The organism is Rossellomorea sp. LjRoot5, from assembly GCF_964253455.1.
Taxonomy (GTDB): Bacteria; Bacillota; Bacilli; order Bacillales; family Bacillaceae_B; genus Rossellomorea.
On the sequence record NZ_CAXUQN020000001.1, the window covers coordinates 2182198 to 2239868 of the forward strand.

Here is a 57671-nt window from a genome sequence, read left to right on the forward strand (position 1 = left end):
AATATTCCTTTTAACGTTGATCTTTATGGTTGGTTGTACCAACGCAGAAGATGCATCCAATACAGATGTAGAAACAGCTGTTCAAGAAGTAACGACAATTAATACAAATAAAGATAGTGAAAAAGAAGAAACTGTAACTAAGGTTGTCGATGAGCCAGAAGTGGAAGAAACGCCAACTCAACCAAAGGAAGAGCTGTTCTCGGGATACGAACTTATTGAAGTTGATGGTGGCGATTTGTCTGGTTATCGTGAACCTAACGTCGTCGTTGACATTGGATATGGGGACCGGGAATATTGGGCATTTACTAATGAATACGGACAACTAGTGCGTGTAATTGCTGACGAAATCATTCTACAAGATGATAGTAACGAACCTGTATTATCTTCTGGCAGATACTACTCTGATGAGGCAAAGGTTCCTGGTGTCGAAAGTAATGTTTTGGATGAAGGGCATGTCATCGCGGATTCTTTAGGCGGGGTATCGAACGCCTACAATATTACCCCGCAGGAAAGCACGCTTAATCGGCACGGAGACCAGGCGTATATGGAAAAAGTGATTCGTGACGCAGGCGGGGCAACGGACTTTGAAGCAATTATCACATATCCAGATACGAAAACGCAGATTCCTTCAAGTTACCAATATACCTATACCTTAATCGGTAACGAGATCATTGATACATTTGACAATGTGAACCCTGATGAAGTAAACGAATCACTCGGTTTAACGGACAGTGAGTCCTCCGAACAAACTAGTTCAAACACAAACGGTGATGTTTCCAGTGTCGATACAAACGGTAATGGACAGGTGACAATTAAAGAAGCAAAAGCAGCCGGTTTCAGTATGCCAATCACAAGTGATCATTGGCTCTATAAATATATGGACGATCGCGATGGTGATGGACTAGTGGGTGAGTAAACATTTGCTGCGTAAACAAGGAGATTATTCACTAGAAAAGTTCATCTGAAAAATTGATAAATATAATTAATCTAAATGTATGAAAAGTCCAAAATGTATTGGACTTCTTTCTTTCTGCTTGAAGAGTTTAATGGGTATATACGAACTATATAGCGTTATAGTTCGTATAACATGGATTATATTCTTGTTTAACTAAAGTTGTAAGTAATAAATTAAATTGAGAATTTTGATATAATTGTCAGTAAAGTAGTGATGAATTTGGAACTGTATACAAGTCCGCTGAAGAATTTGTTCTCTTATGACTTGTAACATTGATTAAATTAGAATTGGGGTAGATGTCGATATGGAAATGTCAAAAGTTATTAAGCCTCTAATAATTCCGGCAGCAGCACTTCTTGGTTATGCTCTAATAAAGGGGAAAAGGTCATCTAGCTTGGTTTCTGACATAACACAAGCTGTTTCTAATTCTGCAACTAATCTAGAAAAGACCTTTGCTGGACTCAAGGAAAGTGAATTAAATGAGATTGCCACAAATACAGATAGAGGCTTGAAAGCAGAAATTGTTGGTAACGCATTGGAGTATTGTTTTAAGTCTGCTAGTGGTAAAAAAACCGCTACTGCAAGAATTGAATTAGATTCGGCAGGTAAGCCAGAATTTGCTTTTCTTCCGTATTCTGGTTCTGCTAATTCACCATATTCTTTTATAAAAAATTTGAGAGATGCATTGAATAAAGACAATTAGTATATACCTGTATTCAAGAAAATTTATATTTGATAAGAACGACGGTATGAATCCAGATTTGAAAGCCCGCAGTATTTTTGTGGGCTTTTTTTGCATTACTAAGCTTAATTGAACAAGAGATTTAAATGTTATAGGGATAAGGCAACTTTCTCCCTAAGAATAAGTTGTTGAAAATAAAATGGGTAAGCCCACGTTTTAACTCTTATCGAAAATAGTTATGATTGTTATAATGAGGAGAGTGTAGTAATTCAAGGAAAGATAGGTGAAAGATTTGGAAAATCATAAAAGTTTCTTAACATTAATAAAAGAAATTGACGAAAAAAAACATGAGCAACGTGATAGAGGAACTCTATTTGAACTATTAGTTGCTGCATACTTAAAAACAGAACCTGTATATGCCCGCTTATTTGATGCTGTATGGACTCTTAGTGAAGTGCCTCAAGAATATAATATTCCAAAATTTGATACAGGCGTGGATCTAGTAGCTAAGAAAAGAGACACAAACGAATTAGTTGCGGTCCAGTGTAAATTCTACTCAAAAGACACAATTATTCAAAAAAGACATATTGATTCTTTTTTAAATGAAATTGGAAAAAATTATTATTCGGAAGGATTAATTGTAACTACTACAGATAAATGGAGTAAAAACGCAGATGAGGCTCTCAAATTCCGTAATAAGGATATTATGCGTATTTCTTTATCTGACCTTGCGGATAGTCGTATAGATTGGTCAGCATACTCTTTTAGAGAACCCAAAGAAGTCGTTCTAAAAGAAAGAAAAACACCTAGAATACATCAAAAACCAGCAATCAAGGCCGTAATAGATGGGTTTCAAAAAGCAGATCGAGGAAAGCTTATTATGGCTCCAGGTACCGGTAAAACATATACTTCTATGGCTATAGCTGAGGAAATGGCAAAAGAAAAGAATGGGGTATTCAAGGTATTGTATTTAGTACCCAGTATTCAATTACTTTCTCAAACGTTACGAAGTTGGAATGCAGATATTGATTACAACATGGATTCAATAGCTGTCTGTTCTGACCGTAAAGTAACAAAAGAAAATGCAGGAAACGAGTTAGAAGATATTGCTGCAGCTGATTTAGGTTATCCTGCAACAACTGATGCAAGTAAACTTTTAAAGTATCAAGAACAAATCGAAAATAGCAACCGTGTTACAGAATTTATTACTGTATTTTCTACTTATCAGTCTCTTGATGTCATTATTGAGGCACAGCAAGGTGGATTTTACGAATTCGATTTAATTGTATGTGATGAAGCCCATCGTACAACAGGTGCAACAGAACTAAATAAAGAAGCCTCTGCTTTTACAAAGGTACATAGTAACGATAAGGTAAGAGCAAAGAAACGTCTTTATCAAACCGCAACACCTCGTGTATATGGAGAAGATGCTAAGGAGAAAGCAGCTGAGAAGTCTGTTTTAATCGCAGACATGAACGATCCAGAAATATATGGAGAGGAATTTTATCGGATTGGCTTTGGAGATGCGATTCGAAACGATATTTTAACTGATTATAAGGTAATGGTTCTAGCTGTAGATGAAGAAGTGATTGCTCGTCGATTCCAGCAAATGTTGGCGAATGAGACTGAATTGGAATTTGATGATGTTACAAAAATCATCGGTTGTTGGAATGGTTTGGTTAAAAGAAACGGAAATACAAATCAAACACTAGGCGCTCCAATGAAAAGAGCTATTGCCTTTACTGGTACAATTAGAGATTCTAAGCTGATAACAGATATGTTTTCTAGAGTTGTTGAAGAATATATACATGAAAAAGATGACTATTCGAATCCATTTTCTATTGAAATTGAACATGCAGATGGTTCAATGAATGCAGTGCAAAAAAATGAAAAAATAAATTGGCTGAAAAGTGAAGTGCCGGACTACACATGCCGCGTACTATCTAATGCTCGATTTTTAACAGAAGGTGTCGATGTACCAGATTTGGATGCTATTATGTTTTTAAAACCTCGGCGATCCAAAATTGATATTGCTCAAGCAGTGGGGCGGGTCATGAGGAAAGCTCCTGGAAAAGATTATGGCTATATTATTTTACCTATTGGTGTTCCAGCAGGTGTAGACGCAAATACTGCCCTTGATAATAATGAAAAATATCGAGTTGTATGGGAAGTTTTAAATGCCTTACGTTCTCTAGATGAGCGTTTTGATGCCACTATAAACAAATTAGAACTGAATAAAAAGAAACCAAATCAGGTTCAAATTATAGGTGTAGGAGATGCACCAGATGGAAATTTAGAAACACCTTCAAGAGAATCTGAACAAATGGCCTTCAACCTATCAGAAGAAGAACTAACTGATTTAGAAAAAGCGATTTATGGAAAAATAGTGAATAAGGTTGGAAATGTTCGTTATTGGGAGCAGTGGTCAGAGGATGTCGCAGATATTGCTCGTAAGCATATTATGCGAATTAACATCATGTTAGAGGATAAAGATAGTGATGCTTATAAAGAATTCAAAAAGTTTGTCACCAGCCTCCATCATAATATTAATGACTCAATTTCAGAACAACAAGCAATTGAAATGTTATCTCAACATTTAATTACAAAGCCAATATTTGAAGCTTTATTTAATTCATATAGTTTCGTGAACAATAACCCAGTGTCGCATTCTATGGAAGAGATTCTAAACATTTTAGATAAACAAGGTCTTATGAAAGAACAAAAGAAATTAGAAGATTTCTATGAAAGTGTTCGTACTCGAGCAGAAGGAATTGACAATTTAGAAGCAAAACAAAAAATCATTATACAGCTTTATGATAAATTTTTTAAAGTTGGTTTTAAAGATACAACAGAGAGATTGGGGATCGTCTTTACTCCAGTGGAAGCAGTAGATTTCATAATCCAATCAGTTGAGGACATTCTTCAGAAGTACTTTGGAAAATCAATTTCTACTGAAGGAGTTCATATTCTTGATCCCTTCACTGGAACAGGAACCTTTATGACACGTCTATTGCAGAGTGGATTAATACCCAAAGAGGACTTAGCTCGAAAATATATGCAAGAACTCCATGCAAATGAAATTGTGTTGCTTTCTTACTACATTGCAGCCATCAATATAGAAGAAACCTATCACTCAATTATTGAAGGAGATTATGTTCCTTTTGAAGGTATTGTAATGACCGATACATTCGAAAGTACTGAAAGTGATAATTCTTTTAATGATAAGTTATTTGAGGAAAATAACTATCGACTTGAGAAGCAAAAGAAGGAACCTATATTTGCTATTATAGGTAACCCACCTTACAGTGCTAAACAATCTAGTGAAAATGACAATAACCAAAATCAAAAGTACCCTATTTTAGATGGTCTTATTAGAGATAGTTATGCAAAATATTCTACTGCACAAAATAAGAATAACTTATATGATTCATATATCCGTTCCTTCAAATGGGCTTCTGAGAGAATAAAGGAATCTGGAGTAATTGGTTTTGTTACAAACAGTGGATTTCTAGATGGGATAACTGCTGATGGTTTACGGAAATGCTGGTATGAAGAAGAATTTAACTATATTTATATTCTAAATTTACGAGGGGATGCTAGAACACAGGGAGAACAGAGAAAAAAAGAAGCAGGAAATATTTTTGCTTCTGGTAGTAGGACAGGAGTTGCTATTACGCTTTTAGTGAAAGATGGTAGCAATAACCATGAGATTTATTATAATGACATTGGTGACTATCTAAACAGAAAAGAAAAACTAGCTATTCTTAAAGACAAAAAATCAATTAACAGTCTTCAGTGGGAGAGAATTACCCCAGACTCTTTCAATAATTGGATAAATCAAAGAGACGATAAGTTTATGCATCTCAAACCTATTACAGATGATGAGGATAGCGTATTTATTAAAAGAGGAATTGGATTTGGTAGTAGTCGTGATGAATGGGTGACTAACTATTCTCTTGAGACGCTTGAGGAAAGTGTAAATGTTTTAATTTCCAATTTTAACGATCAAATTAAAAATGTCACTGATTCCAAGAATTTGTTAAGTGATTCAACCAAAATTAACTGGTCTGATGATTTAAAAAAACGGTGGAAGAAAAAAGAAAAAATTACCTATGAACAAAACGCAATTACTGTTATACAATACAGGCCATTTGTAAAAAAATATTTATACAACAGTAAGCCTCTAATAAAACGTCCGAGTATTTGGAATAAAGTGTTTGGTGAAGGTTTAGAGAACAATTTATTCTTGAATTTTATGGGTGGAGATAAAGGATTTTCAGTTTTAGTGACTAATCAGATAACTGATTACCAAACACTTTTTAATAATAAATCGATACCTTTATACTTTGTAAAAGAAGATGAAGAATCATTGTTTGATGAAAGCGCTAATAAACTTGAAAACATCAGAGACAAAACCTTATCTGAATTCCAGAGTTATTATAATGATAATACAATAAATAAACTTTCTATTTTCTATTATGTATATGCTTTATTAAGTTCAAAGGACTATCAAGAAAGGTTCCGAGCCGATTTGATGAAAGAGAGTCCTCGCATTCTTTATACATCTGACTTCTGGCAATATGCTGAAGTTGGTGAGAAATTGGTAAAACTCCATATCGACTATGAAAATGTTGAACCTTATAAAGGAAACATAGATTATAAAAATCCGAATCCTTCTTACGAGGTTACAAAGATGAAATATACTAAAAGAGGAGATACGTCTAGCATTACCTTCAATACAGATATTGTAATTAAAGATATTCCTGTAAAGGCACAGCAATATAAAGTAAATGGTCGAACCCCTATGGAATGGATCATGGAACAATATAAACTAGAAGTAAAAAAGAATAGTCAGATTGTATTTGATCCAAATAGGTATTCACCAAATGATAAATATATATTTAATTTATTACTCTCAGCTATTAATGTTTCAATCCAAACTGTTGATTTAATAAATAGTCTTCCTCCGCTAGAAATCGAGGATTAAAGCAACAGAAAGTAATATGCATTGTGGAGAAGCGATAGAATAATTTATAGGAATCGAGTATGAAATCAGAGGTTTCATACTCGATTTTTTATTTTATTAAACGTTGGCGGCATATGGTAAATCCCCTAAAACTGCTGGTACAATGATGGCATAGATGGTACATTCTTGAGGCTGTAATAGTCTAAGAATACTTCTCGACTTCGGGAGTGTTATCAAAGCACACTTCAAGATTAATATGTGGAGTTTAAAAAAAGACAAGCTCAGGGCAACTTAAGCTCTGAGCTTTTAGCATTTATAAATCTGGGGTTGTTACGGGAAGATAAGATAATAAGTAAATATATGTATGTATTATTCATTAATACTCTTAAATTCCAATATATTATACATTATTTTATTTAAAATAACTATTTCATCAGGATCTAATGTGTGTAAAATCTCCTTATGGTTTGATATTAACTCAGCCTTAGATTTTTCTTTCTGAATAATATTATTTTTATTGTAGCTAAAAAATCCTAGAGGTGAAACCTCTAGCGCTTCTAGTATCTTTTGAAAGGTTAGAAACGATATATTACGTTCTCGTCTTTCAATTCCACTTATGTATGTATATTGAAGCTCTGCTCTTTCTGCGAAATCTTCTTGTGTTAATCCTTTTTCTTTCCTAAGATATTTCACTCTGGCACCGAATGATACTAAAAACTCTGACATCAAATCACCTCTACTTTAAGAGTAGTATAATAAAGTCAGATTTATAATATGTATAAACTATAATTTTTTAGGAAAATACTACTTATAAGTATTAAAAAAGGTGGGCTGCCGACATGTTAACAACTGCAAACGTGAAAATTAAAGGAATAAGGCCTCTAATATTTAACTTATTTACAGTTGAGAGTATTCCTTTAAAGAAGGAAGCTAAAGCTGGTGTTGCAGGAAATAATCCTGAAGAATGGAAAAAGTCCTTTTCAATGACTAATGAAAATCAATTGTATTTGGAATCCAGACATATCTTTGGATGTTTGAGAGCAGGTGGTAAATTCATTCCAAAATCAAGAAGTACTCTTGAAAGTGATGTATCCGCAACATTACAAGTGTTAAGTGAACGTGTGTTATTGAATAGGTATTTACCTTCTTTAGAGAAAGTATCAAAAAATCCGAGCGATTCTGTATATATTGATGTAAGACCAGTAACAAGGAGAGGTGTAAAGAATATTCGCTATCGATTAGCTACCTCTCCAGGTTGGGAGACTGAATTTTCAATATGTTGGGATAGTACTTTAATCAGTCCACAACAAATGGAATCAATTTGTATAGAAGCAGGAGCTTTTGCTGGTCTAGGTGATGCCAGAAAAATAGGATATGGAAGATTTAATGTTTTACAATTCAATTTAAGTAATAGTGATGAAGCTATTTATGCCTAGAAAAAGGCCTCCGGCTGAAACATGGAAGAAGAACCTCAGACCAATTGTTTGGAAAAGAGACAAGAAAAAGTGTGTTAGATGTAAAGTATTACTCAAATTAAATAAATGCCATATAGATCATATAATCAGTGGGTTAAATGGCACGAATAAAATAAAAAATCTTCGAACATTATGCAGAAAGTGTCACGTACTTAGGAAAGATCATAGACACAGGGGGTTAATTAATTCAGCATTAAAGGAAGGATTAATACCACCTGATTGGCGTAATCATTTATGGTAAGTATTCGAAACAGGAGTAATTCTCACTGTCCGGTAGGGCTGACCTCCCTACTGCTGAGGAGATAGGTCAAACCGGTTCGGTTCGGAATGGTACGGTTCGTTATGGTTAGGTTAGGTTAGGTTTGGTAAGGTAGTTTTTTGTTCACCCCAGGAGAAACAGGAGTTTTATGTTCCTTTTGGGGCTCTTTGCTAAGGTGATCTTTATAAATCTTAATTTGAAATACATAAGGAATTTTAAAATTTGGTGTTCTCAACCTAAATTTCAATAGAATCTTCTCAAATTAAGTGTCCGAATTTTTTGGTAAATAAAGGGATATTATTCATATATTTAAAAATATCAAAAATTTATTTTTATAAAATTACTAGAAAAAGGTGTCCAACTATTAATATAGTAGATAACCCTTGTTCTATCTGATTATTTCTACACGGACACTTTTCAAGATAGTATAAGAGCCGGTTTCATTATGCAGAAGCTTGAAGGGGACGGTTTAGCCTTTCTTCATGCAGGGGGAACGATTTATAGAAGAGAGCTCGAGCCCGGGGAAGTGCTGCGGGTGGATACGGGTTGTTTGGTGGCCATGACAAAAGAAGTGGACTACAACATCGAATATGTCGGCAAAATCAAATCGGCTTTCCTTGGTGGAGAGGGTCTGTTTTTTGCTACAGTCCGTGGTCCTGGGACGGTATGGATACAGTCTCTTCCGTTCAGCCGGTTAGCGGAGCGGATCTATGCAAATGCTCCAGGTGGAGGCCGTTCGACTGGTGAGGGAAGTATACTTGGTGGAATCGGGGATTTTCTAAACGGAGACGATTGATTCACGTATAAACATAAAAGAGCATTTCCATTCGCGGGAGTGTTTTTTTATGTTCAAGCCGCTTCCGCTTTAGGTTCATCCAGCTCCGGCGGCTAGAGGCTCGAGGTCATAAGGTGAATCTGCCAAAAAGGCAAAGGGCGCCTTTCCGGCAGGTTCATCTTATGCTGGTCGCCTCTGTTCAAGCCGCCTGCGCTTTTGAGAGTGGGTATTCACCTATTTAGATCCCGCATCATATGTTTAAATAAATGATGTGAAAGGGTGATTTCATGACAGGAAAGATTCGTCATTATTATGCTGGAGGGAATACGGCAAAAGGATTCTACAGTCTATATGATTCAGTACTGGATGGATTAGAGCGGGTATATATCTTAAAGGGTGGTCCTGGAACAGGGAAATCCTCATTAATGAAAACGATTGGAAAACGTTTTGAAGAAAATGGGTTAAACGTGGACTATTTACATTGTGCTTCCGATAATCAATCCATCGACGGTATTCTCCTCCCTGAATTCGGTGTAGGGATTGTAGATGGGACAGCTCCTCATATTATTGAACCAAAAGCACCCGGTGTGATTGAAGAGTATGTGAATTTAGGAGTGGCATGGGACCGTGATGAACTGAACGGGCACAAGGAAGAAATCCTTGCTTTAAATGATAAAATTGCCTCACTCTTTCAGAAAGCTTATCATACCTTTGCGTCATCCCTGAATGCCCACGATGACATTGAAGAAATCTACATTGCGAACATGGACTTTGTAAAAGCCAATGAATTGACAAACGAGTTAATTTCACTCTTTTTTGAAGATAACTGCCTTCCTAAATCCTCAACAGTCAAACATCGGTTCTTAGGTGCCGCTACTCCTGATGGGGCAGTTGACTATATTCAGAATTTAACAGAGGATGTTGGGAAGCGCTACTTTATCAAAGGGCGTGCAGGTTCCGGAAAGTCAACGATGTTAAAGAAAATTGCTTCTGCTGCAGAATTGAAAGGCTTTGACGTAGAGGTCTATCATTGTGGATTTGACCCCAATAGTCTTGATATGTTGATCATCAGAGAAAAAGGGATCGCGATTTTCGATAGCACAGCACCACATGAATATTTTCCTGATCGGGAATCAGACGAAATCATCGATATGTATGAAAGATGCATTACCGAGGGGACAGATGAAAAATATGCTGTCGATATCGAACGGACCACAAAAGCCTATAAGGATAAAATGAATGAAGCAATCTCATATCTTAAAGAAGCTAAAAAGCTTCGTGAACAACTCGAATCCATCTATATAGGGGCCATGGACTTTTCAAAGGTGAATATGATGAGAGAAGAAATCTTTCAGGAAATAAGTGAGTTTTTAAAGAAGTAGTTAGTAGAGTAAACGGCCATACGTGATGATCTTTCTATCAAACAGATAGAAAGAATACAAGCGTGAAAAATCATAGGGGATCTTTCAAAACCATGCTCAGGCATGGTTTTTTTTCGTGGGATAATATAACTTAAACGAATAAGTTATATCAATATAATAAATAGATGAACCATTCGTTATATTGATATAATAAATGAGAAATCTGATTTTATGGTAGGATAATAAGGAGTATTGTTAAGAGTAAAGGAGTTTAATAAATAACTATGAAGCTGGTATCATGGAATGTAAATGGAATTAGAGCATGTGTGAAAAAAGGGTTTTTAGATTATTTTCATCGCATGGATGCAGATATTTTTTGTCTTCAAGAAACTAAGCTTCAAGAAGGGCAAATTTCACTGGACTTAAGTGAATACCACCAATATTGGAATTACGCGATGAGGAAGGGATATTCAGGAACTGCGATCTTCACTAAACAGAAGCCACTAGCCGTCTCTTTTGGTCTTCGTGATGAGGAAATAGAACCTGAAGGGAGAATCATAACATGTGAATATGATTCTTTTTACTTGGTGAATGTGTATACGCCTAATTCGAAAAGAGATCTTTCGAGGATCGATGAACGACTTGAATGGGAGGATGCCTTAAGGGAATATCTCGTGGGATTGAATTTACATAAACCGGTCATTCTATGCGGGGACTTGAATGTTGCTCATACTGAAATTGACCTGAAAAATGATAAGCCAAACCGTGGGAATTCAGGTTTTACCGATGAAGAAAGGGGAAAAATGAGTCTGCTGCTCCAGGAGGGCTTTGTGGATAGTTTTCGTTATCTATACCCTGATAAGGATGACGCCTTCAGTTGGTGGTCTTATATGAGTAAAGTACGTGAACGGAATATCGGGTGGAGGATTGATTACTTTATCGTTTCCGATCTATTAGCGCCTTCAATAGCTAAAGCTGAAATTCACTCCGATATTCACGGCAGTGATCATTGTCCTGTATACTTGGAGTTAGAGTAGTACATAAAGAAAGTATAGAAACAATCCATGTGGAGGGAATTGAATGTTACAGAAAAGAATACAGCAATATATTGATGAAACGAAAGTATCTGAAGTTCCTGTTCCTTTGTTTAAACAAGAGAGGAACTATGTGTTAAATCACGGTTTACTGGAAGCTGACGAGGTTGCCACCCCGCAAGCGGATTCACGTTTTCTGGATGCATATATTGAGCGTTGTGATAAAGAAACGGAAGAACTGATCGGGGAAGAATCTGATGACTTTCTCAATCAGCCAATCACTTATTTGAAACAACATAAAAACGAGTTCATTTTCCTTGAATCCAAATGGTTCGCTCTGATTGGAGTGGAGGCCGTTTCCGTCGAAGTGGACGACGTATTTGGTACTTATGATGCGATGCTTGGGTTAAAGCTGCAAAAGAAGTATCGTAGTCAGATAGAGCATTATTTAGATGAGTCTCTTGAAGGTGAAGCATCTTATGATCTGTTGTTTAATGGTGAAGATGGGTTGTGGGACTTGAATTTCACTTTGAATGACCACAGTGATTTTAATGAAAGCCAAACCTTGCTGTCGGTTTACGAGCTTATCTATGATTTTCTTTTCAACCTTCTTCAAAGTATAGATGAGTCATAAAATAAGATCCCTCTCGAACGAATCCGAGAGGGATTTTATTTTGCCTTTTTTGTTTGACCGGCTCGTAATCGAACAACTTTCCTTCATAGACCAAGTGGAAGTGAGGGTGCTTTCTGAAGTCTTCAGGAGTGATCAGCGCAGGCAGCTTCTCCCACAGTTTGATCCCGGAAATACTTCGCCGATCTTCTTTCACATCATTCGTTATTACTTTGATTTTATGTAAAAGTAGAGGGACGGACCTCTAGCAAGGTCCGTCCCTCTATGTACATTTATCTTTTATCTTTGGTACGTTTATTGATTTCTTCTGTCACGACATGAGCCAGGTCATCATTTCCGAATAGGGATAGGACGCCGAGTATAGTGGTATCTGGAATTTCTTCGGATTCTTCTTTGGAAACGGTCAAGTCGATTCCTTGCTGCAGGGCAGGATTATCTCCTTGTTGGGGATAGGCCCGTTGATAAAGTTCAGCGGGATCGAGATCGTGATTCACACACCATTGTGCGAATACAAGGATCATCATATGCTCATCCTTCTGGTAATTTTGAATGATTTTTTCCTGCATTTCTTTAGAGTTCAATTCAAATCTCTCCTTAAACGATAGATCTACCATTATTATAGCGAAGTTTGTGAAGGAAGCCTATTCAAATCCATTCCGGGTCAGATAGGGAATACATTTTAAAAAGGATGGTGGAACGTGTATAATAGGAGGATAAGCAGAAACTTGTTTGATATTGAAAGGAAGATAGAAAAATGAATATTACTAATCATCATGTGGAAGAACTTAAAGACCCAACAGGTATTTTAAGTGGGGATCGGTATGAAGTGTTACTTGATGTTGACGTACCCGAAGACGATGAACTGTATTCGGAACAGGGTATTTACATAAAAGCCATTTTTGTCCGGGACGAAAATGGAGCAAGGATCGTCCAATCCACAATCATTGAAAAAAATACCGAGTCATTTCTCGACTTTGAATTAGAAGAAGAGGAAGAAAACCTCATCCTGACATACTGCCAGGAACATATCGGATAAATTGATGCAAAACATCATCCTTTTCAATGGTTAATGAATCGGGATGATGTTTTTTATTTGGTGCTTATTACTGTCACCACAATACGCTTCATCTAAAACATCAATGTTTCCTAATTTGTGTGGGTAAATATGATATTTGAACTGTATATAACTCTTATAGCAAGTGATATACTAGTGATAACAAAGTGCTAGCAATTGATATCAGAGTGATATAATAGGAGGGCGAACCTTGTCAGATCAAGGAAGAATGCAACTTAATGTAAGAGTTGATAAAGAAACGTCAGAGAAATTGGATGAAATTGTAGAATACTATCAGCAGAACACGAAAATCGGAAGGGTCTATAAGGGTGACGTCTTAACTGACATCATCCACAAATCCTATGAGGTCATGGAGAAGCAAAAAAGAATTCAAAACCGGAAATATTAGTATTCCTCACCGGATAATAACACCTCTGGAGATAAATAAATTCTCATAGGCAATATGTGAAAATCAGGTCCATGTATGTCATAATATAGGAGACATATTCAAAACATTGAAAGCAAAAGAGGTATTCAGCGTGCAAATGCCGAAAAAATTCATCAACAACCAAAGAGGTTCAGGTATTTCTCCATACATATGGAGCATCATCAGCATCCTGCCATTTTACTTTATCTTTCAATCATCTTCTACGATCGAAATTGCGGTAGGGATTTTCCTGACCATTACATTTTTCATTTCTTTACGTTTTGCTTTCATCTCAAAGGATTGGCCGGTTTATTTATGGACATCGATATTGATTGCGATTTCCATCACCATGACCATCCAGTTTAATTTTATCTATTTCGCCTTTTACATCGCTTACTATAACGGGAATATAAAAAACCGGGTTGCGTTTCTGACCCTTTACATCATTCATCTTGTACTGACGACGGCATCGATCAATTATAACTTCGTGCTGCAGGATGAATTATTTCTATCCCAGTTTCCTTTCATTCTGATCATCTGGATCAGCGTCATCCTGCTTCCGTTCAATATTTATAATCGGAATAAACAGGTTCATTTGGAAGATCAGTTGGAAGATGCCAATAAGCGAATATCGGACCTCGTCAAACAGGAAGAACGTCAGAGGATTGCCAGGGATCTCCACGACACACTGGGTCAAAAGCTTTCATTGATCGGACTGAAAAGCGACCTTGCGAGAAAATTGATATACAAGGACCCGGAGCAGGCCCGAAGTGAATTACAGGATGTTCAACAAACGGCAAGAACCGCATTAAGTGAGGTCAGGACGATGGTCTCCCAGATGAGGGGAATTCGTTTGAAAGACGAAATCGTCAGGGTCAAACAACTCTTAAAAGCCGCAGAAATCGAATTCCGTATGACTGATGACACCGCTATCCCTCAAACTTCACTCTTTTTGGAAAACATCTTGAGCATGTGCTTGAAAGAGGCTGTGACCAATGTGGTGAAACATAGCAAGGCTTCTACCTGTGAACTGAGTATTGAAGAATCGGAAAAAGAAATGACCATTGTTGTGAAAGATAATGGTGTGGGAATCGGAAGTGATTACACACAATCCAAAGGCAGTGGCCTGATCGGGATGAGAGAGCGATTGGAATTTGTCAACGGAAGCCTTGATATTGTTTGGGTGGATGGCACCACCTTGATCATGCGGGTACCGAAAGTAATCAAGCAGACAGACAGGGAGGGAATGGAATGATTCGAATTGTGATTGCGGAAGATCAACGGATGTTGTTGGGCGCATTGGGATCCCTATTGAGCCTGGAAGATGATATGGAAGTGGTTGGAAAAGCAGGCAATGGAGAAGAAGCCATTTCCCTCGTTCATGAACTGAAGCCGGATATTTGTATCATGGATATAGAAATGCCAGAAAAGACCGGACTAGAAGCGGCAGAGGAATTAAAGGGGCAAGATTGTAAGATGATCATCCTTACAACCTTTGCCAGATCAGGCTATTTTCAGCGTGCATTAAAGGGTGGAGTGAAGGGATATTTGTTGAAGGACAGTCCCAGTGAAGAACTGGCGAACTCTATCCGGCTTGTGATGGATGGTAAGCGTATATACGCCCCTGAGCTGATGGATGACGTATACAGTGAAGAGAATCCCCTAACAGACCGGGAAAAAGAAGTGTTGGAGCTGGTTGCCGACGGGAAAAACACAAAAGAAATCGCCGATGAACTAAAGCTCAAAACGGGAACGGTCCGGAACTATATTTCCACGATCCTCGACAAGCTGGAAGTGAAAAACCGAATCGAAGCCATCACCCAATCGAAAGAAAAGGGATGGTTTAAATAAAACGAGGGACGGACCTTCTTGCAGCTCCGTCCTTTTTATAGTTTTTCATTAAGTTGAATATTTATTCGTCTCTAATAACAAGGAGAAAATAGATTGAAGATCTTTTTTCGAAAAATTTTTTTGTGAGATTTATAATGCTGCACCTTTTGCTGTCATTGAATCCGACAGCAAATCTGAAACCGTTAAAGAATCGTTATTTGTTTAAATTGTGTTGACAACTCATTGAATCATGATACGATAACATCGAAAACAAAATTTCATAAGACGATCCACTAGGGGTGCCTTCTAAAAGGCTGAGATTAAAGTGTGACTTTAAGACCCTTTGAACCTGATCTGGTTGAGACCAGCGTAGGGAAGTGGTGTTTGACGGTCGCAAAGAATACAATTCTATTATTCTGATCTCAAGCCACTTTCTGTATGCTGTATGCATCACGGGAAGTGGCTTTTTTTGTTGCCCATTTCGGGTCGTCTGGAAAAGGAGTAGGAAATCATGTCATTTTCAACCGTTTTACGAAACGAAGTCAAGGACATTTGGGATGCAAGCTTTCATCACCCTTTCGTTAAAGGAATCGGGGATGGAACACTCCCCATCGAGAAGTTCAAGTATTATCTTTTGCAAGATGCCTATTACCTTTCACATTTCTCGAAGGTGCAGGCGCTTGGTGCATCAAAGGCAATGGACATACATACGACATCACGAATGGCAGCGCACGCTGTAGGAACCAATGAAGCAGAGCTTTCACTCCATGAAAATTTCTCCAAACGATTAGGCATCACAGAAGAGGAAAGAAAGAATTTCAAACCAGCCCCTACAGCGTACGCTTATACGTCACATATGTATCGTTCCGCGCGATATGGAGGTTTAGCTGATATCCTGGCAGCGATTCTCCCCTGCTACTGGCTCTATTACGAGATAGGGGAACGCTTGAAATCATGCAAGCCGGGAGAGCCCGTTTACCAGGAATGGATTAAGGCATACGGAGGAGACTGGTTCAAAGAGTTAGTGGAAGAACAAATAAATCGGCTTGATGTATTGGCAGCAACCATGACTGAATGTGATAGAGAAAGAATGAAAGAAAATTTCATATTGAGCAGCATTTACGAATTGCAGTTTTGGGAGATGGCTTACACCCTTGAAAAATGGCCGTTTCAGCATGCACTCGGTGCCGGTAAAGAAATGAGTGAACAAAATGTCTAAATTAAAACTGACAGACATTTTAGTGACGGTGGTCATTTCCATCATGTTTGGTGTCATTTATAAGCTTTGGGGGCCATTTTATAACTTGTTAAAACCAATCGGATTGCATGCGGATCAATTTATCTATGGAATGTGGTTTATGGCGGCTACCGTTGCTTTTTTGGTCATCCGTAAACCTGGCGTCGCTCTTTTAGCCGAAATCGCCGCTTCTTCGGGAGAGTTTCTTATGGGTTCTGAGTGGGGACTCGAGGTCCTTTTATTCGGAGTCATTCAAGGATTGATGGCAGAATTGGTTTTCTTAGTAGCGAAATATAAACGCTATGATCTTTCAATTATATGTTTTGCAGCGGTCGGGTCATCATGTGGCTCCATCTTCATGGATTACATGAAAGGGTATATGGGGGATTTGGTTTTCTGGAATCTGTCATTATTTGTCGTTGCGAGATTACTGGGGTCCATTGTCATCGCAGGTGCAGGTTCATTTTATTTGGTCAGGGCCCTCGAGAAAACCGGAGTCACAAGTCTAGTCAGACGTGCAAGTCAGGATGATTACGATGTATTGAACCATTAAAGGGGTGATGCTTATGCATGTCGAAAACCTTCGCCTTACTTTTCCCGGATCGGAAAAACGGATGTTTAATGATGTCAGTCTGTCTATCAATGAAGGGGAGAAAGTATTGCTATTGGGACCATCAGGATGTGGTAAAACAACACTTCTCCATGTTTTATCAGGGGTGATCCCCCGATCTGTGGATGTTCCCATGAGAGCTGCTAAATTGGAGGTGTCTGATTCTTATGGCTATGTATTTCAGGATCCGGACTCGCAATTTTGTATGCCCTTCGTGGATGAAGAATTGGCCTTTGTGCTGGAGAATTTACGGACTCCCCGTGAAGAAATGAAAGGAGAAATACGACAGCTGCTATCGGAGGTGGGACTGGAACTTGATGATCCCCACACGAAAATCTCAACATTATCAGGAGGCATGAAGCAGAAATTGGCCATTGCTTCGGCACTTGCCTTGACACCCGATACTTTGTTCCTGGACGAACCGACTTCATTGTTGGATGAGCAAAGTACAAAGTCTGTCTGGAAAACAATCAAAGAGGTCTTTTTAAATAAAACCTTGGTGATCGTAGAGCATAAACTTGATCATGTTCTTGACATGATCGATCGAATCATTCTTTTCGATTCAAATGGAACCATTATGGCGGATGGAGCGAAAGAGTGGATATTGAACCATTACAAAGGTACGTTGAAGAACTTGGGTGCCTGGTACCCGGGCGCGTGGGAGGAATATCTGTCATCCCGTCAAATGAGGGAGATTCCCCCGTTCGGACCTGTGATTGCAAGAATGGAGGACTTCAAAGGCTATATTCAAAAAGAAGAGAAGATTCTTCTTCCACTTGCTTCGATTCGTAAAGGGGAATGGATTGCCATTACAGGAAGGAATGGTGCAGGGAAATCAACGTTACTGCACAGTCTAATGAAATTCATTTATACAAGCGGGACGTACGAATTAAACGGAATACAGATGAAAGGGAAAAAGATCCCCCAAGATTGTGCGTTTGTTTTTCAAAATCCAGAATTACAGTTTGTCACTCATAGCGTTTATGACGAATTGGCCTATAGTTACCGGCTAAAGAACTTGAATGAAGAGAGTGTGGAGAGAAAGGTTTATGAGCTACTCCAGCGATTCAACCTTCGTTCATTTAAGGAACATCATCCTTATTCTTTATCTGTGGGTCAAAAACGCAGGTTAAGTGTTGCAGCATCCATCGTTCCGAATAAGAAGATTCTGTTATTGGATGAACCGACTTTCGGACAGGACGCTCATAATACGTTTGAACTGATCGAATTGCTTCTGGAGTTACAGCGTGAAGGCGTAACCATATTGATGGTGACTCATGATGTTAGAATCATCCGACACTTCGCAACCAGGATATGGACAATTGAAAAAGGAAGACTGGTTCAAGATGTGGATGTAGAAGTAGTGAGGAGTGAAGCATTATGAATATGGAAATGGTTCATAAACACACCTGGCTCCATCAGATTAACCCGAGTATGAAATTGATTGTGATGATCACACTTTTTCTATTTTTATTATTCGTTCATTACCTGAACTGGCTAGTGTATTTGACGTTGTTCACTTTCCTCTTATTGGGGTCATTCTCTGGATATTCAATGAGGTTAGTACTATTGATGGCCCTGCCATTCTTTCTTGTCTTTCTCTCTACGGCATCCTCGATGATCATGTTTGGGAAAGGAGAGACGAAGTGGCTTACTTGGGGGATGATTCAAGTAACGGAGGAAAGTTTTTACAGGGGGATTCATATAGGGTTGAGGGCATTCCTATTCGCTCTTTTAGGTCTCTTATTTGCTCTGACGACAAGACCTGTCCTGCTGTTTTATTCACTTATGCAGCAATTGGGACTTAAGCCGAAGTATGCTTATAGTTTTATGGCCGGGATAAGGCTGATCCCCATCATGCTGGAAGAATTCAATACCATTTGGAATGCACGGAAAGTCAGGGGTACACGGGAACGAAAAGGTATTAAGAGACTAATCCATATCATCCAGTCCTATTCCATCCCCTTAATCGCACAAAGCATCAGAAGGGCTCACAGAATTGCAGTTGCCATGGAAACAAAAGGATTTGAGGGCGATGGGGAGAGAACCTATTTCTACAAAGTAGGATTTTCAAAATGGGATGGCTATTTTATTGGGACTATTATCCTCATGATTTCAGTAAGTTACGTACTTTCTATATATCTACCAATTTTTCCGACGGGAGATGTTCGCTATGGAAATTGAAAAGAGAAGAGTACTACATGTCATTTCCACTGGTCAGCAATCAAGGGAAGAATTGGTGAAAATCTCGAGAACCATCCACCCCTACATCGATATGCTTCATATTCGTGAAAAAAGCTGGACAGGTGCGGAGCTGGCTGAAGCCGTTGATGAATTAACAGCTGCGGGTGTTCCAGTAAGGAAGCTCTACATCAATGACCGGGTAGACATCGCTTATATAAAACACGTGAGAGGGGTCCAACTTGGGCATCATAGTGCTCCTGTTGGCTTAGTGAAGGAAAGCTTTCCATCTTTGCAAATCGGATCATCGGTGCACAGCATGCAGCAAGCACTTCTGGCATATGAACAAGGGGCAGATTTCCTTCTGTTTGGGAATGTTTATGAAACAATGTCGAAACCCGGAAAACAAGGCACAGGGATTGTCAATTTGGAAGACGTTGTTCAGAACATCCCCCTTCCCATTATTGCCATCGGGGGCATTACACCTGGACGAGTGGATGACATTATAAGAACAGGTGTAAAGGGTATAGCGGTATTATCAGGTATATTCCTTTCTGAAGACCCTCTTGAAGCAGCAAGGGCTTATTATGAGGCAATCCATAAGGAGGTGAAACAACTTGGTTAAACAATATGATGTGATGATCGTAGGCGGAGGAGTAATCGGCTGCTCCATTCTGTATCAGCTTTCGAAAAGAGGGAAGAAAGTATTGTTGATTGAGAAGAATCAATTGGCATCCAGAGCCTCGGGAGCAGCAGCGGGAATGCTTGGGGTTCAAACGGAATTAAAGGGAGGAAGCCCTCTCTATCGACTCGCGCAGAAAAGCCGCAATATGTACCCGGTTCTTGCACAGGAATTAAAAGAAGTAACCGGTATGGATATAGAGTATGTGGAAAATGGAATGATCAAGTTGGCAAGGACAGAGGAAGAGGCACAGACTTTAGTAAGGGTTGCTTCCCAATCGGATGAGGGTGAAGAAGTAGAGTGGTTATCCCCTCTAAAGCTATCAGCCTTCGAACCTCATCTTTCGAAACAGCCGAGAGGTGGTTTATTCATTCCACGGGATGGGAACGTATCGGCACCCAAGCTGACAGAAGCGTTGGGGCTCGCGTCAGTGAGATTAGGGGCTGATGTCAAGGAGTATACGGATGTATATGACTTTAATGTGGAAGGAAGCAGGATATCGGGAGTTCAAACGTCTGTCGGTCCCATTTATGCATCTGAAATAATCGTTGCAGGCGGTGCGTGGAGTCAATCTCTATTGGAGAGAATCGGTGTGACAATTCACTCTTATCCTGTCAAAGGGGAATGCTTTTCGGTGAAATATTCCCGGAAACTGGTGGAGAGGACCATTTTCACTGAAGGATGCTACATTGTTCCAAAGGTGGGTGGTCGATTTCTAATAGGAGCTACAGAACATGCTTATACCTTCGATGAAACCATTTCCGTAAGTGGAATGATGAATTTGATGAATAAAGCTACAGACATTCTTCCTGACCTGATACATGCTGATTGGGATAAAGCCTGGTCGGGGATACGGCCTCAAACACAAGGAGGACTTCCTATCATCGGAAGGAGCGAAAGGTGGGAAGGTCTCTCCATTGCAACGGGCCACTACCGGAATGGCATTCTCCTTGCTCCCATAACAGGACTCATGATGGCAGAGCTGATGGAAGGCAAAAAGAATCCATTACTACATTCACACATGGGGAGTTTTAGAAAATGGAATTAAGGATAAATGGACAGCTCGTGACAGTGCCGGAAACAATCGCTACAATAGAAGATCTTTTAGATCATTTCAAACTGAAGAAGCGAACGATTATGGTTGAACAGAATCACACTATATTAAGAAAAGAAGAACATGAGAAGGCACCAGTTGAAAATGGAGATTCCATTGAACTGGTCCAATTTGTAGGAGGCGGTTGACATGTTAAAAATCGGAAACTATTCATTTCATTCCAGATTACTGTTAGGAACGGGTAAATATCCTGATTTTGATATTCAGAAGAAAGCGGTCGAGGTTTCTGGTGCAGAAATTCTTACGTTTACGGTAAGGAGAATGAATATATTCGAGCCCTCTCAACCCAACTTTTTAGAAAAACTGGACTTGGAAAGCTACTCGTTATTACCGAACACTGCAGGTGCAAAAACGGCGGGCGAAGCGGTGCGGCATGCTCGGTTAGCCAGAGCCTCAGGACTTTGTGACATGATTAAGGTGGAAGTCATCGGTTGTGATAAAACATTATTGCCCGATCCCGTTGAAACACTTAAGGCAACAGAAGAATTGATCAAAGAAGGATTTACGGTCCTGCCTTATACCTCCGATGATGTGGTTCTTGCAAGGAAATTGGAAGAATTGGGGGCGCATGCCATAATGCCCGGTGCATCACCGATTGGATCGGGCCAGGGAATTGTAAACCCCGTAAACCTCCGTTTCATTATTGAGCAGGCAAACGTACCGGTCATCGTTGATGCTGGCATTGGATCCCCAGCTGATGCAGCATATGCTATGGAACTTGGTGCAGATGCTGTGTTGTTAAACACGGCTGTATCACAAGCGAAAGATCCGGTCAAGATGGCCAATGCCATGAGGTTTGCGATCGAAGGTGGCCGTTTTGGATATGAAGCCGGAAGAATCCCCCAAAAGCGCTATGCTTCAGCCAGCAGCCCGATGGAGGGGATGAGTGTTTGAATGAGGAGAGATATTCAAGACAAATTCTATTTTCACCTATTGGAAGGGAAGGCCAGGAAAGAATAAGGAATAAACATATCCTTATCATTGGAGCTGGAGCGCTCGGAACAGGCAACGCGGAAGTCCTCGTTCGTGCAGGCATTGGAAAGCTGACGATTGCGGACCGTGATTACGTCGAATGGAGCAATCTGCAACGACAGCAGCTCTACAATGAGGAAGATGCAAAAAGCCGGCTCCCTAAGGCGATAGCTGCCAAAAAGAGACTGGAGGAAATTAATTCAACGGTTGAGATCGAAGCACATATTTTGAATGTCATGCCTGAAGAATTATTGAACATGAGCATGGGTGTGGACCTAATCATTGATGCTACAGATAACTTTGAAACGAGGATGATCATGAATGACGTATCCCAAAAATGTTCCGTACCCTGGATCTATGGAGCATGTGTGGGGAGCTATGGAATTTCATTCACTATTCTTCCCGGTGTCACCCCGTGCCTTCACTGTTTAATCGATGAAGTTCCGATAGGAGGGCTGACCTGTGACACAGCAGGAATCATCAGTCCAGCCGTCTCACAGGTGGTCGCCCATCAAACGACAGAAGCACTAAAGATTTTGGTGGAAGACTATGAATCTCTCACCCATAGGGTCGTATCTTTTGATTTATGGAAAAATGAACATACTTCACTTGATGTGAGGAAGTTGAAAAGAGAAGACTGTCCTTCATGTGGTGTTCACAGAACGTACCCAAGTCTTCAATATAAGAATCAAACCAAAACCGCCGTCCTGTGTGGACGGGATACAGTGCAAATTCGGCCTGCTTCAGGGCACTCTGTTAACCTGATGGAAATTTCAAGAACACTTGAGAACCAAGGCAAGCGAGTGGAAAGGAATCCTTATTTAATCAGATTCAAGGTCGATTCCTTCAAGGTCGTCTTATTTTATGATGGCCGGGCGCTTGTTCATGGAACAAAAGAAATTAAGGAAGCAAAATCAATTTATCATCGTTATTTTGCTTGAAAGAGGAGTGAAGATAGATGGTGAATAAAGTGTTGACGATTGCAGGATCGGATAGCGGTGGAGGCGCGGGCATTCAAGCGGATCTAAAAACCTTTCAAGAGTGTCATGTCTATGGTATGTCTGCCATTACAGCCGTGACAGCTCAAAATACAAAAGGTGTGCAGGGTATATTTCCATTGACGGCATCAATAGTGTTGGAACAATTAACCTCAGTAGCGGAAGATTTACCTCCCCAAGCCGTAAAAACCGGAATGTTGGTGAATGATGAGATCATTGCATCTGTTGCGGATTTCGCCAGCTCCTCCGGTTGGGAGAAGCTTATAGTCGATCCTGTGATGATTGCGAAAGGGGGAGCTTCTTTGTTGGAAGACAAATCCATAGACACATTGATCAATCGTCTGATTCCGGTTGCTTACGTCATCACACCCAATTTAACTGAAGCAGAAATATTAACGGGAAGAGAGATACTGAATGTTGATGAATGCAGGAGAGCTGCGGAGGACCTATACAAGATGGGGGCCAAGCATGTAGTCATTAAAGGGGGGCACCAGCCTGATACTTTATATGCTACTGACGCTCTTTATGACGGCAAAGAATTTTATGAGTTTACGAGTCCAAGAGTCTCTACGCCCCATACGCATGGAACAGGCTGTACGTTCTCTGCAGTCCTCACTGCAGAACTGGCAAAAGGGCACACCGTTTATGATTCAGTCCGGACGGCCAAGGAGTTTATTACAGCTGCCATCAGGCATTCACTCGGGATCGGGAGTGGACATGGCCCAACAAATCATTGGGCGTATCATGAAGGAGTGAAAGTATGAATCTTAGAGACTCTTTAAAGCTATATTTGGTGATGGGCAGCCAGGATTGTAAAACGTCTCCTGCCCGTGTATTGGAAGAGGCACTCTCAGGCGGAGTCACCATGTTTCAATTTCGCGAAAAGGGGATTCGTTGTCTGAAAGGGAAGCCCATGATAGAACTCGCTCTTGAACTCCAACAATTGTGTCAAAGGCACAGTGTTCCTTTTATCATCAATGACGATTTGGAGCTCGCTTTGTCATTGAACGCAGATGGTGTACATATAGGGCAGGAAGACGAATCCATCGGAGTTGTTCGTAAAAAAATCGGGGATAAAATACTTGGGGTCTCTGCCCATAATGTAAGGGAAGCCAAGCTCGCACTAGAATCAGGTGCGGATTATCTTGGAGTCGGTCCAATGTTTCATACGACAACAAAGGATGATTGTAGAATCGTCCAAGGGCCAAAAGTGATTGAATCAATGAGAGCGGAGGGGATTCGTCTCCCCTTGGTCGGTATTGGAGGAATCCACTACGGGAATCTCCAAGAGATAATGGAAGCAGGTGCAGATGGTGTAGCGATCATCTCAGCAATTTCCAAACAGCCAGAGCAAACCCACAAAATCTTTCAAAACGTCCAAAATAGTCTTTTACAATCAATGTAGATGAACTTTTATCGGACAAAGCAACATATCTTCCCCTCCCCTATCATACTATACAGTAGACCCCGTTCTAACTTGTTTCATCATCAACGATAAGAGGGAGGGTTTTGAATGAATGTCTGGTTTGTTTTATTGAACATTTTGGTGTTTCTTGTTCTCATTGGTGTACTACTTCATATGCAAAGAAAAAATGTTTCATTTTCAAAACGGGTGTTTGCCGCGCTCGGACTGGGAATTGTTTTCGGTCTCGGTTTACAGTGGGTGTATGAGGCGGGGGATGAAAATGTCACCCAATCGATTGAATGGTTCAATATTGTCGGAACAGGCTATATAAAGCTTCTGCAAATGATTGTCATGCCACTCGTGTTTGTGTCAATCCTTTCAGCTTTTACAAAATTGAAACGATCTTCTAACCTTGGAAAGATTTCTGTATTGATCATCGGTTTGCTCGTTGGAACCACTGCGGTTGCGGCTGCAGTCGGAATTGCAACAACCGCAGCATTTGATTTGGAAGCCATCCAAATCGATCAAGGAAATGCCGAAGCGGCCAGGGGTGTCCAGTTAGAGGAAAGGGCAGCGGCATTGGAAGGTCAAAGCTACCCTCAAAAGATCCTGGAGCTCTTACCCCAAAATCCTTTCCTTGATTTGACCGGTGAAAGAGCCACGTCGACAATTGCTGTCGTGATCTTTGCAGCCTTCATCGGAATCGCCTATTTAGGGGTACAGCGAAAGGAACCAGGTACGGCTGAATTCTTCAAAAAAATCGTGGATTCAATCTATGCGGTCGTGATGAGAATCGTGACCCTGGTGTTAAGGCTGACGCCATTCGGTGTGTTAGCCATCATGGCGAAAACAGTGGCACTCAGTGATTTCGATGCCATCATGAAACTTGGTGAATTTGTAGGAGCCTCCTATATTGCATTGATTATCATGTTCTTGATCCATTTGATCTTGTTGACTCTTACGGGACTCAATCCGATTACGTACGTGAAGAAAGTGCTGCCTGTATTGGTGTTTGCCTTTACGTCAAGGTCCAGTGCAGGAACTTTACCACTTAACATTCAAACTCAGAAAAATAAACTGGGTGTATCAGAAGGGATTGCCAACTTCTCTGGATCTTTCGGATTATCCATCGGGCAAAATGGATGTGCAGGTGTGTACCCGGCAATGCTTGCCGTCATGATTGCTCCGACGGTTGGCATTGACCCATTAACCCCTTCATTTATCTTTACACTTATTGCTGTAGTTGCCATCAGTTCCTTCGGTGTCGCCGGAGTTGGTGGCGGTGCTACATTTGCTGCTATCCTCGTCCTATCTGCCATGGATCTACCTATTGCGCTAGCGGGTCTATTGATTTCGATCGAACCTTTAATCGACATGGGGCGGACAGCCGTTAATGTGAGTGGAGCGATGACATCGGGTATCATTACGAGTAAGGTAACGGGAGAACTGGACACGGAGACCTATAATAAAGAAATGATTGAAGCTGAAGCTTAAATGTCAGGCCGGCTCATACTCCAATGAGCCGGTTTTTCAAATGGATAACTTTATCTTTTCAAGAGTTTATGATTGAAAATTCAGACTATATTAATTACTATAGAAGTAACATACCGACCGGTTAGTATCTTTGGTGTGTGAATGACTGTATGACATAAGGAGGCAGGAATATGCATGTAAAGGACTTGTTTGATTTATCTGGTAAGGTGGCACTGGTGACTGGTGGAGGCAGGGGACTTGGGGAACAGATTGCTACCGGTTTTGCTGAAGCAGGAGCAAATATTGTCGTCTGCTCAAGAAATTTAGAAGCATGTGATGAAGTCAAAAAGGATTTAGAGGATTTGGGTGTTCAAGCTCTTTCCTTTCAATGTGATGTCACCAATCCGGAAGACGTCGTTAGGGTTGTGGATGAAACCAAAAAAGCGTTTGGCCGCATTGATATTCTGGTGAATAACAGCGGAGCTTCGTGGGGGGCACCTGCAGAAGAAATGCCACTTGAGGCATGGCATAAAGTCATCAACGTAAATGTGAATGGGACCTTCATTATGTCACAGGCTGTAGGAAAGCTAATGTTAGAACAACAGGCAGGGAAAATCATCAACATCGCGTCTGTAGCGGGTCTTCAAGGAACGGACCCAAGGTATATGGATGCCATCGGCTATAGTACAAGTAAAGCAGCAGTCATCAATTTCACCAAGGATCTTGCCGTGAAATGGGGCTCTCGCGGAGTCCATGTTAACGCGATCGCACCAGGCTTCTTTCCGACAAAAATGTCAAAGGGGATCCTCTCCCATGCCGGGGAAGCCATTTTAGAAGGTACGCCGTTAAATCGATTCGGAAGCGAATACGATTTAAAAGGAGCGGCTCTTTTCCTTGCTTCCCGTGCCTCTGATTTTGTAACAGGTTCGGTCCTTGTGGTGGATGGCGGCTCATCAGCGATGTAACCAGATTATTTTTAATAAGGAAGGATGGATGTCATGGAGTTCTCCTATTCTCCAAAAGTACAAGAATATCAAAATAAACTCTCCCGCTTCATGGAAGAGTTCGTATACCCGAATGAATCCCTTTATGAACAGCAATTAAACAGGCAAGACACCCGATGGAGTTCAGTCCCGCCCATCATGGAAGAATTAAAAACCGAAGCAAGGAAACAAGGGTTATGGAACTTATTTCTACCAGAAAGTGAATATGGGGCGGGATTAAGTAATGTGGAATATGCACCGCTTTGCGAAATCATGGGCAGGTCTTTGATCGGACCGGAAGTATTCAACTGCAACGCACCGGATACCGGGAATATGGAAGTGTTGGAGCGTTATGGAACCCCTGCCCAAAAGGAGCGATACCTGATCCCCCTCCTGAATGGTGAGATCCGCTCCTGTTTCTCGATGACAGAGCCGGAAGTCGCCTCATCCGATGCTACAAATATCAAGGCAAGTATCGTTCGGGACGGGAATGAATACGTTGTCAATGCCAGGAAATGGTGGTCTTCCGGCGCTGGTGATCCAAGGTGCAGCTTCTCCATCTTAATGGGGAAAACAGACCCTGATGCAAGTCGCCATGAACAGCAATCCATGATCATCGTACCATTGGATGCGGTGGGTGTGAAAATCGAGCGGATGCTTCCTGTCTTTGGATACGATCACGCTCCCCATGGACATGGGGAAATCACTTTTACCGATGTCCGGGTGCCCCTTGAAAATATGATCTGGGCGGAAGGGAAAGGGTTTGCCATTGCACAAGGGCGATTAGGTCCAGGCAGGATCCATCATTGCATGCGTTTGATCGGTGCAGCGGAAAGAGCGCTTGAAGAATTATGTAAGCGCGTTCAAAACAGGGAAGCATTTGGTAGGACACTTTCAAGTCAGGGGGTCGTCATGGAATGGATCGCAGATTCACGAATTGAAATCGAACAGGCACGCCTTCTGACCATGAAAGCCGCTTACATGATGGATACAGTAGGGAATAAATTGGCCAAACAGGAAATCGCGATGATCAAGGTAGTGGCGCCTTCCATGGCATTACGTGTCATAGACAGGGCGATTCAGGCATTTGGGGCTGCCGGGGTATCAGGGGATCATTCAATGGCTGCACAATGGGCGAATGCCCGGACATTACGTCTTGCCGACGGGCCTGATGAAGTACATCGTGCGCAACTCGCGAAATTAGAACTGAAAAAATATCAAAAAACCTCTCCGGTAGAGAGATAGGAATAGATCATTCAGCGGCATCTGAATAATTAAAACGGAAGGAATGATTTTGTGACAACTAAATCCTGGCACGTTCATTATCCTGAATCGTTCGACACTGATATTCCAGCAATTGATTTCTCAATACCCCATATGCTTCAACAAACTGCTTCCAAGTACCCTGGGCATCCTTGTATAAGTTTCTATCAAAAGCGCATGACGTATCGTGACCTTCAAGGTGCCGTCACATTGTTTTCCTCGTCCCTCCAGCAAATAGGAACGAAGAAAGGTGACCGGGTGGCCATCATGCTCCCTAACTGTCCACAATATGTCATTTCTTATTATGGGATCCTTACGACTGGCGGGATTGTTACGCAGGTGAATCCAATGTCTGTTGAAAGGGAACTCATTCATTTACTAAATGACTCCGGGGCGGAGACGATCATTGTATTGGACCGCTTTTATCCCATGATTCAATCCATTCAAAAGGAAACAAAAGTGAAAACAATCATTGTCGTCAGCTTCCAAGGGGAGGACCATGCGACTGATTACACGTTTGATGAATTTTTGAAGCTTGGGGACGGTGGGGTTACTTCCATTAAAATAGAGCCGGAAGATGTTGCGGTCCTTCAATACACAGGTGGAACAACCGGCGTGTCTAAGGGTGTGATGCTCACACATAGCAATATTCTTTCAAATGTCATGCAAAGTCAGCGATTTTTTAAAGAAAGCATTCAAACAGGGGAAGAAAGAAGTCTGAGTGTGATTCCTTTCTTTCATGTATTCGGAATGAATTCATGCATGAATCTTTCCATCTATTCTGCAAATGAAATGATCCTGCTGCCACGGTTTGAGCTCTCAGAAGTATTATCAACCATTAAGAGGGAGAAACCCACATTATTCCCTGGAGTGCCGACCATGTATGTGGCGATTACGAATCATCCCTCTGCTGAAGAGTATGGGATTCATTCGATCAAGCTTTGTAACAGCGGTAGCGCCCCCATGCCTGTTGAGCTATTAAACCAGTTCGAGAAGAAAACAGGGGCAAAGATATTGGAAGGGTATGGTTTGTCCGAAGCCTCGCCGACGACCCATTGCAACCCTGCCTTCGCAGAAAGAAAGCCTGGAACTGTAGGAATCGGCCTCCCGTCCACGGATTATAAGGTAGTGGATTTAGCGACGGGCATGAAGGAAGTGCCTCCTGGAGACATTGGAGAGCTGATCATCAAAGGTCCCCAAGTCATGAAGGGGTACTGGAATTTACCTGAAGAAACCGCTAATGCCCTTCGTGATGGATGGCTATACACAGGAGACATTGCCAGGATGGATGATGAAGGGTATGTATCAATCGTGGATCGAAAGAAGGATATGATCATTGCTTCAGGATATAACGTGTATCCCCGGGAAGTGGAAGAAGTCATCTATGAACATCCCGGCGTGCAGGAAGCGGTCGTGATCGGGGTCCCTGACTCATATCGGGGAGAAACCGTGAAAGCTGTGGTCGTGTTAAAGGCTGGGGAAAAGGTGTCAGAACAAGAATTGATCAGGTTCTGTCAGGAGAATATGTCTTCATTCAAAGTCCCAAGAATCTTCGAATTCCGGGATGAACTTCCAAAGACGAGTGTAGGGAAGATATTAAGAAGGGCCCTCCGGGAAAATGTGATATAATTCAGGTGATATTTGCAGATTGAGGGGACTTCATATGAAAGAAAAAATGACAGAGCAAGCAGTACGGTTATTTGATCAAAAAGGCTTTACCGTCACATCCATTCAGGATATCGTCGAATCGATCGGGGTGACAAAAGGAACATTCTACTACTATTTTTCCAGTAAAGAAGAGTTATTAAAGGAAATTCATATGAGATATATAGATGGCTTATTGTCCAAGCAGGAAAGAATACTCGAAGATGACAGTAAATCTTTCCGTGAGAAACTTTTTGACATCATTCATCTTTCCATCGTGGACATCAAAGAACAGGGAGCGAGTGCCAAAGTGTTTTTCCGGGAGATGAGACACTTAAGCCATGAAAGCGTGGACCAAATCGAACCTAAACGGGATATGTATCGCTATAATATTGAAAAGCTCTTGAAAGAAGGAAGAAATTCTGGTGATTTCCGAAACGACTTTGACGTTTCCGTTGTAGCCTTCGGTATACTCGGCATGATGAACTGGAGCTATCAATGGTATAAGCCTGGCGGGGCGAAGACGGATAAAGAAATAGCAGGTACGTTTGTCGATATGGTCTTGAATGGGATTCAAACTGAATAGAGAGGAAGCGGCTTCAGCATTTCCTCTCTCCCTAACATACCGACTGGTTAGTATTTATAACGAAAGAAGGAGGATAAATGGATTCTATCACCGTAAGAAGTAGATTCTGCGAAACAGATGCACTGGGGCATATTAATAATACCACTTACTTTGTCTATTTAGAGGAAGCACGAATTAAATTCTTTCAAACAATCGGATTCGATATGGACGTGAAGGATTGGCGGTTTATTCTAGCTTCCACCAAATGTGATTTCGTCTCACAGGGTTATTTCAATCAAGAACTCGTGATCACCTCCTATATTTCCAGGATTGGATCAAAAAGTTTTCAGTTAGAGCATGATATTCTGTGTGCCGAGACTCATCAACTGATCGCAAGAGGAAACGCGGTCATTGTGTATTTTGACTTTCAGGAACAACTGAGTAAAGCAATCCCTGATCTGTTAAAAGCCCAGCTAAACACTCATTTCCGTTCCGAGAAAACTGAATATTCTTAAATATAGGAGGGGTAACATGACGGAACGGATGGAATATGAAACGGTTTCAGTCCGAAAAGGAGAAGAATTAAATGAAAGCAAATTACAAGACTTCCTCGTTGAGCATTTTCCTGCTCTAGAGCAAGAAGAGTTGATCATTAAACAGTTTTCTGCAGGTCACTCAAATCTAACGTATCTGCTTTCAATGGGGAAATGGGAAGGGGTTTTGAGGCGCCCGCCTTTAGGGCCCGTCGCACCGAAGGCACATGATATGAAAAGGGAATTCAGGATCCTGTCAGAGATCCACCCTTTATTCGACGTTACACCAAAACCCCATGTATTCTCTGAAGATGAAGGGATAGTCGGAAGCCCATTCTTCATCATGGAACGAAAAAGGGGGCAAGTATTTGATACATCATTTCCCCCGCATCTGGATGTGACACCTGATGTATGCAAGAGAATCTCGGAAGAAATGATTTCAAGATTGGTTGAGCTTCATTCCATTGATCATACCAAAACATCACTTCACGAAATCAGTAGACCCGAACACTTTATGGAGAGACAGGTTCACGGGTGGATCAATCGCTATGAACGTGCCAAGACAAGTGAGATCCTTGATGTAGAACATCTGACACAGTGGCTGATCAAAAATGTTCCGGAAAATGCCGAGTCCACGATCATTCATTATGACTTTAAATTAAACAATAGTATGTTTTCTAAAGACCTGACATCCATGGTGGGATTATTCGATTGGGAGATGGCGACCGTCGGAGACCCCCTGGCAGATTTGGGTGTCGCAATGGGGTATTGGATCCAGCATGATGATCCTGAATTGTTAAAATACGGTCTCGGGAAGCCTCCAGTGACCATCATGGACGGTTTTTACAGCAGAAGAGAGTTCATCGAAGAATATGCCAATAAAAGCGGCAGGGACGTGAACCACATTCATTTCTATTTGTCTTTTGCCTACTTTAAGCTCGCGGTTATTGTGCAGCAAATTTATTACCGTTTTAAGATGGGTCAAACAAATGATGTCCGTTTTTCCGGTTTCGATCGGTTTGCCGAGACATTAATTACCCTGGGTAATCAGGCAGCATTTGATTTCAGGGAAAAAATATAAGGGGATGAATAGGATGCAATCGCTATTAGTCGAAAAGAATGACCGGGTGTTGAATGTAACCTTGAATCGACCTGACAGCTTAAACTCATTTGATGAGAACATGCTCACGGGATTGATTGAAGCGATAGAAGAGGCTGAAGGGAATCAGGAGATCAGAGCAATCGTGATCCGAGGTGCCGGAAGGTCGTTCTCTGCCGGTGGCGACGTGAAAACGATGGGAAGTGCGACGTCTGCCCAAGTCTATGAACATATCGGAATACTGAATTCATGTATCAAAGCCATCAAGGAAATAGAAAAGCCGGTCATTGCCTCCGTCCATGGTTTCGCGGCAGGTGCCGGATTTAATTTAGCACTGGCGTGTGATTTAATCATTGCATCCGAAACCAGTCAATTTGCACTGAGCTTTTCCAAAGTAGGACTCATTTCTGATGGAGGGGGTTCTTATTTTCTCCCACGGTTGATCGGTCCTCATCTTGCAAAAGAGTTCTTTTTTACGGGAGAACCTGTGACAGCCCGGAGGATGTATGAGTTAGGGGTGATTAATAGACTGGTGCCTGCTGATAGTCTCGAAGAAAAAGCAAATGAGCTGGCTGCTACATTAGCTGCGGGTCCAAGCAAAGCCTACGGAATGATGAAGAAAATGATTGATCGTTCATTCACCACTTCTCTGGATGAAATGCTTGAACAGGAACGAATCACTCAAACCCTGATGATCTCAACGGAAGATCATTTCGAAGGAGTTTCAGCGTTCAAAGAAAAAAGAATTCCATCATTTTCAGGGAAGTAAGCGGAGTGTGCGTGCCTCTCCAGTCCATTTTTCGGGTTTGGAATAAGAAAAGATCCTGCATCCATATATTCATAAATAAGGGGGAAGAAAGATGAACTTACGCTTATCAGATGAACAAAGGATGATCCAGAAAACCATTCGACGATTTGTAGAGAAAGAATTGATTCCTTTAGAAAATGAAGTGCTGCGAAATGAAAGGGAAGGAAAGCCCAGTCTTTCTCCGAAAAAAAAGGAAGAGCTGCAAATGAAGGCTAAGGATGCCGGATTCTGGGGCATCAATACTCCGGAGGAATACGGAGGAGCGGATCTCGGTCAAATGATGATGGCCATCGTCTATATGGAAATCTCCAAGACCTTTGTTCCATTCTCTTTTGGTGGATATGCCGATAACATACTTTATTACGCCAACGAGGAACAGAAGAAAAATTATTTGATCCCCACTATTAATGGAGAAAAGAAATCGTGTTTTGCCATGACGGAACCCGGAGCGGGATCTGATACCCGTAATATCCAGACCACAGCCGTGAAAGACGGAAACGAATGGATTTTAAATGGTGAGAAAACGTTCATTACAGGTGGTAATGAAGCAGATTTTGTCATGGTCATGGCCGTTACGGATAAAGAAAAACATCGCCGGACCGGTCGGGAAGGAGTCACCTGCTTCATCGCTGATCGAAGCATGGGCTGGAAATCCGAATATATTCATACGATGGGCGAATGGGGACCAGCGAGTTTGATTTTTGATGATGTAAGGGTTCCCGAAGAGAATATCCTTGGTGAAATCGATGGCGGCTACGATCTCGGCCTGGAATGGATCGGCTTCGCACGCTGGATCGTAGGGGCCCAGGCGGTCGGAGCAGCCGAACGCCTTCTTCAAATGGCCATCGACTATTCGAAGGAAAGGGAAACCTTTGGAAAGCCTATCGCGGACCGGCAGGCGATTCAATGGCAGATTGCGGATTCTGCCGTGGAGATTGAAGCGGCCCGCTGGCTTGTGTTAAATGCAGCATTCACACTCGATCAAGGAGAGGACAATCGTCACGTTGCGTCGATGGCCAAGCTCTATGGGTCCAATATGGGTAATCGGGTCGTTGATCGCGTCCTCCAGATCCATGGTGGGATGGGTTATACAAGAGAGCTGCCGATCGAACGATGGTACCGGGAGGCAAGGTTATGGCGGATTTATGATGGAACCGATGAAATCCAAAAACTGATTATTTCAAGGAATTTATTAAAAGGTCATGTGAAACTTGGGCAATTTGTTTAATCAAATAAAGGAGGCAGACGAAATGGGAGAGCGATTCAGAGGAAAAGTGGCTTTGGTTACAGGTGGAAGCAGAGGGATCGGCAGGGCGATTGCAGGATTACTGGCTGAAGAAGGGGCCAAGGTGGCCATCATCGATGTGAATGAAGATGCTTTGAATGAAGCAAGTGAGGTGTTTAAACAATATGAATTGTATACAAAAGTGGCAAATGTCGTAGAATCCCAGGAAATTGAAAATGTGATGAAGGAAGTATATGAATCCTTTGGCTCCCTCGACATTGTAGTGAATAATGCAGGGGTCATCAGGGATAATCTGTTATTTAAAATGACCGAGCCTGATTGGCAGACGGTCATGGATGTGCATTTGAAGGGTTCATTCAATGTAGTGAAGGCAGCTCAACAATACATGGTCAAACAAAGGTATGGACGCATCATCAATATCTCATCCACCTCCGCACTGGGAAATCGTGGACAGGCGAACTACGCAACGGCTAAAGCAGGTCTTCAAGGATTGACGAAAACCCTTGCTATAGAACTTGGTCCATTCGGAATCACAACAAATGCTGTGGCACCGGGTTTTATCGAAACCGACATGACGAAAGAAACGGCGAAACGGATCGGAATAACTTTCGAGCAATTGGTCGAAGCGAGTCTCCAGGGAATCCCTGTTGGAAGAAGCGGGCTTCCTGAAGATATTGCAAATGCAGTCGCTTTTTTTGCAGACGAAAAATCTTCATTCGTCAATGGGCAGGTTCTCTACGTTGCAGGAGGGCCGAAAGCCTGAATAAAGGAGAAAGGGGTGAAGAATATGTTTGAATCCTATATCGGAAAGAGGTCTACTCCCACCAGAAATACAGTGGAAAGAGGAGCGGTTCGGAAATTTGCAGAAGCCATTGGCGATCCCCATCCCCTTTTTGTGGATGAAGATACGGGGAAATTTTCCTCTTACAGGGGGAACATTGCCCCTCCCACCTTCCCGAGAGTGTTCGACTATGGTTCGATCGAAGGCTTTCATTTACCGAATGTTGGGTTGATTCACGGTGAACAATCCTTTCATTATGAAAGACCTTTGATGGTAGGAGAAAGGATTCAATGTTTCACGGTAGTAAAAGACTATTATGAACGGGAAGGTACCGGGGGAAAACTGGGTTTCCTTGTCATCGAAGACGTCGGGGAAGATTCCCGTGGGGAAAGAATCTTCACTTCCCAGGCGATTGTCATTATTACAGAAGAAGTCAGAAAGAGGTTGAGTAAATGACAACACTACAATCATTCGGAGTAGGTGATACACTTCCCCCGGTTGAATTGGCTCCGGTTGTGAGGTTGGACCTGATCAAATACGCAGGTGCTTCCGGAGACTATAATCCAATACACACCATCGATGATGAAGCCTCAAAGCTGGGTCTTCCAGGAATCATCGCTCATGGAATGTGGACAATGGGCAATGTGTCCAAACTTTTCAGCCCATACTATGAGGAAGGCTTTATCCAGGATTACTCGGTACGTTTTAGAGAGATGGTCATGTTACAAGATGTGGTTACTTTACGGGCAGAATTAGTGGACAATCAGGGTAACCTCCTTCATTTTAAGGTTTTAGCCACAAATCAAGCCGGGAAGAAAGTAATTGAGGGTAAGGTGGTTTTTAGGGTCCATGAATAGTTACGTAATGCTTTATGAAAAATTGTCGTAGATCTACCCCCAATCGAATAAACATGTATAGAATGATCGTTTAATAAAATAAGCCAAAAAATATAAATCCGATCGAAAAACTCGGGTTGACTTCTTCCGTAATTGTGATATTATTTAGAATATTAAAATGAATAACTCTTATCCAGAGTGGTGGAGGGATCTGGCCCTGCGAAGCCCAGCAACCTACGTATTGTAAGGTGCTAATTCCAGCAAAATGTGAAGTCATTTTGGAAGATAAGGTAACCTTACCTGAACAACTTTCCAAAATGGGAAGTTGTTTTTTTGATCTGGATAAGATGAAAATTGGGGGTATCATGTGAAAGAAGAGAAGAATCAGCAAGTACAGTTTGACTTGGTAGCAGAGAAGATCCAGTCCATGCTTGAAACCATGAGTTTTGGTTCGATCACGATTATCGTACAGGATGGAAAAGTCATTCAATTAGAGAAAAATGAGAAAGTCCGAATTAAATAAGCTGACTAGACAACCTAGAGGCGCATAACAGAGATTAAGGTACTTCCTTTATCTTGTTATCGCCTCTTTTTTATTGGAAAAGAAAGGGGTGTATCATGCTAACCTATCAGACTTGGAAACAACCAGCCGTGAATTTTGAAGTCGATCCAGTCTACAAAGGAGCCTTGAATGTCTTGAAATGGACATATGAGCAGTATGGTGAAACGGTCGTTTATGCCTGCAGTTTCGGAATTGAAGGCATTGTGCTGATCGATCTCATTTCCAAAGTACACCCGCAGGCAGCCATCGTCTTCCTGGATACGGGTGTCCATTTTAAAGAAACCTATGAAACCATTGAAAAGGTGAAGGAAGCCTATCCGGGTCTGACCATTCATATGAAAATGCCAGAACTGACACTGAAGGAGCAGGCAGAAGCATATGGGGATAGGCTTTGGGAGAAAAATCCAAATCAATGCTGTCAAATTCGAAAGCTTGACCCTTTAAAGGAATCCTTATCCAAAGGGAATGCGTGGATATCTGGGTTAAGAAGGGAGCAATCGCCTACAAGGAGTCACAATGAGTTCATTAATAAGGATGATAAATTTCAGTCGGTTAAGATTTGTCCATTGATCCACTGGACCTGGAAAGAAATATGGCGGTATGTCCATAAGCATAATCTTACTTATAATCCCCTTCACGACCAGGGATATCCGAGTATAGGCTGTTTTCACTGCACGACACCAGCCATTGATATCAATGATCTCCGCTCCGGAAGATGGAAAGGAAAAGGGAAAACGGAATGCGGCCTTCATTAAAGCTGGTGACGATCTTTGTTTGAGCTGACGGCCCTTCTTATTAGCCTGTTTTTCGCCATGAACATCGGTGCCAGTGGAGCGGCGGCATCTATGGGGGTTGCCTATGGTGCGGGAGCGATAAACAACATCAGGGCAGCATTATGGATTTGTGCAGCAGGTGTCCTCTGTGGAGCGGTACTCGGTGGTGGAGAAGTAGTTAAAACGATCAGTTCCGGAATCATACCCCCACATCTATTGTCAATCAAAATCGTCATCATCATTTTGTTGTCTGCGACGATTACATTATTTTTGGCCAATGTAATCGGGATCCCCCTATCAACGAGTGAAGTAACGGTAGGAGCGGTAGTAGGAGTCGGGGTGGCCTATCAGGTTCTTTACGTGAAGTCACTGGTCACCATCATGTCATTCTGGGTCATTGTCCCGGTGATTGCCTTCTGTGTTACGTGGGTTTTCGGCTTGGGATTAGTACGATTGGAAAAGCGGGGATACCACTTTGAGAAAAGGTGGCTGGCATATCTGTTGATCATCGCCGGGTTCTTTGAAGCTTTCTCGGCGGGGATGAATAACGTAGCAAACGCTGTCGGCCCATTGGTCGGTGCAGGCTTGCTCACACCTTTACGGGGGATTTGGCTGGGGGGTTTATTTGTAGCGCTGGGTGCCGTGTTACTAGGGAAAAGAGTCGTTGAAACAAACGGGAAGAAAATAACCCAGTATTCCAAAGCAGAAGGAATTCTCATCTCCTCCACTGGAGCCCTGCTTGTGATGGTAAGCTCCCTGTATGGGTTGCCAATCCCTCTCACACAGGTTACATCTTCTTCCATCATCGGACTCGGGTTGTCAAAAAACGGGAAGCACATGCTGCAAAAAAAAATAGTCAAAAAAATCGTTAAAATCTGGGTCGTTTCACCCCTTATTTCACTCAGTATTTCATACTTTTTGGTAAAACTCTTGATCGACAGCGATCTGTATTCGATTGTCGTCCCTATAAGTGTCATCATTTCGACAGTGGGAGCCTTGTCCCTTATGCGGGTCATTAATGAAGAAAGAAGGTCTGTCCACGAGGATGGAGGAGGAATATAATTTTAATTCCGATTAAAACTATATGTTAAGGAGGATTTTATTAAATGAGTTTACTGCCACACGGAGGAAAATTGGTTCAATCACATCTACCACAAACAGGATATGAAAATATTCAACAAGAAATCCAATTGGATGATATCGCTTTAAGTGATTTGGAGCTCATTGCCATAGGAGCATATAGTCCAATAGATGGATTTTTGTCAGAGAAGGATTATCAGAATGTAGTTGAATCATTGCGGTTGAAGAATGGATGTGTTTGGAGCATTCCCATCACCCTGCCAGTTGAGAAAGAAAGGGCAGAATCCTTGAAAGTTGGGGTAACGGGCAGGCTCGTATACAAAGCAGAAACATATGGCCTCATTGATGTAGAGGATATATATGAACCTGATAAACAAAAAGAGGCCCTCCTCGTTTATGGAACGACCGATACGGACCATCCCGGCGTGAAAAAATTATTCCAGCGGGGAGAGGTGTATGTGGGGGGCAGGATTACCCTCCTTAAAAGAATCCCAAAAGCATTCAATGAATTTACGTTTGATCCAAGTGAAACGCGAACAAGATTCAAGAATAGAGGCTGGAAGACAATCGTTGGTTTCCAGACCAGAAACCCGGTCCATCGGGCACATGAATATATTCAGAAGACGGCACTTGAAACGGTAGATGCCCTCTTTTTGAATCCATTGGTCGGTGAAACGAAAGCAGATGATATTTCAGCTGAAATCCGAATGAAAAGCTATGATGTTTTATTAAAGAACTATTACCCTAAAGACCGAGTATTTCTGGGGGTCTTTCCCGCAGCCATGAGATATGCGGGGCCAAGGGAAGCCATCTTCCATGCGTTAGTACGAAAAAACTATGGCTGTACTCATTTCATCGTCGGCCGTGATCATGCAGGCGTTGGTGATTATTACGGGACCTATGATGCCCAGAAGATCTTTGATCAGTTCAGCGAAGAAGAAATAGGGATCATCCCTCTCCGCTTCGAGCATAGCTTTTATTGTAAAAGGTGCGAAGGGATGGCGACCACCAAGACCTGCCCACATGAAAAAGAACAGCATGTCATTCTTTCCGGAACAAAAGTCAGGGGGATGCTTCGTAAGGGTGAAGTCCCTCCATCCACCTTCAGTCGACCGGAAGTGATTGAAGTATTGATCAATGGTCTGAAACAAGAATCCAAACCATCGTCATGAGGAGGCGCATAGATTGAGTGAACACAATCAAAACATCGTTTGGCATGATACCTCAGTAACGAAACGGGAGAGGCGGAAGCAAAATGGTCATCAAAGTTTCATCCTCTGGTTCACGGGATTATCTGCAGCAGGTAAATCCACTTTAGCCAATGCAGTGGCTACTTCCCTTTTTCAACAGGGGAAGCAGGTGTATGTCCTTGATGGGGACAATATCCGTCACGGATTGAATAATGATCTGGGCTTCAATGAAGATGATCGCAAAGAAAATATCAGACGGATCGGAGAAGTTTCTAAACTTTTTATCGATAGCGGTCAAATCGTTCTCACTGCTTTTATTTCGCCCTACAGGGAAGACCGGGATCTCGTGCGTAAATTAGTCAGACCGGAAGAATTTCTGGAAGTGTTCGTCCAATGTTCTTTAGAGGAATGTGAAAAGCGCGATCCCAAAGGCCTGTATAAAAAAGCCCGTAATCAAGAAATCACTCAATTCACGGGAATCAGTGCACCATACGAACAACCGGAAAATCCGGAGATCATTCTCAATACAGAGAAACAATCCATAGAAGGATGTGTCGAGTCTTTACTGCTTATTTTAAAACAAAAACAACTTATTTAAGGAGAGAAAATCATGGCGTATACAAAATCATGGGAGTCAAATGAGAAACTCAATAAAACGGAAAAATGGAAGCTTGAGAAGGATGGATTGGCCATTTTCAAAGATATACCCTATTATGCCCAGAATGGTTTCTCCTCCATCCCGAAAGAAGAGTGGGATAAGTTCAAATGGGCGGGTCTTTACCTGCAAAGACCTAAGGAAGACGGATATTTCATGATGAGGGTGAATGTCCCATCAGGCATACTAAGCTATGATCAGGCGAGGGAGCTCGCTGCCATTTGTAAAGAATACGGCAGGGACGTCTATGACATCACGACCCGACAGGCCATCCAGTTCCACTGGTTGAAGATTGAACAAATCCCTGATATCTTCAAACGTCTGGAAAAAGTCGGATTGTCTTCTGCAGGGGCATGTGGGGATATTACACGTAACATCGTCGGAAACCCTCTGGCAGGTATCGACCCGGATGAACTCTTTGATACAAGAGCCGTTGTGAAAGAAGTCTATGACTTTTTCCAGCATAACGAAGACTTTTCAAATTTACCGAGAAAGTATAAAGTCGCGATCTCTGCCAATCTCAATAATGCAGCCAATGCGGAAATCAACTGTGTATCGTTCCTCCCGGCGAAAAAGGAGATAGACGGGAAAGAGGAGAACGGGTTTCACCTGAAGGTCGGGGGTGGATTGTCTTCAAGACCTCTTCTGGCACAAGAATTGGATGTATTCGTTCTCCCACATCAAGTGAAAGACGTAACGATTGCCCTTACGACCATTTTCCGTGACTTCGGTTATCGGGAGAAACGACATTTAGCCCGCTTGAAATTCCTCATGGCCGACTGGGGACCTGAGAAGTTCAAAGAAAAGCTGCTGGAATATGTGGAGCTTCCATCGGCAGGAGTCAATGCAGTACAAAGCTGGAATGCAGGATATTTCTACGGGGTCCATCCCCAGAAACAGGAAGGCCTGAATTATGTGGGACTGAATGTTCCTGTAGGCAGACTGAATTCCGATGAAGTATATGAACTCGCGAGAATATCCAAGAAATATGGAAATGGAGAACTCAGAAACTGTAACTCTCAGAATCTCATCATTCCGAATATACCCGATGAGCATGTAGATGCTTTGCTTAACGAAAAGATCTTTGACCGGATTTCGACGAGTCCGTTATCTTTCATCGGGTACTCTGTATCATGCACAGGAATCGAATATTGCAATCTTGCTTTAGTGGAGACAAAGGAGCGGATGAGACTGATTGCAAATGAATTGGACCAGGAATTGACGTTGGACGTCCCGGTCAGAATCCATATGGTCGGATGCCCGAATTCATGCGGTCAGCGACAAATTGCAGACATCGGTCTCCAGGGAATCAAAATGAGGACGAAAGATAAAATAATGATCGAAGCCTTTGAAATCTATGTTGGGGGTACCCTTCAGGATGGCGGGAAATTGAATGAAAAGCTAAAGGGGAAAGTGGAAGCTTCCAATCTGTCCGAGGTCGTCAAGCAACTCTTGATTCATTTCAAACAAACAAAGGAACAGGGAGAAACGTTCTTTGACTATATCAACCGTGTCGGTACCGCTCCCCTCCAGGAATCGCTGGATCAACTGCTGCTGGAAGCATAAGGAGGTAATGATAGATGAATTTATATCGATTTGAAGTCACTGCCCGTGATTTTGTCACGATTGTCGTAGTGGCAGCTGATACGGATGAGAAAGCTTTTGACCTGGTTGAGATCGAACTTGAGAAGTATTTCTTGAAAAAGCCGGATGTCCGGGATATCTCCCTTTATGAAAAAAAGAGAATCCGGGGAAATGGTGCAGGATTTGTCCTGCACGAACAGGAAACCATCATTACATCCTGAGGAGGGAAACAATGGGAAAGGTATATTTAGTCGGAGCGGGACCTGGAGATCCGGAACTGATCACGGTAAAAGCGCTGAAATCCATCCAAAAAGCAGACGTCATTCTTTATGACCGCCTGGTGAACAAGGAACTTCTCACACACGCGAAGAAAGGGGCAGATTTGATCTACTGTGGAAAACTGCCAAACTATCATACGATGAAACAAGATACGATCAATCATTTTCTTGTTAGATACGCGGCAAGCGGGAAAGTGGTGGTCAGATTAAAAGGGGGAGATCCCTTTGTATTCGGAAGAGGAGGTGAAGAAGCGGAAGCATGCGCGAAAAAAGGGATTCCTTTTGAAATCATTCCGGGTATCACATCAGGAATCGCGGCAGCCGCCTACGCCGGAATCCCGGTCACGCACAGGGATGCAAGTTCAAGCGTTGCCTTTGTAACAGGACATAAGCAAAACAATCAACTCGAAGATGAAAAATGGGAAAGCTTATCGAAAGGAATCGATACCCTGGCCATCTATATGGGGGTCAGCAACCTCCCTTATATAAAACAAAAGCTTATCCAATATGGCAAATGCAAAGATACACCAGTGGCCCTTATTCATTGGGGAACGACAGAAGTGCAAAAAACCGTCACAGGGACGCTGGAGACGATCATCGATATTGTTAAGAACGAGAAAATTGAAAATCCAAGCATGATCATCGTAGGTGAAGTGGTACGATATCGCGAGAAGATTCAATGGTTTGAAAAGAACATGATCATGAGCGAGGCTTTATAGATGAAACGTGCAGTATTGTATGTGTGCCATGGCAGTCGTTTGGTGAAAGCCCGTGAAGAAGCTGTTGAATTCATCAAGCGATGTCAGGAACATGTCGAGGCGGATATTCAGGAAATAAGCTTCCTTGAACTTGCCAGCCCTTCCATTGAAGAAGGATTCCGTTCCTGCGTGGACAGAGGGGCCACTCACCTGACTGTCGTACCACTCCTCCTTCTGACGGCGGTCCATGCCAAGAAGGATATTCCTGATGAAATTCACAAGTGCAGGGGGTTATACCCTCATATTAAGGTGAAATACGGACGTCCAATCGGCGTACACGATCGGATGGTCGAAAGTGTCATCAATAAGATGGAGGAGGACGCCCCACTTCATTCTTCTACAATCGCCATTTTAATCGGAAGGGGGAGTTCGGATCCAGATGTCAAGAGGGACCTCGGTGCTCTAGCTGAGCTTGTCCACAGAAAAACAGCGATTAGCGAGGTAAGAACATGCTATTTAACGGCAGCCTCACCGAGCTTTACAGAGACTCTGGAATCCTTGAAAAATACAGAGGGAAACGTCGTCTTCCTGCCTTATCTCCTATTCACCGGCTTGTTGATGAAAGGGATCGAGAAAGAAATCCGCAGAACGAATAATAAACATATCCTCCTGGCGAACTATTTAGGGTATGACCCTCTTGTGGAGCAGGCATTCCTGGACCGGGTAAATGAATCACTGTGGGTCAAAGGAGAAGCCTATGCTGCCGATCATGATTGATGTGAAGGATAAGCAAGTAATGATTATAGGTGGAGGAAAAGTGGCACGTCGTAAGCTCTCTGTATTTCTTGAGCAGGGAGCAAGAATTACAATCATCAGCCCTGAGGTGGTCGATGAGATCAGAGTATTACATGAAGAGAAGAAAATAGTATGGATCAAGAGAGAAGTGTTGCCGGATGATGTAAGTAAAGCATTCATCGTCATCGCTGCCACAAACAAACGATGGGTGAACGAAAAGGTGAAAAAGTATTCGGAGGAAAACCAGCTATTATGTGTTGTGGACGATGGGGATTGCGGAAATATGCAGATGGTCTCCTTTAAGCAAAAAGGAAAGCTGACAATCGCTGTTTCTACTGGTGGAGCAAGTCCATTCTTGGCAAAGAAGCTTACGAATCAACTGTCTCAACCGTTTGATGATTCTTTTATCGAGAAGCTTGCAATCATTTCTTCTAAGAGAAAAGAAGTCAAAGCATCGGATTTATCTGAGAGGGAGAAAAGAAAGCTGTTAGAAGAAATTTCTTATAAGCTTGATGATTATAGTTCTGACTATTGAAGATATGACTTTTTATCTATTTTATCAATGAGATATTTTCTGGTCCTATTTACCTTTGTAATGGGTGATAATTAGATAATGTTTCTTATTTCACGAACATTTAGCTTTGAATTTGTATAAATGTTAGGAAGTGAGTCTTTACAAAAGGCTGAGTTGCCGGTATACTAACCAATATCAAATTCATATTTATTTTTCACTCATATAATAGCGGGGATATGGCCCGCGAGTTTCTACCGGATTACCGTAAATGGTCCGACTATGGGTGAGCAATGAATGGTGCGTCTTTATGGACGTTCTTTGCCTAACCCAAAGGTCATTGTCTCACTCTGATGTGAGCACAATATCCTTTGGGTTTTTTAGTATCTACTACAGGTAAAGGAGCGGTTCATTCATGAATTTATTAAAACAGAAGATCAAAGCGGAGGGTGTCGTCCTTTCAGAAACGGTATTGAAGGTCGATTCATTCCTTAATCATCAAATTGATCCGGCACTGATGATGCAAATAGGGAAAGAATTTGGACATCGTTTCAAAGGGGAAGGAATCACAAAGATACTGACCATTGAATCATCAGGGATCGCGCCAGGTGTGATGGCTGCCCTTCATATGAATGTCCCACTAGTCTTTGCACGAAAAAAGAAATCGTTGACGCTTACAGAAGGAGTGATTACATCAAAGGTGTATTCATTCACCAAGCAAGAAGGAAATACCATTTCAATCTCACGGGAGTACATACAAAAAAATGATCGAGTCTTATTGATCGATGATTTCCTGGCAAATGGGCAGGCAGCATTGGGTTTGATCGACTTAGTGAAACAAGCTGAAGCGGGTGTCGCCGGAATCGGAATTGTCATTGAAAAATCATTTCAAAATGGCGGGAAAATCGTTCGAGATACGGGCTATAGAGTAGAATCTTTAGCTGAAATCGAGTCCCTTGAAAATGGAGAAGTACAATTTAAGCAAGAGGAGGCGACTGTATCATGAAGAACCTGCCTCTTAAACTGGCTTCACTGGGTATCCAGCATGTTCTTGCCATGTATGCGGGAGCGGTCATTGTCCCCTTGATCGTCGGAGGGGCCCTTGGACTTTCGGGAGAACAGCTCACGTACCTTGTTTCCATCGATATCTTCATGTGTGGAATCGCAACCCTGCTGCAAGTGTGGAGTAATCGATTCTTCGGGATCGGACTACCCGTTGTACTTGGATGTACGTTCACAGCAGTCGGACCCATGATCGCGATTGGAGGTCAGTATGGGATTTCGGCCATCTACGGATCGATTCTCGTTTCAGGTTTATTCGTCATTGCAATCAGTAAATATTTTGGGAAGCTTGTTCGCTTCTTCCCGCCTGTCGTGACGGGTTCTGTCGTTACGATCATTGGAATCACACTGATCCCTGTTGCCATGAACAATATGGCAGGCGGTCAGGGAAGTGCCGATTTTGGATCAATGGAAAACCTGGCTTTGGCGTTTGGAACGTTGTTATTCATATTATTCTTATATAAATTCTTTACAGGTTTTATCCGTTCAGTGTCCATTTTACTCGGACTGATGGCAGGAACGGCTGTCGCTTTCGTTCTTGGAAAAGTCGATTTCAGTGCGGTTGGTGATGCTTCGTGGTTTCATATGGCTAAACCATTGTACTTCGGGATGCCGACCTTTGAAATAACAGCCATCCTTACGATGATTCTTGTTGCCATTGTCAGCCTTGTAGAGTCAACAGGTGTCTATTTCGCCCTTGGCGATATCACTGATAAAAAGATTTCAGAAGAAGATTTAGCAAGAGGGTATCGTGCAGAAGGATTGGCCATTGTCCTCGGTGGATTATTCAACGCATTTCCGTATACGGCGTATTCCCAGAACGTCGGATTGGTTCAGCTTTCAGGTGTGAAGCGAAATAATGTGATATATGCAACTGGTGCTTTCCTTGTGATCCTTGGTTTGGTCCCGAAAATCGGTGCTCTCACCACGGTGATTCCCGCTTCCGTATTGGGAGGTGCGATGGTCGCCATGTTCGGTATGGTGGTGGCGTACGGCATTAAAATGCTGAGTCACGTGAATTTTGCTTCACAAGAGAATTTATTGATCATCGCATGTTCTGTAGGAATGGGACTTGGTGTAACGGCTGTCCCTGAATTGTTTGCTCAAATGCCAACAAGCGTCCGCATCTTGACGGATAATGGAATTGTTGCAGGCAGTTTAACCGCGATTGGGCTGAATATCTTTTTTAATGTGTTATCTAAACGTAAGTTGAATGTTATCGTGAGCGAGCAAAAAGCATCATGATATATATACAACCGTCATTTCTATTCCATTTAGAGATGACGGTTTTTTCTTGATGGTATATTTCTGAATTATCTGATAGTAAGGAGGGGAAACGGACTCCCGTCACGAACAATATGGATAGGGAATGTGGCAGAATGGAAGATCTCACTTATAAGGAGGAAAAAAATGTACGCAACCACTGGATCAATTTTTGACCAAACGGTAATGAAATTCCGTAATAAGGAGGCCATTGTAGAAGAGAAGACTGGTAAACGGTTAACCTTTGGAGAGTGGCAGGATGAAGTCCATCGTGTGGCCAATGCCCTATTGAAAGCAGGCGTGAGGAAAGGGGACCGGGTTTCTACGTATCTATTGAATACATTGGAGTTGGCCAATGTCTATTTTGCATGCGGGAAAATCGGTGCCGTGATCAATCCGATAAACTTCCGTCTCAAAGGAAAAGAAATCCACTTTATTTTAGAAGATGCAGAACCTAAGGTCGTACTGTTTGAAGAAGCTCTTTCCCAACCAATTGAAGGGATATCCAAGAACTTTCCTCAGACCCTTTTTTGGTATGTGGGCGACAAAACGCCAGAATTTGCACAAAGCTATAATCAGGTAGTGAGTCCTTGTTCCACGGCACTTGCTGATTTTTCAGTAGAAGAAACGGACATTTATGCCATCATGTACACGAGCGGGACCACCGGCAGACCAAAGGGGGTACTCCACAGACACCGAGATATGGCGGAGCAGAGCTTGATCTGTACATCGGTTATGGGGCTTACACCAAATGATATCGGACTTGTGACAGCGCCCATGTTCCATTGTGCCGAGCTTCATTGCTGTTTCCTTCCACGGGTGCAAGCGGGAGCGAAAAATATCATCGTTCATCAGTTCGAGCCTCAGACGGTATTGAATGTGATACAACGTGAGAAAGTCACCAACCTTTTTGCGGCACCTACCATGTGGAATATGCTTCTCCAGTATGGGGTGGGTGAGTATGATACTTCATCACTCCGGGTTGGTCTCTACGGGGCTGCCCCAATGGCACCCGTTCTTGTCAGGGCACTACAGGAAACGATGAATATCGACCTGATCCAGGCGTATGGTCAGACGGAGATGGGGCCAGCGGTTACGTTCCTGCTTCAGGATGAACAGTTAACGAAGGCGGGTTCCGCCGGTCGTGCCGCTTATAACCATGAAATACGAGTGGTAAGACCCAATGAGAATGGTCCTTCTGATCCTGAAGATATGTGTAAACCAGGGGAAGTCGGGGAGATCATCGTCAGGGGCTCATGCACGATGCTTGAATACTTTAAACGGAAAGAAGCGACAGATCAAGCGTTGTATAAAGGCTGGTACCACTCCAGTGACTTAGATTACATGGATGAAGATGGATATTTGTATGTGGCTGACAGGGTGGATGATATGGTGATTACAGGAGGGGAGAACGTCTATCCGCGTGAGGTAGAGGACGCCCTGCATGTTCATGAAGATGTATTGGATGTCGCCGTCCTCGGTCAACCGGATGAAACATGGGGAGAGCAGGTATTAGCAGTAGTGGTATCGAAAAATCCTTCTCTTTCATCAGGGGACCTTGATTTATTTTTGAAAGATGGTGATCTGTTGGCAGATTACAAGCGGCCACGGGAATATGTATTTGTGAATGAGCTTCCCCGTAATGCAAGTGGTAAAATTCAAAAGTTTCTGCTGAGGGAGAACTTTAAACACCAGGAAAAACAATGATAAAGTGCTGTTGAACCAAAAAAGAACACATGTTCTGGTTAGGAAAAATAAGCATATAAGGTAGAAAACAAGAGATATATGAAGAGATTTAAAGATAATGAAATTCAAAGCGCCTGGAAATACTTTTTCAGGCGCTTTGTTATGAGGGTTTGAAGAAGTGAGGGAGGATAGATGGCTCATTTTGTATAACGGTTGGCGTAGCTCGAAGCCACGAAGGCATCAGGCTTAATTTTCGGTTCTACGCCTATGGCTTCCATCCTTGAAACCATTTCCTTTACAAACTTACTCGTTTTGTTCAGCTTCCCATTTCCGATATCAATATGCCCCTCCATAGTAAACGTTGCTCCGGCATAAATGTAGGGAAGGACGATATCGATTAACTGATTTTTTCTTTCTTCAGTAAACAACGAAACAATTTCTTCGGATAATGATAACTCGTAGGAGATCCGCTCATGCAATTGCAGCATTCTTCTTGGGATTACTATTTTTCTTATACATGCCCACACACCATTTCCTTCGTTTAAGATCACAATTCCTGTTATGAAGGTCGTATGCGCTTGATGAACTTGAGAATCAGTCCCAACCATTAATCGATAGTGGCTGTTTGGATCTGATTGCATGAATGTCACAATATGTTCAAAGACCTGGTCAAATGACATCCCGATTACCTGTAGATTTTGAAATGAAAAGTGATGATCCTTATTATTTTTCATCTTGTCAATCACAGCTTTCTTAACCAATTTGTGAATGTAAGGTGTAGATTTTATCTATATTCTATGATGAGAATTTATTTAGTGTGAAATGAAATGATGGTCAATCTGTTATAGATTCGAACTTGTTAGCGTTTGTGTTCATCACACTTTGAATGATGTAAAAAGGGGAAGGAAAGCTAAAACAATTTTTTTAGAGGCTATGCGTAGCAAGAGGCTTTATTAACTAACTAATGGGGGAGTCTTGGATTTAGATATGACGGATCTGCAGATATTCTATTTTATTTTTCAAGTTTACATAATGTAAATTATAGGAACCTGAATAAAATCGTTCATTCCAGTCTCGTATCACAAGTATACTGTTTATAATGAGACAGAAGAAAAAATAAGGATGATCCATCATGATTATCTGTAATTTGTTATATGGTGATCAAATGTTTCAATCCTATCAATAGTTATCTGGCTGCTTATTCATAGCAAGTTAAGTTATAAAGAATCAATTCTTATGATCATTCAAATGCTATTATCTGACTCTTTAAGTTTCCAATCGAAATATTTGAACATTCTTGTTATTTTAGAGTTCCTTACCTAATTCCTGGATTTTGGCTATACATCTACTTTAGTTTACATAATATCGAAGTAACAATTCATATTCCCTATTTGAATTTCCTCCCAAGGTCGATCACATTTCCTGATCGTCTGGTAAATCGCACTATAAAAAAGCATAAAGAGTCCCTCGGTCCTCTCTATGCTTTAGCATTATTTAATGAGATATTGTCTTGGTGTTCCGAAATAAAGCGTTTGCTGATATTCAGGGAATATGGATTCGAAGCAGATGATAATGGGCGCATCAAGGAGCCACGGATAATACGTGTAAAAGTCTTTATCCCCGTTCACCATTGCTGCGAGCGCGAGTGGCAGCTCCTTCTTGAAGATCATGAATCGTACGTTGGAAAGCTGCTGATCGAATTCTCCCCCACTGACAAATACAGTCCCGGTCAGCGTATATTGACCCAGGTTCCGTCTCCATTCTCCCAACACTTCGTCCCTCATGGTCAAATTGATCTTTTCAAGATCATAACGGCACCCGATACTTAAATATAGTTCGCCTGTCGTATCAGAATGGGTTAACGTGTACTTCCTGTTATCAATCGGATTGAAAATGGATGCAGGCGGCATATATTGAACCGTTAACTTTTCAGGCTTAAATTCACTCATGTATAAGCCTCCTTTACAAAAATGGGCTTACAACAGAGTATGACACCTGCCTAGAAACGGTTCCCTTTCAATTTTCTCTCCACTTGATTTTAATCAACTTCCATTTACCTTCTTCATAATACCAATAAGAAGTGGCTGTACCGATCCCATCAGCATGGTAGGCACCACTGATTTGCTGATATCCCTTCAGCCCTTTTCCACGTTTCCCAAAGATTTTGACCGGTTCGAAAAAGGCATACGGTCCCACCATCAATTCCATAGGTTCATTTAGATTCCCGTCGGTATATATCCCCAGTCTTTCGTAATCCTCTTTCCGATCGCTTAAATCCACTGTATAGGATTGATTTGTATCCACAAATGTAATGGATGCCTTATATTGATCTTCAAATTGAGCTTGAATCGTAAGGGCCTCAGGCAGTCCGATATCAACGAGTTTATTATCGGCCAATGTATGGAGAGCCATATTGTATAAACCGCCGCTGCCACCCGTTGCAGATGAATACAACATATCCTTAATACCATCATGATTTAAATCGACGAATTGAATTTTCGGTTCATAGCCGCCCTCATAATCAATCCGGATGTCGCTCCCCTTGGACGTTTTGATATCCGCCCAGATTTGCTTGAGAAACAGTGCATCAGGAGAAAAAGGAATCGCCTTGAGTGTGATCGTATCTTTCTTACCATCACCGGTCACATCTTTTTTATATACTGTTACAGTCATTTCATTTACCGGTTGTTCTTTCGTCGGTTCAGCGGAATAGTTCCCGGCAATGGCATGGAGCGACATAATAAAAAAAGCACCGAATGCAAATAGTAATTCTTTTCTCATGATTCTCTCTCCTCAGTGGAAAATTATTCGTTATTATTTTCACCAGAGAAGGTAATTCTATGTAATCATTATCCATCTTTTTATTCTCTATAAAGAAAAAAGACCAGCCCATCTTCAGGCTGGTCCATTCATGCTATTGTTGTTCTCTTGTTTCAGGCTTTGCTTCCCAGCTTTCAATTCCTTTTAACCCATTAATTGAGTCAGAGTAGAAAACTGGATCTTTCCCCTGTCTTTTTTGCTCTCGATAGTCCTTTAATGCAGCAATGGCAATTTTGGCTAGTAACGTAATAGCTATCAAGTTGATAATGGCCATCAGACCCATGAATAGATCGGCTAAGCTCCATACGATATCCAGTTTCACAACTGCTCCGAATATCACCATGCCTAGAACCGCGATTCGATAGATAAATAGGGAGACCGGACTGTACTTAATGAATTCGATATTGGTTTCCCCGTAATAATAGTTTCCGATGATTGAACTGAAAGCGAACAGGAATATGGCGACAGCTACAAAGGTATCCGCCCATGCACCGACGTGGAAGCTCAATGCTGCCTGAGTCAGTTGAATTCCATCGATTCCGGTTGTATATTGATCGGATAAGATGATCATGAAGGCAGTTGCCGTACAGATGAGCAATGTATCGGTGAAAACACCAAGCGTTTGAATGAGACCTTGTTTAACCGGATGCGTGACCCCGGCAGACGCCGCTGCGTTAGGTGCACTACCCATACCCGCTTCATTCGAGAATAATCCACGCTTGATTCCCATCATGATGGCTGCACCGACACCGCCGCTTGCTACTTCCCGAATACCGAATGCATTCTCAAAGATGACGACAAACATATCTGGAAGCATGGTAATATTGGTGACTAGAATATAGAAAGCAAGAATTAGATAAAGGACGGCCATGATCGGAACAACGAGTTGAGTGACACTCGCGATCCGCTTGACTCCGCCGAAGATTACGAGTGCAGTTAACACTGCCAGAATGATACCGACTGTCATACGGTCGAATGAATAGGCTTCTTCCATAGCAAGTGAAATTGTATTGGATTGGACCGAGTTAAATACAAGACCAAAACAGAATGTGATGATGACGGCAAATAGAATCCCCATCCAACGGGCATTTAATCCTTTTTCCATGTAGTAAGCAGGACCACCCCGATAACCGTCCTTTCCGTCTTTCACTTTGTAGATTTGAGCGAGTGTACTTTCCACAAAACTGGTTGCTCCACCCAGTAAGGCGATGAGCCACATCCAGAACACAGCTCCAGGCCCTCCGCCTGCGATCGCTGTTGCCACACCGGCAAGGTTACCGGTACCGACACGTGAAGCCGTACTGATCGTGAAGGCCTGGAAAGAAGAAATCCCCCGTTTTCCTTCTGAAGAAATGGTCGTTTTATCAGTTAATAGTCTTCCCATTTCTCCTAAATAACGGAACTGTGCGAATCTTGTTCGTATTGAGAAGTATAATCCCAGTCCGATTAATGACACGATCAGAATATATGACCACATATAATCATTCAAGGTGCCTACGATACTTGTTAATAACTCCATAAATGTACCCCCAAGTTGTTTAGTTTTTTACAAATAATGTATGAACCTATGTATGTTTACCCAATCAGACACTGTTTTAATCTCTCAAAAAAATGATTTTCCTTCAATAGATAAATTCATATTGGTGAAAGAATATGAATTGTAGTACAATCAACTTCCGGTATTGTACTACAATGATGAATGAATATACATTTTCCATACTTTCGTACCTCTATAATGGAAAAGACGACCAGAAATGTTTCTGGTCGTTTTGAAAATTTCTATTCTATTCCTTCGGGTGTCCGGGATTCTGCCCAGGTATCACAGACAGAACCGCTCTCCCCTTCGTCAATCACAAATGAACCATTTGAATAGCGATCATTTGGTCTAAGGTCTGAGACATTTACCTCTTCTATTTTCCCTTTAGTTGTTAACAGTCCTACTTTATCCGTATCTTTTACTACTTCTATGCTCATCACTCGATGAGGATTGGATTTCAATTCCCGGAGCATGATGACTCCACGTTTAGCGCGTGACGTTTTTTCAAATTCAGCCAATTTCATTTTCTTCACGGCTCCACGCTGAGTAGCAAGGAAAATGAAGTTTTTCGCTGAGTCTCTTATCATCTTACCGGATACGACAAAGTCGTCTTCCTTAAGGTTTACCCCTTTCACTCCCGCCGCCCTTGGTCCGACGATGTTCACATCTTCTTCTGCGAACCATAGGCCGTAGCTTAAGTGTGTGGCAATGAAAACATCATTCGATCCATCTGTAATATGGACATCCACAAGCTCATCGTCACCTTTAAGGTTGATTCCTACAAGTGGACGGGAATAGCGTTGTGCTTTGAATTGAGGCAGCTCGGTCCTCTTAATCATACCGTTCTTTGTGACAAACAGTAAGTAGTGGGACGGATTAAATTCTTTAATCGGAATCGCTTTGAGAACCTGTTCATCCCGGTCGATTGGGACAATATTCCCTACATGCTGACCAAGATCCTTCCACCTGATATCAGGAAGCTCGTGGACAGGACAATAAATATAGTTCCCTTTGTTTGTAAATACAAGGAGGACATCTGTTGTATTCATTTCAAATTGTCCCAGGAGCCTGTCTGTTTCTTTCATGGCAAGATCCTGACCATTTGATGCAGAATATGAACGAAGGCTGGTTCGTTTCATATACCCGTCACGGGTCACAGTGACCATGACATCTTCACTGGCGATCAGGACTTCCAGGTTGATTTTGATTTCTTCGATCTTTTCCTCGATTTGAGTACGTCTCGCGTCAGCAAATTGCTTTTTGATTGCTTTTAGTTCTTTTTTGATTACACTATAAAGTTTGCTTTCACTTTCCAGTATAGCCGTAAGTTCTTCAATCGTTTTCGCCAATTCTTCCGCTTCTGCCTGTAGGGCAGTAATGTCCGTATTCGTCAAACGATAAAGCTGCAAGCTGACAATCGCTTCAGACTGTGCTTCCGTAAACTGGAACTTCTGAATTAAGTTATCCTTTGCATCACGTTTATCCTTCGAAGCACGGATGGTTGCAATCACCTGATCTAATATAGACAATGCTTTCACAAGACCTTCAACGATATGCTGACGGTCCTTTGCTTTATTTAGATCATGCCTGGTTCGGTTGGTCACCACTTCTTTTTGGTGCTGTATGTATGCATCCAGCAGTTCACGAAGTCCCATCAATTTTGGACGTCTTTTATGTATGGCAACCATATTGAAGTTATAGGTGATTTGAAGATCACTGTTTTTATAGAGATAGTTTAAGACGCCTGATGCATCCGCATCTTTCTTCAGTTCAATGACGATGCGCATCCCATCGCGATCCGTTTCATCCCGAACTTCTGCAATCCCCTCCACTTTCCGGTCCACGCGGAATTCATCCATTTTTTTGACGAGGTTTGCTTTATTGATTTCATAAGGGATTTCCGTAATGACAATCTGTTGTTTGCTGCCGCGAATGTTTTCAATATCTGCTTTCCCTCTTACGACAATCTTTCCTTTTCCGGTTTCGTAGGCTTTCCGGATGCCATCCACCCCTTGGATAATGCCTCCTGTCGGGAAGTCAGGACCATTTAAGACCGTCATGAGGTCATCGACTGTACTGTCCGGCTTGTCCATCCGCATGATCGCTGCATCAATCACTTCACCGAGGTGATGTGGAGGGATATCGGTTGCATAACCTGCCGAAATACCGGTGGAGCCGTTGACGAGTAAGTTCGGGAATCGTGACGGTAATACAGTCGGTTCACTTGATGTGTCATCGAAGTTCGGAACAAACTCCACGGTTTTTTTATCGATATCACGAAGAAGTTCCATGGATATCGCAGAAAGACGGGCTTCAGTATAACGCATGGCAGCAGGCGGATCTCCATCGACACTACCGTTGTTACCGTGCATTTCAACCAGGTAGTTGCGGACCTTCCACGTTTGACTCATACGTACCATGGCATCATACACAGATGTATCACCATGGGGATGATAATTACCAATGACATTACCGACGGTTTTTGCCGATTTCCGGAATCCTTTTTCCTGAGTGTTGCCATCCACATACATGGCGTATAGAATACGCCGTTGTACAGGTTTCAAACCATCACGTGCATCCGGTAATGCCCGCTCCTGGATGATGTATTTACTATAACGTCCAAATCGGTCACCAAGCACCTCTTCCAGAGGTAAATCCTGATATCGTTCTACAGTTGTCATCTATTACCCCTCCTCTGGCAACGTAATGTTTTCGTTTTCGAGAATGCTTCCGTCTTCTTCTAATCCAAAGGCTACATTGCTTTCAATCCATTTACGCCGCGGTTCTACTTTGTCACCCATTAGTGTGGTAACCCGGCGTTCGGCTCGTGCAGCGTCATCAATGCGTACCCGGATCAATGCGCGTGTTTCAGGATCCATCGTCGTCTCCCAAAGTTGATCGGCGTTCATCTCTCCAAGACCTTTGTAACGCTGAATCATATATCCTTTCCCCACTTTGGAGATGGCCCCTTGAAGCTCATCATCGGTCCATGCATATTCAAGTTTCTGCTTCTTTCCAGTCCCCTTGCTGACTTTGTACAGTGGTGGAAGTGCAATATACACCTTTCCCGCTTCTAACAAGGGTTTCATATATCGGTAAAAGAATGTCAGTAAGAGAACCTGGATATGGGCTCCATCCGTGTCAGCATCAGTCATGATGACAATTTTGTCATAATTGATGTCGCCCACATTGAATTCAGGACCGACTCCGCCGCCTATGGCATGAATGATCGTATTGATTTCTTCGTTTTTGAAGATGTCCTGAAGTTTGGCTTTTTCCGTATTGATGACTTTCCCCCGAAGTGGAAGAATCGCCTGGAATTTTCGGTCACGTCCTTGCTTCGCAGAACCTCCTGCTGAATCTCCTTCCACCAGATAAAGCTCGTTACGCTGAGGGTTTCTTGATTGAGCCGGTGTTAACTTACCGGATAGAACGGTTTCAGAACGCTTACGCTTCTTTCCATTACGTGCATCTTCTCTTGCTTTACGTGCGGCTTCACGGGCCTGGGCCGCTTTAATGGATTTCTTGATAAGAAGGGAACTCGTATCAGGATTTTCTTCTAAGAAATAGAGAAGATGTTCTGATACGACAGCATCAACGGCTGATCGTGCTTCGCTTGTCCCGAGTTTCCCTTTTGTTTGCCCTTCGAATTGAAGAAGATGTTCTGGTATACGTACAGAAACGATACTCGCCAGTCCTTCACGAATATCAGTCCCTTCAAGGTTTTTATCCCTGTCTTTTAGAATCCCCGCTTTACGGGCGTACTCATTAAAGACTCGGGTCATCGCCGTCTTCGCTCCGGCTTCATGTGTTCCGCCGTCTTTTGTACGTACATTATTTACGAAGGATAATATGTTTTCTGAGAATCCATCATTGAATTGAAAAGAAAATTCAACTTCAATGGTATGATGCTCTCCTTCAAAGAAGGCTACGTTATGAAGAACGTCTTTTTCTTCATTCAGATATTGAACAAATGCCTGGATACCGCTTTCGAAATGAAAGACTTCTTTCTGATCATGACGTTCATCGATGATTTCAATCTTTAACCCTTTAAGCAGGAATGCAGATTCTCTAAGACGCTCACAAATAGTTTCATAATTATAGGTGATATTACTGAAGATCTCAGGATCGGGTTTGAAATGGATACACGTTCCGGATTTTTTTGTTTTCCCAATCTTCTCCAAGGTGGTATCGGGCTTACCACCATTCGTGAAACGTTGTTCATATTTCATGCCATCCCGTTCAATTGTGACGATAAGCCATTCAGAGAGGGCGTTTACAACAGACGCCCCTACACCATGGAGTCCGCCGCTTGTTTTATAGCCGCCCTGGCCAAATTTCCCTCCAGCATGAAGTACGGTCAAGATGACCTCGGGAGTCGGCTTCCCCATTTTATGCATTCCTGTTGGCATCCCCCGGCCTTTGTCTTGAACTGAGATACTATTGTCTTTATGTATCGTAACGATAATCTCATTCCCGAAGCCTGCTAATGCTTCATCAACTGAGTTATCGACTATTTCGTATACTAAATGATGCAAACCTCTTGAATCGGTAGAGCCTATATACATACCAGGTCTCTTACGGACGGCTTCTAAGCCTTCTAATACTTGTATGGCATCATCATTGTAATCCATGGTCTTATTCTGGTTGGCCACGAACATTCCCCTTTCAAAACTTCTCTAACCGTATTAGCGTGGTTTTGTAAACTATTATCGGTTATGTCTCTATTAACTATAACACAAGAACATCTGTTCGTTTACCTGTTTTGAGCATTCTTTAAGGTAAACCACTATTGCTTATTGTAGCGTTTTATTTGATTTTCGCAAATGGAATTTCCGTGAACCTCTTAAAATATGCCCTTTTGTCCCCAGGATTATTCCAATTGTCAACGTGAGGTCTGGACGAAAAAAACAAGCGGTCAGAGCCGCTTGTTACGAGTGAGAATTATTTGGTTAAAGCATGTTCAACCTTAATACAGCGATCCATAATGACTGTATACCCACGTTCCTTTAAAAAGCGATAAGCCTCTTCGTTCATTACACCAAGTTGTGCCCAAAATACGTTTGAATCGATTTGATCAAATTCTTCCGCAATTTGAGGTAAAAATTCTGAGCGGCGAAATACATTGACGATATCAATAGGACCTTCTATCTCCTGCAGGGAGGATACAGCCTTTACCCCTAATGCCGACTCGATGGCAGGGTTTACAGGGATGATCTCATATCCCTGGTCCTGCATGGCCTTAGACACCATATAGGATGTCCGTTCAGGGTTATCACTTAACCCAATCACTGCAAT

At 42.0% G+C, this 57671-nt stretch carries 58 protein-coding genes, 1 pseudogene and 3 riboswitches (2 of these 62 only partly in view); of the genes and pseudogenes, 50 read left to right on the forward strand and 9 right to left on the reverse strand.

Going from position 1 to position 57671, the window contains the following annotated elements:
• From ACSQ2E_RS11230 to ACSQ2E_RS11240, 3 genes are all read left to right on the forward strand, one after another.
• A protein-coding gene (locus tag ACSQ2E_RS11230) for a DNA/RNA non-specific endonuclease (protein ID WP_435990610.1) crosses the window boundary here: on the forward strand, window positions 1-916 show its 3' portion. 23 nt of this gene lie to the left of the window's left edge; 916 of the gene's 939 nt are visible here — the last part of the coding sequence; its start codon lies off the left edge, out of view; its stop codon occupies window positions 914-916.
• A gap of 343 nt (window positions 917-1259) precedes the next feature.
• Window positions 1260-1658, forward strand: coding sequence for a hypothetical protein (locus tag ACSQ2E_RS11235; RefSeq protein WP_435990611.1), 399 nt, complete (start codon window positions 1260-1262; stop codon window positions 1656-1658).
• Between the two features lie 262 nt (window positions 1659-1920).
• Window positions 1921-6624, forward strand: coding sequence for a DEAD/DEAH box helicase (locus ACSQ2E_RS11240; protein ID WP_435990612.1), 4704 nt, complete (start codon window positions 1921-1923; stop codon window positions 6622-6624).
• A gap of 348 nt (window positions 6625-6972) precedes the next feature.
• On the opposite strand, the gene ACSQ2E_RS11245 is transcribed toward ACSQ2E_RS11240, so the two are convergent.
• Window positions 6973-7329 (reverse strand): helix-turn-helix domain-containing protein, encoded by a 357-nt coding sequence (locus ACSQ2E_RS11245; RefSeq protein ID WP_435990613.1) that lies wholly within the window; start codon window positions 7327-7329, stop codon window positions 6973-6975.
• 113 nt (window positions 7330-7442) lie between these two features.
• Between ACSQ2E_RS11245 and ACSQ2E_RS11250 the strand changes: the two genes are divergently transcribed.
• The 7 genes and pseudogenes from ACSQ2E_RS11250 to ACSQ2E_RS11280 all read left to right on the forward strand — a co-directional run bounded on the left by ACSQ2E_RS11250 (window position 7443) and on the right by ACSQ2E_RS11280 (window position 12364).
• Window positions 7443-8039: a hypothetical protein gene (locus ACSQ2E_RS11250; protein ID WP_435990614.1), complete on the forward strand. Its 597-nt coding sequence runs from the start codon at window positions 7443-7445 to the stop codon at window positions 8037-8039.
• The gene (locus ACSQ2E_RS11255) at window positions 8032-8319 is read left to right on the forward strand and encodes an HNH endonuclease (protein WP_435990615.1); all 288 of its coding nucleotides are present in this window, start codon (window positions 8032-8034) and stop codon (window positions 8317-8319) included. Before ACSQ2E_RS11250 ends, ACSQ2E_RS11255 begins: the two co-directional genes overlap by 8 nt.
• Window positions 8320-8773: 454 nt before the next feature.
• Window positions 8774-9133, forward strand: a pseudogene (locus ACSQ2E_RS11260) (AIM24 family protein); the annotation flags it as partial.
• A gap of 266 nt (window positions 9134-9399) precedes the next feature.
• Window positions 9400-10494, forward strand: coding sequence for a PRK06851 family protein (locus ACSQ2E_RS11265; RefSeq protein ID WP_435990616.1), 1095 nt, complete (start codon window positions 9400-9402; stop codon window positions 10492-10494).
• 263 nt (window positions 10495-10757) lie between these two features.
• The gene (locus ACSQ2E_RS11270; RefSeq protein ID WP_435990617.1) at window positions 10758-11510 is read left to right on the forward strand and encodes an exodeoxyribonuclease III; all 753 of its coding nucleotides are present in this window, start codon (window positions 10758-10760) and stop codon (window positions 11508-11510) included.
• A 43-nt stretch (window positions 11511-11553) separates the two neighbouring features.
• Window positions 11554-12141 carry a branched-chain amino acid aminotransferase gene (locus tag ACSQ2E_RS11275; RefSeq protein ID WP_435990618.1) on the forward strand — a complete coding sequence of 196 codons (588 nt, stop codon included), beginning with the start codon at window positions 11554-11556 and terminating at the stop codon, window positions 12139-12141.
• A gap of 40 nt (window positions 12142-12181) precedes the next feature.
• Window positions 12182-12364: a hypothetical protein gene (locus tag ACSQ2E_RS11280; RefSeq protein WP_435994698.1), complete on the forward strand. Its 183-nt coding sequence runs from the start codon at window positions 12182-12184 to the stop codon at window positions 12362-12364.
• 46 nt (window positions 12365-12410) lie between these two features.
• On the opposite strand, the gene ACSQ2E_RS11285 is transcribed toward ACSQ2E_RS11280, so the two are convergent.
• Window positions 12411-12719 carry a hypothetical protein gene (locus tag ACSQ2E_RS11285; RefSeq protein WP_435990619.1) on the reverse strand — a complete coding sequence of 103 codons (309 nt, stop codon included), beginning with the start codon at window positions 12717-12719 and terminating at the stop codon, window positions 12411-12413.
• Between the two features lie 173 nt (window positions 12720-12892).
• On the opposite strand from ACSQ2E_RS11285, the gene ACSQ2E_RS11290 reads away from it, so the two are divergent.
• From ACSQ2E_RS11290 to ACSQ2E_RS11485, 40 genes are all read left to right on the forward strand, one after another.
• Window positions 12893-13174: a DUF6509 family protein gene (locus tag ACSQ2E_RS11290; protein WP_435990620.1), complete on the forward strand. Its 282-nt coding sequence runs from the start codon at window positions 12893-12895 to the stop codon at window positions 13172-13174.
• Between the two features lie 229 nt (window positions 13175-13403).
• Window positions 13404-13601: a hypothetical protein gene (locus ACSQ2E_RS11295; RefSeq protein ID WP_435990621.1), complete on the forward strand. Its 198-nt coding sequence runs from the start codon at window positions 13404-13406 to the stop codon at window positions 13599-13601.
• A 136-nt stretch (window positions 13602-13737) separates the two neighbouring features.
• Window positions 13738-14874, forward strand: coding sequence for a histidine kinase (locus tag ACSQ2E_RS11300; RefSeq protein WP_435994501.1), 1137 nt, complete (start codon window positions 13738-13740; stop codon window positions 14872-14874).
• A complete protein-coding gene (locus ACSQ2E_RS11305; RefSeq protein WP_435990622.1) occupies window positions 14871-15470 on the forward strand; it encodes a response regulator in 600 nt (199 codons plus the stop codon). The genes ACSQ2E_RS11300 and ACSQ2E_RS11305 overlap by 4 nt, the downstream gene beginning before the upstream one ends.
• 264 nt (window positions 15471-15734) lie before the next feature.
• A riboswitch (TPP riboswitch) is annotated at window positions 15735-15842 on the forward strand.
• Window positions 15843-15960: 118 nt separating this feature from the next.
• Entirely contained in the window at window positions 15961-16668 is a 708-nt protein-coding gene (tenA, locus tag ACSQ2E_RS11310; RefSeq protein WP_435990623.1) for a thiaminase II, read from the forward strand.
• Complete coding sequence (locus ACSQ2E_RS11315) at window positions 16661-17239, forward strand: ECF transporter S component (protein WP_435990624.1); 579 nt, start codon at window positions 16661-16663, stop codon at window positions 17237-17239. Before tenA ends, ACSQ2E_RS11315 begins: the two co-directional genes overlap by 8 nt.
• A 13-nt stretch (window positions 17240-17252) precedes the next feature.
• A complete protein-coding gene (locus ACSQ2E_RS11320; protein WP_435990625.1) occupies window positions 17253-18680 on the forward strand; it encodes an ABC transporter ATP-binding protein in 1428 nt (475 codons plus the stop codon).
• Entirely contained in the window at window positions 18677-19480 is an 804-nt protein-coding gene (locus tag ACSQ2E_RS11325; protein ID WP_435990626.1) for an energy-coupling factor transporter transmembrane component T family protein, read from the forward strand. Before ACSQ2E_RS11320 ends, ACSQ2E_RS11325 begins: the two co-directional genes overlap by 4 nt.
• A complete protein-coding gene (gene tenI, locus ACSQ2E_RS11330) occupies window positions 19470-20102 on the forward strand; it encodes a thiazole tautomerase TenI (protein WP_435990627.1) in 633 nt (210 codons plus the stop codon). Before ACSQ2E_RS11325 ends, tenI begins: the two co-directional genes overlap by 11 nt.
• Window positions 20095-21207 carry a glycine oxidase ThiO gene (gene thiO, locus ACSQ2E_RS11335; protein ID WP_435990628.1) on the forward strand — a complete coding sequence of 371 codons (1113 nt, stop codon included), beginning with the start codon at window positions 20095-20097 and terminating at the stop codon, window positions 21205-21207. Before tenI ends, thiO begins: the two co-directional genes overlap by 8 nt.
• Window positions 21198-21401, forward strand: coding sequence for a sulfur carrier protein ThiS (gene thiS / locus ACSQ2E_RS11340; protein ID WP_435990629.1), 204 nt, complete (start codon window positions 21198-21200; stop codon window positions 21399-21401). Before thiO ends, thiS begins: the two co-directional genes overlap by 10 nt.
• Before the next feature lies 1 nt (window position 21402).
• Window positions 21403-22167, forward strand: a complete 765-nt coding sequence (locus tag ACSQ2E_RS11345; protein WP_435990630.1) for a thiazole synthase — start codon at window positions 21403-21405, stop codon at window positions 22165-22167.
• Window positions 22164-23186 carry a thiazole biosynthesis adenylyltransferase ThiF gene (locus ACSQ2E_RS11350; RefSeq protein ID WP_435990631.1) on the forward strand — a complete coding sequence of 341 codons (1023 nt, stop codon included), beginning with the start codon at window positions 22164-22166 and terminating at the stop codon, window positions 23184-23186. The genes ACSQ2E_RS11345 and ACSQ2E_RS11350 overlap by 4 nt, the downstream gene beginning before the upstream one ends.
• A 17-nt stretch (window positions 23187-23203) precedes the next feature.
• Window positions 23204-24007, forward strand: coding sequence for a bifunctional hydroxymethylpyrimidine kinase/phosphomethylpyrimidine kinase (gene thiD, locus ACSQ2E_RS11355; RefSeq protein WP_435990632.1), 804 nt, complete (start codon window positions 23204-23206; stop codon window positions 24005-24007).
• On the forward strand, window positions 24004-24648 hold the full coding sequence (gene thiE / locus ACSQ2E_RS11360; protein ID WP_435990633.1) for a thiamine phosphate synthase: 645 nt from the start codon (window positions 24004-24006) through the stop codon (window positions 24646-24648). The genes thiD and thiE overlap by 4 nt, the downstream gene beginning before the upstream one ends.
• A gap of 108 nt (window positions 24649-24756) precedes the next feature.
• Complete coding sequence (locus ACSQ2E_RS11365; RefSeq protein ID WP_435990634.1) at window positions 24757-26142, forward strand: L-cystine transporter; 1386 nt, start codon at window positions 24757-24759, stop codon at window positions 26140-26142.
• A gap of 170 nt (window positions 26143-26312) precedes the next feature.
• Window positions 26313-27086, forward strand: a complete 774-nt coding sequence (locus ACSQ2E_RS11370; RefSeq protein WP_435990635.1) for an SDR family oxidoreductase — start codon at window positions 26313-26315, stop codon at window positions 27084-27086.
• 33 nt (window positions 27087-27119) lie between these two features.
• Complete coding sequence (locus tag ACSQ2E_RS11375) at window positions 27120-28349, forward strand: acyl-CoA dehydrogenase family protein (protein WP_435990636.1); 1230 nt, start codon at window positions 27120-27122, stop codon at window positions 28347-28349.
• Between the two features lie 51 nt (window positions 28350-28400).
• Window positions 28401-29996, forward strand: coding sequence for a long-chain-fatty-acid--CoA ligase (locus tag ACSQ2E_RS11380; protein WP_435990637.1), 1596 nt, complete (start codon window positions 28401-28403; stop codon window positions 29994-29996).
• A gap of 34 nt (window positions 29997-30030) precedes the next feature.
• Entirely contained in the window at window positions 30031-30597 is a 567-nt protein-coding gene (locus tag ACSQ2E_RS11385; RefSeq protein ID WP_098440301.1) for a TetR/AcrR family transcriptional regulator, read from the forward strand.
• Window positions 30598-30674: 77 nt separating this feature from the next.
• On the forward strand, window positions 30675-31091 hold the full coding sequence (locus ACSQ2E_RS11390) for an acyl-CoA thioesterase (protein WP_435990638.1): 417 nt from the start codon (window positions 30675-30677) through the stop codon (window positions 31089-31091).
• Between the two features lie 16 nt (window positions 31092-31107).
• Window positions 31108-32190 carry a phosphotransferase family protein gene (locus tag ACSQ2E_RS11395; RefSeq protein WP_435990639.1) on the forward strand — a complete coding sequence of 361 codons (1083 nt, stop codon included), beginning with the start codon at window positions 31108-31110 and terminating at the stop codon, window positions 32188-32190.
• Window positions 32191-32203: 13 nt separating this feature from the next.
• Window positions 32204-32977 (forward strand): enoyl-CoA hydratase/isomerase family protein, encoded by a 774-nt coding sequence (locus ACSQ2E_RS11400; RefSeq protein WP_435990640.1) that lies wholly within the window; start codon window positions 32204-32206, stop codon window positions 32975-32977.
• 91 nt (window positions 32978-33068) lie between these two features.
• Window positions 33069-34244: an acyl-CoA dehydrogenase family protein gene (locus tag ACSQ2E_RS11405; protein WP_435990641.1), complete on the forward strand. Its 1176-nt coding sequence runs from the start codon at window positions 33069-33071 to the stop codon at window positions 34242-34244.
• 22 nt (window positions 34245-34266) lie between these two features.
• Window positions 34267-35025, forward strand: coding sequence for a 3-oxoacyl-ACP reductase FabG (fabG, locus tag ACSQ2E_RS11410; RefSeq protein WP_435990642.1), 759 nt, complete (start codon window positions 34267-34269; stop codon window positions 35023-35025).
• A 24-nt stretch (window positions 35026-35049) separates the two neighbouring features.
• Window positions 35050-35499 carry a MaoC family dehydratase N-terminal domain-containing protein gene (locus ACSQ2E_RS11415; protein WP_435994503.1) on the forward strand — a complete coding sequence of 150 codons (450 nt, stop codon included), beginning with the start codon at window positions 35050-35052 and terminating at the stop codon, window positions 35497-35499.
• Window positions 35496-35900: a MaoC/PaaZ C-terminal domain-containing protein gene (locus ACSQ2E_RS11420; protein WP_435990643.1), complete on the forward strand. Its 405-nt coding sequence runs from the start codon at window positions 35496-35498 to the stop codon at window positions 35898-35900. Before ACSQ2E_RS11415 ends, ACSQ2E_RS11420 begins: the two co-directional genes overlap by 4 nt.
• A 165-nt stretch (window positions 35901-36065) precedes the next feature.
• Window positions 36066-36171, forward strand: a riboswitch (SAM riboswitch).
• Between the two features lie 75 nt (window positions 36172-36246).
• Window positions 36247-36402 (forward strand): YezD family protein, encoded by a 156-nt coding sequence (locus ACSQ2E_RS11425; RefSeq protein WP_435990644.1) that lies wholly within the window; start codon window positions 36247-36249, stop codon window positions 36400-36402.
• A 95-nt stretch (window positions 36403-36497) separates the two neighbouring features.
• Window positions 36498-37196 carry a phosphoadenylyl-sulfate reductase gene (locus ACSQ2E_RS11430; RefSeq protein ID WP_435990645.1) on the forward strand — a complete coding sequence of 233 codons (699 nt, stop codon included), beginning with the start codon at window positions 36498-36500 and terminating at the stop codon, window positions 37194-37196.
• Window positions 37197-37253: 57 nt separating this feature from the next.
• Window positions 37254-38276 (forward strand): anion permease, encoded by a 1023-nt coding sequence (locus tag ACSQ2E_RS11435; protein ID WP_435994505.1) that lies wholly within the window; start codon window positions 37254-37256, stop codon window positions 38274-38276.
• Between the two features lie 44 nt (window positions 38277-38320).
• Entirely contained in the window at window positions 38321-39466 is a 1146-nt protein-coding gene (sat, locus tag ACSQ2E_RS11440) for a sulfate adenylyltransferase (protein WP_435990646.1), read from the forward strand.
• 13 nt (window positions 39467-39479) lie between these two features.
• Window positions 39480-40082, forward strand: coding sequence for an adenylyl-sulfate kinase (gene cysC, locus ACSQ2E_RS11445; protein ID WP_435990647.1), 603 nt, complete (start codon window positions 39480-39482; stop codon window positions 40080-40082).
• 12 nt (window positions 40083-40094) lie between these two features.
• The gene (locus ACSQ2E_RS11450) at window positions 40095-41705 is read left to right on the forward strand and encodes a nitrite/sulfite reductase (protein WP_435990648.1); all 1611 of its coding nucleotides are present in this window, start codon (window positions 40095-40097) and stop codon (window positions 41703-41705) included.
• A gap of 14 nt (window positions 41706-41719) precedes the next feature.
• Complete coding sequence (locus ACSQ2E_RS11455) at window positions 41720-41944, forward strand: DUF3906 family protein (RefSeq protein ID WP_435990649.1); 225 nt, start codon at window positions 41720-41722, stop codon at window positions 41942-41944.
• An 11-nt stretch (window positions 41945-41955) separates the two neighbouring features.
• Window positions 41956-42720, forward strand: coding sequence for a uroporphyrinogen-III C-methyltransferase (gene cobA / locus ACSQ2E_RS11460; protein WP_435990650.1), 765 nt, complete (start codon window positions 41956-41958; stop codon window positions 42718-42720).
• On the forward strand, window positions 42721-43476 hold the full coding sequence (locus ACSQ2E_RS11465; RefSeq protein WP_435990651.1) for a sirohydrochlorin chelatase: 756 nt from the start codon (window positions 42721-42723) through the stop codon (window positions 43474-43476).
• Entirely contained in the window at window positions 43457-44029 is a 573-nt protein-coding gene (locus ACSQ2E_RS11470; protein ID WP_435990652.1) for a precorrin-2 dehydrogenase/sirohydrochlorin ferrochelatase family protein, read from the forward strand. Before ACSQ2E_RS11465 ends, ACSQ2E_RS11470 begins: the two co-directional genes overlap by 20 nt.
• Window positions 44030-44206: 177 nt before the next feature.
• Window positions 44207-44308, forward strand: a riboswitch (purine riboswitch).
• Between the two features lie 112 nt (window positions 44309-44420).
• Window positions 44421-45011: a xanthine phosphoribosyltransferase gene (locus ACSQ2E_RS11475; protein ID WP_435990653.1), complete on the forward strand. Its 591-nt coding sequence runs from the start codon at window positions 44421-44423 to the stop codon at window positions 45009-45011.
• Window positions 45008-46312 (forward strand): nucleobase:cation symporter-2 family protein, encoded by a 1305-nt coding sequence (locus tag ACSQ2E_RS11480; RefSeq protein ID WP_435990654.1) that lies wholly within the window; start codon window positions 45008-45010, stop codon window positions 46310-46312. The genes ACSQ2E_RS11475 and ACSQ2E_RS11480 overlap by 4 nt, the downstream gene beginning before the upstream one ends.
• A gap of 165 nt (window positions 46313-46477) precedes the next feature.
• On the forward strand, window positions 46478-48037 hold the full coding sequence (locus tag ACSQ2E_RS11485; protein ID WP_435990655.1) for a long-chain-fatty-acid--CoA ligase: 1560 nt from the start codon (window positions 46478-46480) through the stop codon (window positions 48035-48037).
• Window positions 48038-48213: 176 nt separating this feature from the next.
• Here ACSQ2E_RS11485 and ACSQ2E_RS11490 read toward each other — a convergent pair whose 3' ends face one another.
• The 7 genes from ACSQ2E_RS11490 to ACSQ2E_RS11520 all read right to left on the reverse strand — a co-directional run.
• Complete coding sequence (locus tag ACSQ2E_RS11490) at window positions 48214-48750, reverse strand: ribonuclease H-like YkuK family protein (protein WP_435990656.1); 537 nt, start codon at window positions 48748-48750, stop codon at window positions 48214-48216.
• A gap of 756 nt (window positions 48751-49506) precedes the next feature.
• On the reverse strand, window positions 49507-49965 hold the full coding sequence (locus ACSQ2E_RS11495) for a staygreen family protein (RefSeq protein WP_435990657.1): 459 nt from the start codon (window positions 49963-49965) through the stop codon (window positions 49507-49509).
• 67 nt (window positions 49966-50032) lie between these two features.
• Window positions 50033-50797, reverse strand: coding sequence for a hypothetical protein (locus ACSQ2E_RS11500; protein ID WP_435990658.1), 765 nt, complete (start codon window positions 50795-50797; stop codon window positions 50033-50035).
• Between the two features lie 133 nt (window positions 50798-50930).
• Window positions 50931-52355: an alanine/glycine:cation symporter family protein gene (locus ACSQ2E_RS11505; RefSeq protein WP_435990659.1), complete on the reverse strand. Its 1425-nt coding sequence runs from the start codon at window positions 52353-52355 to the stop codon at window positions 50931-50933.
• A 260-nt stretch (window positions 52356-52615) separates the two neighbouring features.
• Complete coding sequence (gene parC, locus ACSQ2E_RS11510) at window positions 52616-55054, reverse strand: DNA topoisomerase IV subunit A (RefSeq protein WP_435990660.1); 2439 nt, start codon at window positions 55052-55054, stop codon at window positions 52616-52618.
• 3 nt (window positions 55055-55057) lie between these two features.
• The gene (parE, locus tag ACSQ2E_RS11515) at window positions 55058-57028 is read right to left on the reverse strand and encodes a DNA topoisomerase IV subunit B (RefSeq protein WP_435990661.1); all 1971 of its coding nucleotides are present in this window, start codon (window positions 57026-57028) and stop codon (window positions 55058-55060) included.
• A gap of 289 nt (window positions 57029-57317) precedes the next feature.
• Window positions 57318-57671, reverse strand: partial view of a CoA-binding protein gene (locus ACSQ2E_RS11520; RefSeq protein ID WP_435990662.1) — the 3' portion only. 54 nt of this gene lie beyond the right edge of the window; the window shows 354 of its 408 coding nt (coding positions 55-408); its start codon lies off the right edge, out of view — the gene reads right to left on this strand; its stop codon occupies window positions 57318-57320.

Coding starts and splice junctions, on each gene's coding strand:
- ACSQ2E_RS11235 (WP_435990611.1), top strand. CDS start 1,260: ATGGAAATGTCAAAAGTTATTAAGCCTCTAATAATTCCGGCAGCAGCA.
- ACSQ2E_RS11245 (WP_435990613.1), bottom strand. CDS start 7,329: ATGTCAGAGTTTTTAGTATCATTCGGTGCCAGAGTGAAATATCTTAGG.
- ACSQ2E_RS11250 (WP_435990614.1), top strand. CDS start 7,443: ATGTTAACAACTGCAAACGTGAAAATTAAAGGAATAAGGCCTCTAATA.
- ACSQ2E_RS11255 (WP_435990615.1), top strand. CDS start 8,032: ATGCCTAGAAAAAGGCCTCCGGCTGAAACATGGAAGAAGAACCTCAGA.
- ACSQ2E_RS11265 (WP_435990616.1), top strand. CDS start 9,400: ATGACAGGAAAGATTCGTCATTATTATGCTGGAGGGAATACGGCAAAA.
- ACSQ2E_RS11270 (WP_435990617.1), top strand. CDS start 10,758: ATGAAGCTGGTATCATGGAATGTAAATGGAATTAGAGCATGTGTGAAA.
- ACSQ2E_RS11275 (WP_435990618.1), top strand. CDS start 11,554: ATGTTACAGAAAAGAATACAGCAATATATTGATGAAACGAAAGTATCT.
- ACSQ2E_RS11290 (WP_435990620.1), top strand. CDS start 12,893: ATGAATATTACTAATCATCATGTGGAAGAACTTAAAGACCCAACAGGT.
- ACSQ2E_RS11300 (WP_435994501.1), top strand. CDS start 13,738: ATGCCGAAAAAATTCATCAACAACCAAAGAGGTTCAGGTATTTCTCCA.
- ACSQ2E_RS11305 (WP_435990622.1), top strand. CDS start 14,871: ATGATTCGAATTGTGATTGCGGAAGATCAACGGATGTTGTTGGGCGCA.
- tenA (WP_435990623.1), top strand. CDS start 15,961: ATGTCATTTTCAACCGTTTTACGAAACGAAGTCAAGGACATTTGGGAT.
- ACSQ2E_RS11315 (WP_435990624.1), top strand. CDS start 16,661: ATGTCTAAATTAAAACTGACAGACATTTTAGTGACGGTGGTCATTTCC.
- ACSQ2E_RS11320 (WP_435990625.1), top strand. CDS start 17,253: ATGCATGTCGAAAACCTTCGCCTTACTTTTCCCGGATCGGAAAAACGG.
- ACSQ2E_RS11325 (WP_435990626.1), top strand. CDS start 18,677: ATGAATATGGAAATGGTTCATAAACACACCTGGCTCCATCAGATTAAC.
- tenI (WP_435990627.1), top strand. CDS start 19,470: ATGGAAATTGAAAAGAGAAGAGTACTACATGTCATTTCCACTGGTCAG.
- thiS (WP_435990629.1), top strand. CDS start 21,198: ATGGAATTAAGGATAAATGGACAGCTCGTGACAGTGCCGGAAACAATC.
- ACSQ2E_RS11345 (WP_435990630.1), top strand. CDS start 21,403: ATGTTAAAAATCGGAAACTATTCATTTCATTCCAGATTACTGTTAGGA.
- thiD (WP_435990632.1), top strand. CDS start 23,204: ATGGTGAATAAAGTGTTGACGATTGCAGGATCGGATAGCGGTGGAGGC.
- thiE (WP_435990633.1), top strand. CDS start 24,004: ATGAATCTTAGAGACTCTTTAAAGCTATATTTGGTGATGGGCAGCCAG.
- ACSQ2E_RS11365 (WP_435990634.1), top strand. CDS start 24,757: ATGAATGTCTGGTTTGTTTTATTGAACATTTTGGTGTTTCTTGTTCTC.
- ACSQ2E_RS11370 (WP_435990635.1), top strand. CDS start 26,313: ATGCATGTAAAGGACTTGTTTGATTTATCTGGTAAGGTGGCACTGGTG.
- ACSQ2E_RS11375 (WP_435990636.1), top strand. CDS start 27,120: ATGGAGTTCTCCTATTCTCCAAAAGTACAAGAATATCAAAATAAACTC.
- ACSQ2E_RS11385 (WP_098440301.1), top strand. CDS start 30,031: ATGAAAGAAAAAATGACAGAGCAAGCAGTACGGTTATTTGATCAAAAA.
- ACSQ2E_RS11390 (WP_435990638.1), top strand. CDS start 30,675: ATGGATTCTATCACCGTAAGAAGTAGATTCTGCGAAACAGATGCACTG.
- ACSQ2E_RS11395 (WP_435990639.1), top strand. CDS start 31,108: ATGACGGAACGGATGGAATATGAAACGGTTTCAGTCCGAAAAGGAGAA.
- ACSQ2E_RS11400 (WP_435990640.1), top strand. CDS start 32,204: ATGCAATCGCTATTAGTCGAAAAGAATGACCGGGTGTTGAATGTAACC.
- ACSQ2E_RS11405 (WP_435990641.1), top strand. CDS start 33,069: ATGAACTTACGCTTATCAGATGAACAAAGGATGATCCAGAAAACCATT.
- fabG (WP_435990642.1), top strand. CDS start 34,267: ATGGGAGAGCGATTCAGAGGAAAAGTGGCTTTGGTTACAGGTGGAAGC.
- ACSQ2E_RS11415 (WP_435994503.1), top strand. CDS start 35,050: ATGTTTGAATCCTATATCGGAAAGAGGTCTACTCCCACCAGAAATACA.
- ACSQ2E_RS11420 (WP_435990643.1), top strand. CDS start 35,496: ATGACAACACTACAATCATTCGGAGTAGGTGATACACTTCCCCCGGTT.
- ACSQ2E_RS11430 (WP_435990645.1), top strand. CDS start 36,498: ATGCTAACCTATCAGACTTGGAAACAACCAGCCGTGAATTTTGAAGTC.
- ACSQ2E_RS11435 (WP_435994505.1), top strand. CDS start 37,254: ATGAACATCGGTGCCAGTGGAGCGGCGGCATCTATGGGGGTTGCCTAT.
- sat (WP_435990646.1), top strand. CDS start 38,321: ATGAGTTTACTGCCACACGGAGGAAAATTGGTTCAATCACATCTACCA.
- ACSQ2E_RS11450 (WP_435990648.1), top strand. CDS start 40,095: ATGGCGTATACAAAATCATGGGAGTCAAATGAGAAACTCAATAAAACG.
- ACSQ2E_RS11455 (WP_435990649.1), top strand. CDS start 41,720: ATGAATTTATATCGATTTGAAGTCACTGCCCGTGATTTTGTCACGATT.
- cobA (WP_435990650.1), top strand. CDS start 41,956: ATGGGAAAGGTATATTTAGTCGGAGCGGGACCTGGAGATCCGGAACTG.
- ACSQ2E_RS11465 (WP_435990651.1), top strand. CDS start 42,721: ATGAAACGTGCAGTATTGTATGTGTGCCATGGCAGTCGTTTGGTGAAA.
- ACSQ2E_RS11470 (WP_435990652.1), top strand. CDS start 43,457: ATGCTGCCGATCATGATTGATGTGAAGGATAAGCAAGTAATGATTATA.
- ACSQ2E_RS11475 (WP_435990653.1), top strand. CDS start 44,421: ATGAATTTATTAAAACAGAAGATCAAAGCGGAGGGTGTCGTCCTTTCA.
- ACSQ2E_RS11480 (WP_435990654.1), top strand. CDS start 45,008: ATGAAGAACCTGCCTCTTAAACTGGCTTCACTGGGTATCCAGCATGTT.
- ACSQ2E_RS11485 (WP_435990655.1), top strand. CDS start 46,478: ATGTACGCAACCACTGGATCAATTTTTGACCAAACGGTAATGAAATTC.
- ACSQ2E_RS11490 (WP_435990656.1), bottom strand. CDS start 48,750: ATGAAAAATAATAAGGATCATCACTTTTCATTTCAAAATCTACAGGTA.
- ACSQ2E_RS11495 (WP_435990657.1), bottom strand. CDS start 49,965: ATGAGTGAATTTAAGCCTGAAAAGTTAACGGTTCAATATATGCCGCCT.
- ACSQ2E_RS11500 (WP_435990658.1), bottom strand. CDS start 50,797: ATGAGAAAAGAATTACTATTTGCATTCGGTGCTTTTTTTATTATGTCG.
- ACSQ2E_RS11505 (WP_435990659.1), bottom strand. CDS start 52,355: ATGGAGTTATTAACAAGTATCGTAGGCACCTTGAATGATTATATGTGG.
- parC (WP_435990660.1), bottom strand. CDS start 55,054: ATGACAACTGTAGAACGATATCAGGATTTACCTCTGGAAGAGGTGCTT.